Annotated in this window: 46 protein-coding genes (1 of these 46 running past the window's edge); 3 read left to right on the top strand and 43 right to left on the bottom strand. The window is 30.1% G+C overall.

Translation table 11 applies throughout. The annotated features are described in order from the left end of the window. From ACJDTP_RS10040 to ACJDTP_RS09950, 19 genes are all read right to left on the bottom strand, one after another. Positions 1–824, bottom strand: partial view of a protein-glutamate methylesterase/protein-glutamine glutaminase gene (locus ACJDTP_RS10040; RefSeq protein ID WP_271811894.1) — the 5' portion only. Its footprint begins 283 nt before the window's first position; only the first 824 of its 1,107 coding nucleotides appear in the window; the start codon lies at positions 822–824; its stop codon lies beyond the left edge, outside the window. A gap of 23 nt (positions 825–847) precedes the next feature. Beyond that, positions 848–1,336, bottom strand: coding sequence for a chemotaxis protein CheD (locus ACJDTP_RS10035; protein ID WP_077840528.1), 489 nt, complete (start codon positions 1,334–1,336; stop codon positions 848–850). A 9-nt stretch (positions 1,337–1,345) separates the two neighbouring features. Beyond that, positions 1,346–1,795 (bottom strand): chemotaxis protein CheW, encoded by a 450-nt coding sequence (locus ACJDTP_RS10030; RefSeq protein ID WP_270562905.1) that lies wholly within the window; start codon positions 1,793–1,795, stop codon positions 1,346–1,348. A gap of 14 nt (positions 1,796–1,809) precedes the next feature. Next, the gene (locus ACJDTP_RS10025) at positions 1,810–3,759 is read right to left on the bottom strand and encodes a flagellar assembly protein A (protein WP_406761078.1); all 1,950 of its coding nucleotides are present in this window, start codon (positions 3,757–3,759) and stop codon (positions 1,810–1,812) included. A gap of 118 nt (positions 3,760–3,877) precedes the next feature. Then, positions 3,878–4,612, bottom strand: a complete 735-nt coding sequence (locus tag ACJDTP_RS10020) for an aminotransferase class IV (protein WP_406761077.1) — start codon at positions 4,610–4,612, stop codon at positions 3,878–3,880. A gap of 276 nt (positions 4,613–4,888) precedes the next feature. Then, complete coding sequence (locus tag ACJDTP_RS10015; protein WP_406761076.1) at positions 4,889–5,527, bottom strand: HAD-IB family hydrolase; 639 nt, start codon at positions 5,525–5,527, stop codon at positions 4,889–4,891. Positions 5,528–6,423: 896 nt separating this feature from the next. Continuing rightward, a complete protein-coding gene (locus ACJDTP_RS10010) occupies positions 6,424–7,617 on the bottom strand; it encodes a pyridoxal phosphate-dependent aminotransferase (RefSeq protein WP_077840371.1) in 1,194 nt (397 codons plus the stop codon). Between the two features lie 181 nt (positions 7,618–7,798). Beyond that, positions 7,799–8,134 (bottom strand): DUF1292 domain-containing protein, encoded by a 336-nt coding sequence (locus ACJDTP_RS10005; RefSeq protein WP_065418939.1) that lies wholly within the window; start codon positions 8,132–8,134, stop codon positions 7,799–7,801. Positions 8,135–8,612: 478 nt separating this feature from the next. Then, positions 8,613–12,122, bottom strand: coding sequence for a pyruvate:ferredoxin (flavodoxin) oxidoreductase (nifJ, locus tag ACJDTP_RS10000; RefSeq protein WP_077840372.1), 3,510 nt, complete (start codon positions 12,120–12,122; stop codon positions 8,613–8,615). Between the two features lie 149 nt (positions 12,123–12,271). Next, positions 12,272–12,703 (bottom strand): flavodoxin domain-containing protein, encoded by a 432-nt coding sequence (locus ACJDTP_RS09995; RefSeq protein ID WP_017211285.1) that lies wholly within the window; start codon positions 12,701–12,703, stop codon positions 12,272–12,274. A 149-nt stretch (positions 12,704–12,852) separates the two neighbouring features. Next, on the bottom strand, positions 12,853–13,932 hold the full coding sequence (locus tag ACJDTP_RS09990) for an undecaprenyldiphospho-muramoylpentapeptide beta-N-acetylglucosaminyltransferase (protein WP_406761075.1): 1,080 nt from the start codon (positions 13,930–13,932) through the stop codon (positions 12,853–12,855). 95 nt (positions 13,933–14,027) lie between these two features. Beyond that, a complete protein-coding gene (gene recJ / locus ACJDTP_RS09985; RefSeq protein WP_406761074.1) occupies positions 14,028–15,794 on the bottom strand; it encodes a single-stranded-DNA-specific exonuclease RecJ in 1,767 nt (588 codons plus the stop codon). Positions 15,795–15,932: 138 nt separating this feature from the next. Beyond that, the gene (locus ACJDTP_RS09980; protein ID WP_406761073.1) at positions 15,933–16,484 is read right to left on the bottom strand and encodes a DJ-1 family glyoxalase III; all 552 of its coding nucleotides are present in this window, start codon (positions 16,482–16,484) and stop codon (positions 15,933–15,935) included. A gap of 532 nt (positions 16,485–17,016) precedes the next feature. Next, positions 17,017–19,929 (bottom strand): DNA topoisomerase IV subunit A, encoded by a 2,913-nt coding sequence (locus ACJDTP_RS09975; protein ID WP_406761072.1) that lies wholly within the window; start codon positions 19,927–19,929, stop codon positions 17,017–17,019. A 134-nt stretch (positions 19,930–20,063) separates the two neighbouring features. After that, a complete protein-coding gene (locus ACJDTP_RS09970) occupies positions 20,064–22,013 on the bottom strand; it encodes a DNA gyrase/topoisomerase IV subunit B (RefSeq protein ID WP_406761071.1) in 1,950 nt (649 codons plus the stop codon). Positions 22,014–22,457: 444 nt separating this feature from the next. Continuing rightward, positions 22,458–23,846: a glycosyltransferase family 2 protein gene (locus ACJDTP_RS09965; protein ID WP_017211279.1), complete on the bottom strand. Its 1,389-nt coding sequence runs from the start codon at positions 23,844–23,846 to the stop codon at positions 22,458–22,460. A 215-nt stretch (positions 23,847–24,061) separates the two neighbouring features. Then, positions 24,062–25,102 (bottom strand): rhomboid family intramembrane serine protease, encoded by a 1,041-nt coding sequence (locus ACJDTP_RS09960; protein ID WP_406761070.1) that lies wholly within the window; start codon positions 25,100–25,102, stop codon positions 24,062–24,064. Positions 25,103–25,457: 355 nt separating this feature from the next. Next, positions 25,458–27,242, bottom strand: coding sequence for an oligoendopeptidase F (pepF, locus tag ACJDTP_RS09955; RefSeq protein ID WP_406761069.1), 1,785 nt, complete (start codon positions 27,240–27,242; stop codon positions 25,458–25,460). A gap of 129 nt (positions 27,243–27,371) precedes the next feature. Further along, on the bottom strand, positions 27,372–27,773 hold the full coding sequence (locus ACJDTP_RS09950; protein ID WP_065418946.1) for a DUF6762 family protein: 402 nt from the start codon (positions 27,771–27,773) through the stop codon (positions 27,372–27,374). 404 nt (positions 27,774–28,177) lie between these two features. Between ACJDTP_RS09950 and ACJDTP_RS09945 the strand changes: the two genes are divergently transcribed. Beyond that, positions 28,178–28,591 (top strand): hypothetical protein, encoded by a 414-nt coding sequence (locus ACJDTP_RS09945; protein WP_406761068.1) that lies wholly within the window; start codon positions 28,178–28,180, stop codon positions 28,589–28,591. 913 nt (positions 28,592–29,504) lie between these two features. On the opposite strand, the gene dltC is transcribed toward ACJDTP_RS09945, so the two are convergent. The 5 genes from dltC to dltD are packed head-to-tail and all read right to left on the bottom strand — an operon-like array spanning position 29,505 to position 33,762. Then, positions 29,505–29,732 carry a D-alanine--poly(phosphoribitol) ligase subunit DltC gene (gene dltC / locus ACJDTP_RS09940; RefSeq protein WP_171787549.1) on the bottom strand — a complete coding sequence of 76 codons (228 nt, stop codon included), beginning with the start codon at positions 29,730–29,732 and terminating at the stop codon, positions 29,505–29,507. Positions 29,733–29,788: 56 nt separating this feature from the next. Continuing rightward, positions 29,789–30,943: a D-alanyl-lipoteichoic acid biosynthesis protein DltB gene (gene dltB, locus ACJDTP_RS09935; RefSeq protein ID WP_406761067.1), complete on the bottom strand. Its 1,155-nt coding sequence runs from the start codon at positions 30,941–30,943 to the stop codon at positions 29,789–29,791. Beyond that, positions 30,943–32,457: a D-alanine--poly(phosphoribitol) ligase subunit DltA gene (dltA, locus tag ACJDTP_RS09930; protein WP_406761066.1), complete on the bottom strand. Its 1,515-nt coding sequence runs from the start codon at positions 32,455–32,457 to the stop codon at positions 30,943–30,945. Before dltA ends, dltB begins: the two co-directional genes overlap by 1 nt. Positions 32,458–32,471: 14 nt before the next feature. Continuing rightward, positions 32,472–32,612 carry a hypothetical protein gene (locus ACJDTP_RS09925; protein WP_017212532.1) on the bottom strand — a complete coding sequence of 47 codons (141 nt, stop codon included), beginning with the start codon at positions 32,610–32,612 and terminating at the stop codon, positions 32,472–32,474. Further along, positions 32,578–33,762, bottom strand: coding sequence for a D-alanyl-lipoteichoic acid biosynthesis protein DltD (gene dltD / locus ACJDTP_RS09920; protein WP_406761065.1), 1,185 nt, complete (start codon positions 33,760–33,762; stop codon positions 32,578–32,580). The genes ACJDTP_RS09925 and dltD overlap by 35 nt, the downstream gene beginning before the upstream one ends. A gap of 281 nt (positions 33,763–34,043) precedes the next feature. Between dltD and ACJDTP_RS09915 the strand changes: the two genes are divergently transcribed. Both ACJDTP_RS09915 and ACJDTP_RS09910 read left to right on the top strand, forming a co-directional pair. Next, a complete protein-coding gene (locus tag ACJDTP_RS09915) occupies positions 34,044–34,715 on the top strand; it encodes a metal ABC transporter ATP-binding protein (RefSeq protein WP_406761064.1) in 672 nt (223 codons plus the stop codon). A gap of 33 nt (positions 34,716–34,748) precedes the next feature. Further along, complete coding sequence (locus ACJDTP_RS09910) at positions 34,749–35,549, top strand: metal ABC transporter permease (RefSeq protein ID WP_406761063.1); 801 nt, start codon at positions 34,749–34,751, stop codon at positions 35,547–35,549. Positions 35,550–35,565: 16 nt separating this feature from the next. Here ACJDTP_RS09910 and ACJDTP_RS09905 read toward each other — a convergent pair whose 3' ends face one another. From ACJDTP_RS09905 to ACJDTP_RS09815, 19 genes are all read right to left on the bottom strand, one after another. Then, complete coding sequence (locus tag ACJDTP_RS09905; RefSeq protein ID WP_406761062.1) at positions 35,566–36,690, bottom strand: 2-aminoethylphosphonate aminotransferase; 1,125 nt, start codon at positions 36,688–36,690, stop codon at positions 35,566–35,568. 54 nt (positions 36,691–36,744) lie between these two features. Further along, entirely contained in the window at positions 36,745–37,878 is a 1,134-nt protein-coding gene (aepY, locus tag ACJDTP_RS09900) for a phosphonopyruvate decarboxylase (RefSeq protein WP_406761061.1), read from the bottom strand. A gap of 131 nt (positions 37,879–38,009) precedes the next feature. After that, a complete protein-coding gene (gene aepX, locus ACJDTP_RS09895) occupies positions 38,010–39,308 on the bottom strand; it encodes a phosphoenolpyruvate mutase (protein ID WP_406761060.1) in 1,299 nt (432 codons plus the stop codon). 107 nt (positions 39,309–39,415) lie between these two features. Continuing rightward, entirely contained in the window at positions 39,416–40,207 is a 792-nt protein-coding gene (locus tag ACJDTP_RS09890) for a phosphocholine cytidylyltransferase family protein (protein WP_406761059.1), read from the bottom strand. Positions 40,208–40,395: 188 nt separating this feature from the next. Beyond that, the gene (locus ACJDTP_RS09885) at positions 40,396–41,394 is read right to left on the bottom strand and encodes a hypothetical protein (protein WP_078114503.1); all 999 of its coding nucleotides are present in this window, start codon (positions 41,392–41,394) and stop codon (positions 40,396–40,398) included. Between the two features lie 306 nt (positions 41,395–41,700). Then, positions 41,701–42,360, bottom strand: coding sequence for an ABC-2 transporter permease (locus ACJDTP_RS09880; protein WP_406761058.1), 660 nt, complete (start codon positions 42,358–42,360; stop codon positions 41,701–41,703). A gap of 156 nt (positions 42,361–42,516) precedes the next feature. Then, positions 42,517–43,374 carry an ABC transporter ATP-binding protein gene (locus ACJDTP_RS09875; protein WP_078114501.1) on the bottom strand — a complete coding sequence of 286 codons (858 nt, stop codon included), beginning with the start codon at positions 43,372–43,374 and terminating at the stop codon, positions 42,517–42,519. 177 nt (positions 43,375–43,551) lie between these two features. After that, a complete protein-coding gene (locus ACJDTP_RS09870; protein ID WP_017212540.1) occupies positions 43,552–43,932 on the bottom strand; it encodes a GntR family transcriptional regulator in 381 nt (126 codons plus the stop codon). Positions 43,933–44,250: 318 nt separating this feature from the next. Continuing rightward, positions 44,251–45,654 (bottom strand): cation:dicarboxylate symporter family transporter, encoded by a 1,404-nt coding sequence (locus tag ACJDTP_RS09865; protein ID WP_078114500.1) that lies wholly within the window; start codon positions 45,652–45,654, stop codon positions 44,251–44,253. A gap of 263 nt (positions 45,655–45,917) precedes the next feature. Beyond that, positions 45,918–46,853 carry a M14 family metallopeptidase gene (locus tag ACJDTP_RS09860; protein ID WP_078114499.1) on the bottom strand — a complete coding sequence of 312 codons (936 nt, stop codon included), beginning with the start codon at positions 46,851–46,853 and terminating at the stop codon, positions 45,918–45,920. Beyond that, positions 46,850–47,785, bottom strand: coding sequence for a M14 family metallopeptidase (locus ACJDTP_RS09855; RefSeq protein WP_077868018.1), 936 nt, complete (start codon positions 47,783–47,785; stop codon positions 46,850–46,852). Before ACJDTP_RS09855 ends, ACJDTP_RS09860 begins: the two co-directional genes overlap by 4 nt. 219 nt (positions 47,786–48,004) lie before the next feature. Next, positions 48,005–49,345: a 4-aminobutyrate--2-oxoglutarate transaminase gene (gene gabT / locus ACJDTP_RS09850; RefSeq protein WP_077309247.1), complete on the bottom strand. Its 1,341-nt coding sequence runs from the start codon at positions 49,343–49,345 to the stop codon at positions 48,005–48,007. A gap of 420 nt (positions 49,346–49,765) precedes the next feature. Then, positions 49,766–50,983, bottom strand: coding sequence for a PucR family transcriptional regulator (locus tag ACJDTP_RS09845; RefSeq protein WP_077842385.1), 1,218 nt, complete (start codon positions 50,981–50,983; stop codon positions 49,766–49,768). Positions 50,984–51,299: 316 nt separating this feature from the next. Beyond that, positions 51,300–52,007: an amino acid ABC transporter permease gene (locus ACJDTP_RS09840; RefSeq protein ID WP_406761057.1), complete on the bottom strand. Its 708-nt coding sequence runs from the start codon at positions 52,005–52,007 to the stop codon at positions 51,300–51,302. Positions 52,008–52,065: 58 nt separating this feature from the next. After that, positions 52,066–52,950, bottom strand: a complete 885-nt coding sequence (locus tag ACJDTP_RS09835) for a substrate-binding periplasmic protein (protein ID WP_017212546.1) — start codon at positions 52,948–52,950, stop codon at positions 52,066–52,068. Positions 52,951–53,030: 80 nt separating this feature from the next. Further along, entirely contained in the window at positions 53,031–53,756 is a 726-nt protein-coding gene (locus tag ACJDTP_RS09830; RefSeq protein WP_406761056.1) for an amino acid ABC transporter ATP-binding protein, read from the bottom strand. 280 nt (positions 53,757–54,036) lie between these two features. Beyond that, the gene (locus tag ACJDTP_RS09825; protein WP_406761055.1) at positions 54,037–54,858 is read right to left on the bottom strand and encodes a carbon-nitrogen hydrolase family protein; all 822 of its coding nucleotides are present in this window, start codon (positions 54,856–54,858) and stop codon (positions 54,037–54,039) included. Beyond that, positions 54,812–56,257: an APC family permease gene (locus ACJDTP_RS09820; protein ID WP_406761054.1), complete on the bottom strand. Its 1,446-nt coding sequence runs from the start codon at positions 56,255–56,257 to the stop codon at positions 54,812–54,814. The genes ACJDTP_RS09825 and ACJDTP_RS09820 overlap by 47 nt, the downstream gene beginning before the upstream one ends. Before the next feature lie 107 nt (positions 56,258–56,364). Then, the gene (locus ACJDTP_RS09815) at positions 56,365–57,495 is read right to left on the bottom strand and encodes an iron-containing alcohol dehydrogenase (RefSeq protein WP_077856651.1); all 1,131 of its coding nucleotides are present in this window, start codon (positions 57,493–57,495) and stop codon (positions 56,365–56,367) included. Positions 57,496–57,671: the final 176 nt, after the last annotated feature.

The raw sequence follows: 57,671 nt of genomic DNA, 5'->3' as shown, positions 1-57,671 counted from the left end.
GGCTCTTCATTTAAGTGAATTAAATTATTTGAACCCACAGTCATATGTTGACCACCCTTGGCAATATATATGGTATCATTACTAATTCTCATACCTTCTGCCGCTTCAACCACTTTCATCTTGCAAGCTTTATCTAATCTTTCAGAAAATACTTTTGTAAATCCTTCTGGCATGTGCTGAACTACAAAAACCGGTACCCCTAAATTTTCAGGTAATTTGGTTAATACTTCCTGAAGAGCCTTAGGACCTCCAGTAGATGCTCCAATTACAACTGCATCTATTTTTTTATTTTTAGGTATACTGCTTACCCTATGTATAGTTTTTTCTTTTATTATATTGGGATTATTTAAACCAATCTCATTATTAGTTATTTGGTTATTTTTATTAGTTTCTAAACTTGTTAACTTCTTTCTAGAATTAACATTGCTGGTTATACTCTTTATTTGTTCTATTAAGTTATTTTTAACTTTTGCTATATCTAGCGAAATACTTCCTGATGGCTTAGTTATAAAGCTAATTGCTCCATTATCTAAACATTCTAAAGTTAGTTCCGATCCTTCTGTCGTTGAACTACTAAGCATTATTACAGGATAATTTTTCCCAAGCCTTTTTAATTCTTTAAGAGTTGCAAGTCCATCTAAATCCCTCATATGTACATCTAATGTGATAAGGTCCGGATTGTACTTCTCTACCTTCTCAACCAATTCTCTTCCATCTCTAAATTTAGCTATAACTTCAAAATTACTTTCTGATTCTATCATATCTGATATGGCCTTTCTCATAAAAGCCGAATCATCAACAACAATAATCTTTATCTTACCCACCTAATCACACCTCTCTTTTTATTTTACAATTCTACAATTCCATGCCCTACAACTTTAAGTATTACTTTTCCATCACTAGCGTAAAGGATCATAGTTCTACCTTTATTTCCACCTATCTCCTCAGCAATTATAGGAATAGATTCCTCTTTTAAGCTTTTCTTCACTGCATCACTATTCCTTTTTCCAATATCGCTTATTATGCTCTTATCAGAAAAATTAAACATTGAAGCTCCTCCAGCTATTTTAGCTACGAGATTTCTCTTTTTACACCCTTGCTTTTCCATTTTATCAATTAGTAGTGGAATAGCTAGATCTGCAAATTTCATGGGGTTTGTACTACTTTTAAATTGTGTACTATCAGGAAGCATTATATGTGCTAATCCTGCCACCTTAACTGCCCTATCATATAAGGCGATTCCTATACATGATCCGAGTCCTATTGTCATTATTGTTCCTGGGTCGAGTACTAAATTTAGATCAGCTATTCCAACTTTTACTTCTGCACTTACCATCTTTACCCCCTAAAAGATTTTTTCTTCATCCTCTGAAGACAGTATCTTTTCTAAGTCTAATAAAATAACTATATTATCCTTTAATTTTATTAAACCTGCTATATATCTTTTGTCTATTGTTGCTGTTATAGGAGGTGCTTCTTCCATTAAATCACTACTAACATCTCGCACTTCGTAAACATTTTCTACAATAATTCCGAATTTATTTTCATCTCTTTTTACAACTATTATTTTTCTATTTTCATTTTCTTCATTTTCTCCAAAATTAAACTTTTTGGATAAGCTAATTATTGGAAGTATACTTTGTTCATAATTTATTACTCCCTTTACAAAACTAGGCGAATCAGGAAGAATTGTTGGCTCTTCATATCCTAAAATCCTCTCAACTTCTTTTATATCTGTTGCGTAATGCTCTCCATTTAATCCAAATATTAAAATTTTCACATCATTACTTGACATTACTTTGAACCCTCCTATAGTATAAATTTATCAATTGTTATTTCTCCAGTTTTATCTATATATGCCTCTACATTTTTAGAAGAAACTTCTAACATAATTTGTTTTTCTCCAAAGCAGAAAATAGTATTGTTATAAGCTATATCAGCTGTAATTCTTCCTTTTTTAGAGACTTTTAAAACAGTACTAACTCCGGCTGCACTTCCCACTGTCTTTAACTTTATTTCAGATCCAGCTGAAAGTGTGCCCCCTCTACAAACAGCTTTTTCACTGGTAAACTCTATATTTTCCAATGCTATTATGTTGCAGGTATACTGTCCTTTACCTGTTATAAAAACACTCCCTGATGCTTCTATGATTGACCCTTGAGCATATGCCAAATGGACATTTGTAGGAATCACCATCAAATCTTCTATTTCGCAAATTTCTTCATCTAACAATTCCTTAAAAATGTCAAATTCACTAATATTATTTATTTTAAGTGGGCCCAAGCCCAATAGTTTATTTATTATAAATGTTGTAACATCACTATGCTGAATCCCTTCAGACATATTATAATTCAAAATATTTCTACATATTTTAGGTAATGATTTGAACTTATTCTCTATTAATATTTTAATTATTTCTCCATCTTTTTTTGAACCTAGTAAGTTATGTTCCTTTACTTGTAGTGTTGAATCAACTAAATCATCAATAATATGAGCCAGACTCTTCAAGCTTTCTAAATACTGCTTTTTCTCAACATTCTCACATCCAGCTGTCACTGTTGAATTCAATATATTTCCGCCTATAAAAATTTCTCCTGAAGACCTAAGTATTGCAGATTCTACATTTTTGCCAACATGAAGCTCATTCCCTGCTTTAACTTCCATTCCTTCTAAAACATTACCAACAACTTCAACATTACCAACAAAATCTATATTTCCGCTTTTTAAATCTACTTGATCTACCTTATATAATTTATTTACTACAAAGGTATTTGCTTTATAAGCAGGCTTACCTTCAGACGTTGCTATAATACTATTATTTTCAAGTTTACAGCCTTCCCCAAGTCTTACCCCTGTCTTTTTAAAAGTCTTTCTTTTAATAGGAGCACCAAAGATATCTTGTCCATCATTTCCTGATTTTCCAGGTACTATTCTACCTATGACGTCTCCAACTTTAACATTTGCAATTTGAAATCTATTTCTATAATCAACTTTTTCTTCTGAGTCTTTGTAATGAATTAATTCTTCTGAATCCTGAAACAAAACTTGAATCTCATCTGGAATGTCATCTACAGCGGGCACTCCTTTTGCAACTAACTTTTTTTCTATATTATGTTCATTACATACAGTTTCTAATTCTTTTTCAATAATTCCATATTTAATTCCATTATTTTTTAGCAACTCTTTTAATTCTTTTACTGTATACTTTGGTGGATATTTATCATCAACATTCTTCTTTTTGATTGTTAAATTTTTTTGATATTCTTGGTCAACTAATTCATATATATGAGCTGGGATTGATTTTATATCAACATATGCCTCCATTTTATCATCTGTAATTGATATATCTATGTTTCTTGTCGGCTCGTTCTCTTCAAATTTATATTCAATTTTATCTCGTGATGTTACAGGAGTTATTCCATCACATTTTTGCCCATTAATAATTAAAATTACACCCGGACAAGTTTTTATAGTAATAATTTCATCTTTATTATTGGATTCTGTTATTATTATTTTCCCATTCTCAATCTTAGCTCCAAATTCCTCTTTAGTTTCTGGTAATTCTTCAATTATTTCCTTTTCTTCAATGCTGCTCTTACTTTCGTCAACTTCTATTATTTCTATCTCTACTTTCTTTCTAAAAAACTTCTTTTCTTCCTTAATTATTCTATATTTTAAAGCTTCTTTCGAAAGATTTAATTCAGAAGATGCTTTTTCAAGACATTCATTTAAGGATGATCCAGAAAACTTCAAGTCCATAAATATCTCCCCCTAAAAATACTCCTTTATCTAAGTATACCACAGCCTATTTTAATTTTATATCCATTATTTATATTAATCTATATTATTTTACATGAAAATACAAATTAACTTAATTTCAATGATTTTTTATATACATTTCTATCTCATTATCATATTCTTTCATCAATTTTCTAATCAAGTTATTATCTACATTAAAATTTATGCTATTTACTGTTTTTATTGGTAATATTTTAGGAGATGTACCCGAAATAAACATTCCATCCAATTTATCTATATCAGAATATTTATATTCTACTTCCTCGACTTCAATCCCAACTTTGTTTGCAATATCTATTATTTCTCCTCTAGTTACTCCCGGCAATACAGCCTTTACAGGCGATGTAAGAAGTTTATTTCCTTTAACCATGAAAATATTTGATCTGCTGCCTTCTGTTATATGCCCATTTGAATCGACTAAAATAGCTTCATATGCATTATTATCCTTTATCTCTTTATTAACCTTTTCTCTAAAGCTATCATTTATTATTTTCGCATTAGGATTTTCTCTTTCTCCAAAATAAAGTATAGTGTTAACACCATTCTTATACATTTCATCAGATGGATATGAATGTTCAATAAAAAATACCCTTAGCTTTTTTTCATTTACTCCAAATGTTATTTTTATATTTCCTTCAGATTTATTTTCACTTTCTATTAGCTTATCAATTTCCTTACTTATTTCTCCATAACTTACTGAAAATTCTTCATTTATTAAATTAAAAGAATTTTTCATTCTTTTTAAATGACTTTCTAGAAAAATTGGCTTTCTATCTATTACCCTTAAAACTTCATAAATTATTTTATCTTCCATGCCTTGCCATCCCTTTCTACTATATATATTGCAATTCACAATGCACATTTCACAATTCACAATCATTGCTAAAATTCCTGCAATATTTTTAGAATCATGATAAAGAATCATTTTTGCAATGTATATATTATATATACTCTGTGATATTAGATTAATATTATTAATTCTATAAGCCTGAACCTTAATTATATACTAATATAAATTCTTTAACTCAGCTTATACTATGTAATCAAATCAATTTCATTTCTTGATAATACCGACATCTTAATTTATATTTTATTTCCATCTTAATATCTCTATATCATGGTTCTTTTTATAGTTTATTAAATATGGCTTACCTACCAGATCCAATAATGGTTTATCTGATAAAGAATCAGAAAACATGTACGATTCCTTAAAGTCCACCTCAATTTTTTCATCTTTAAGTATTTCTTTTAATCTTCTAACCTTTTCTTCTCCCTTGCAGTTATTCCCTACCATTTTTCTTACGAAAGTTCCATTTTCAAATCCAAATTTAGTTCCTATTACTTTATCAACTTCTTTTATATTATAAAATTCATTAACGTAAAATTCAGGAGATGCTGAAATCAGGTATATATCATATCCCTCATTTTTAAGTTTTTTCATCATTTCCAATGCATCATCATATAAAATATTTTTTAGCCTCTCATCATAAAACTCTTTAACAAGTTCAGCTAACTCCTCTTCTCTAATTCCATCTATAAACCTTAAAAATGTCTCTTTTACTTTTCTCTCATCGTATATTCCAATTGCATACATAATTCCACAGTATATAGCTCTTGGTAAAAATCTTAGATTTTTTTTATCTTTCTTAATTACATACTTAAATAATTCCATTAAAGTTTCTTTTTTAGTAATGGTATAATCTATGTCAAATATAGCAAGTTTCTTCAAAACACAAATACCTACCTTTTTAATATTTAATTCTTAACACTCAAGCATGTCATTTAACTTTACTTTAAATCATTAAGTGTTTAGAGCTAAATATTATTGATAATTAATGATCAGCAGCAAAAATCCCTTAGCTTTTTCTTTAAATTTAATTTTCATTATCAATTTTTTGCCACTCATTTATTTTAAGTAATAACACTCTTAATTATTACAAGAAAATAATAAATATATATGTTACAATTCGCAATTCCCAATCACAATTAAAATTCTCACAATATTTTTAGAATTATCTTTGTAGCATATATACAAAAATCAGAAATCAATTCTAACCATAATATTCTTTCTTCACATTTAATATTTATAGATAAACAAATCACCAACTTGATCTATACTCTATAAATAATATTTTTTATAAATTAAAGATAATATCTTGATTAGTGACAAGATATAAGTGATAAGTTAAGGATGGAATCCTCCTGGAAATCTCTAAAAATTTCATTTTATGAAAAGCCTATGGCTTTTCTTCATTAACTTATCACTTGAAAATTATCACTAATGTCAACTTGTTATTTAATCAATCCAAACCATAAACTGCATGCTATAAATCTAATCATTAGATGAACATATTTGCAAAGTTACTAAAGCTTTAAGTTCATATCTTCATCAGAAATCATAAATATATTTGTGTAGAAAACATTTGAAAACGAGCTGTTAAAGGTTCTTAGCTGTAGGTTGTTCCATTTTAGCTTGTCAAACTGAAAGTTGGAGCATGCTAAAGTGGATACAACCTGCTGCTTAGAACCTTCAGCGATATTTTCATAGCTTTTCGGAATCAAAATATTTATGATTTCGGTAAGTTATCACATAAATGTAGTTCTAAAGTTGGATATCTATATACATTATTTAATTTTGCTTAAAAATGTTGAAATTCTATCTATTCCAGTTTCTATTATATCCATAGATGTCGCATATGATAATCTTATATAATCATCTAATCCAAAACCAGCACCTGGTATTACTGCAACCTTCTCTTCTTCTAACAATACTTTTGCAAAATCTACAGAGTTGTTAATAGTTTGATCCTTAAATGTAGTATTCAAGTACGAAGATATATTAACCATTATATAAAATGCACCATTAGGTTTTATAATTGATATTTCATTTAACTTTTCTAATTTATATATCATGAAATTTCTTCTATTCTCAAATTCTTTAATCATATTGTTTAAATCTTCTACTGGACCATTTAATGCCTCTATTGCAGCATATTGAGCTATTGTATTTACATTGGATGTCATGTGACTTTGAATGCTTGTCATAAGCTTAGTTATACTTTCACTTGCAGCTGCATATCCTAGTCTCCACCCAGTCATTGCATATGTCTTAGAAACACCGTTTATTACTACGGTTCTTTCATAGGCATCCTCATTTAATGCTGCTATACTTATGTGCTTTTCTCCATCATATATTAGCTTTTCATAAATTTCATCTGATATAATTAATAAATCATGTTCTTTTGCAAAATTAGCAATTTCCAACAATTCGTCTTCGTGATAAATTGTTCCTGTGGGATTATTAGGGCTGTTCAATAAAAGCGCCTTAGTTTTACTAGTTAAAGCTTTTTCTAAATCAGCAACTGTATATTTATAATTGTTTTCTTTTAATGTTTCAACAAATACTGGAACCCCATCAGCTAATTTCACTAATTCAGGATAACTAACCCAATATGGCACAGGAATTAACACTTCATCTCCTGGATTCAAAGTTGCCATAAATACATTTGCAAGACATTGTTTTGCACCTGTAGAAATTATTATTTGACTTGGCTTATATTCTAAGTTATTATCATTTTTAAACTTGTTACATATAGTAGTTTTTAATTCTAATAACCCTCCTGCTGGAGTATACTTAGTTTTCCCATCATTCATAGCTTTTATTGCTGCTTGAATTATGTTTTCTGGTGTATTAAAGTCTGGTTCCCCTGCTCCAAAACTTACTACATCAACCCCTTGACTTTTTAGTTCATTGGCTTTAGCTGTTATTGCTAATGTAATTGATGGTGTGATATTCCCCGCTTTTTTAGATAATTGCATTGCTTTTTCCCTCCAATTTTGACCTTAAAATGAATTATAAAAAATCTTCTAATTCATTTATATATACTTTTGTCACATAATAAAAATATATCATTAATATATTGAATTGTAAACAATATGGAATATTTAAGGGACATTAAATAAAAGACCTTAGTAATAAATTACTAAAGTCTTTAACTTCTTATTCTTCGCCTACTAACTCATTTTGATAATAAGCTGATACTCTATCAAATTCTTCTTCATCCGGAACAACAAGTTCATCTTCATCTAGTCTAAAAAGATAAACTGAATCTTCTTCTGGATTTTGAGCTAAATAATATGCTTTTCCTTCATATTCAAATTCGTCGATTATAGGGCATGTAACTACATTTCCATTTTCATCTTCTAAATCTATAACGAAGTTTTCTTCATCATTGCATCCGCATCCACATTCATGATCTTCATCATGGTGATGTCCACCGCATCCACAACTTCCTTCTTGACTGTTGCATCCACATTTTTCTAAATCTTTTTCCATGTTTCAACCTCCTTTTGGTTCTTAATTAATTTTACCCTTAAATCATCAAAATTAAAACCCTTAAATAAAAAAATTGTAAAGTAATTTCAATAAATATTTTAATTATATATACTCAAAAATATTCAATTCTTAAAAATTCAATCAAAATTACAATTATTACAAATTAAATATTATATATGTTGCAATTCACGATGCACATTTCACAATTACGGCTGAAATTCTTGCAATATTTTTAGAATTGTGATAAAGAATTATTTTTGCAACATATATATAATATTTTTTCTTTTTATTTACTTTTGAAAAGAACCTTCTATATCAGCTTGTTTATATTTTATTTGCTCCAAATTTATAATCACCAATATTATTCATCAATGCAATTTCACAGTAAACAAAAAAGAAGTCACTTCTTATAGAATAATTTCTACAAAGAAGTGACTCCTCTTTTTGCGCAAATTTAGTTATTTCAATATTTTAATTACTATTGTTGATTAGCTAATTTCTTGTATCCTTCTAATCTGTCCATAGCATCTTTCTTAGTCTTTTCAAATAAAGCTTCTGCTTGTTCTGGGAATGCTTTAGCTAATGAAGAGTATCTAACTTCTCCCATTAAGAATTCCTTGAAGTCTGCAGTTGGTTCTTTTGAATCTAATGAGAATGGATTCTTTCCAGCATCTTTTAATTCTGGGTTGAATCTGTACATTTGCCAGTATCCACTAGCTGTAGCTCTCTTAGCTTCTTCTTGGCTGTTACCCATACCAATTCTTAATCCGTGGTTGATACATGGTGCATAACCGATTATTAATGATGGTCCTTTGTAAGCTTCAGCTTCTGCGATTGCTTTAAGAACTTGGTTCTTATCAGCTCCCATATTAACTTGAGCTACATATACATAACCATAAGTCATAGCCATCATTCCAAGGTCTTTCTTCTTAGTCTTCTTACCAGATGCAGCAAATTTAGCTATTGCAGCAGTTGGAGTAGATTTAGAAGATTGTCCTCCTGTATTTGAGTAAACTTCTGTATCAAATACAAATATATTTACGTCTTCTCCTGAAGCTAATACGTGGTCAACTCCACCGTATCCGATATCGTATGCCCAACCGTCTCCTCCGAAGATCCATTGTGATCTCTTAACGAAGTAGTCTTTTTCAGCTAACATTTCTTTAGCTATTTCAGTACCAGATTTTTCTAAAGCAGCAACTAATTTAGCAGCTCTATCTCTAGTTCCAGCACCTTCATCTATATTATCTAACCAATCTTGTATTTCAGCTTTTGCTGGATCATTTGCAGCTATAGCAGCTTCAGCTTTTTCAGCTAATCTTTCTCTTATAGCTTTAACTCCTAAGAACATACCAAATCCATATTCAGCATTATCTTCGAATAATGAATTAGCCCAAGCTGGACCATGTCCTTCTTTGTTAGTTGTATATGGAGTTGAAGGAGCTGATCCACCCCAAATTGATGAACATCCTGTTGCGTTAGCAATCATCATTCTGTCACCAAATAATTGAGTTATAAGCTTAGCATATGGAGTTTCTCCACAACCTGCACAAGCTCCTGAGAACTCAAGTAATGGTTGTTCAAATTGGCTTCCTTTAACTGTGTTTACGCTCATTGGGTTCTTCTTAACTGAAATATCATGTACTAAGTAATCCCAAGCTGGAATATTTACATGTTGGCTTTCTTGTGGTTGCATAACTAATGCTTTTCCTGGAGCAGGACATACTTGAGCACAGTTTCCACATCCACTACAATCTAATGGAGAAATACCCATAGCATAGAATAATGGTTCTTCAGTCTTTAATGCTTTAGCTGCAACTGCTTTAACTGATTCTGGAGCAGCATTCTTTTCAGCTTCTGTTAATAAGAATGGTCTTATTACAGCATGTGGACATACATATGAACATTGGTTACATTGAATACATTTTTCTTTATCCCATTCAGGAACATTTACTGCAATTCCTCTCTTTTCGAATGCTGCAGTACCTGCTTCAAATGTACCATCTTCCATTCCTGCAAATGCAGATACAGGAAGTTGATCTCCTTCTTGTCTGTTCATTGGGATAACTATATCTTTAACAAATTTAGTTGCATGCTTGATTTCTTCAGCTGCTTCATCTTGTGCAGTCTTCCAAGCTTCTGGAATATTGATTGCAACAATAGATTCAACACCTTTATCGATAGCAGCGTTGTTCATGTTAACAACTTTTTCACCCTTCTTACCATAAGAAGTTACAACTGAATCTTTTAAGTGCTTAATAGCATCTTCAACTGGAATAATGTTAGCTAACTTGAAGAAAGCTGATTGCATTATCATGTTGATTCTTCCGCCAAGACCGATTTCTTGAGCAATTCCTACAGCATTAATAGTATAGAACTTAATGTTGTTGTTTGCTAAGAATCTCTTGTATGATGCAGGTAATTTTTCTTCTAATTCTTCTGGAGTCCAGATAGTGTTTAATAAGAATGTTGAACCTGGTTTTAATCCTTCAAGTACATTGTATTTGTGGATGTATGATTGGTTAGAACATGAAACAAAGTCTGCTTTGTTTATTAAGTATGGTGACTTAATAGCTTTCTTACCAAATCTTAAGTGAGATACTGTAATTCCACCTGATTTCTTTGAATCATAGAAGAAGTATGCTTGAGCATACATATCAGTATTATCTCCGATAATCTTGATTGCGCTCTTGTTAGCTCCAACAGTACCGTCTGATCCTAATCCCCAGAACTTACAAGCTGTAGTTCCTTCTGGAGTAGCATCTATATCTACATGAACTTCTAATGAAGTGTTTGTAACGTCATCTTTGATTCCGATTGTGAATCCGTTCTTTGGTTCAGCTTGTGCTAAGTTTTCATAAACTGCAGCAATGTGACCTGGATTTGGATCCTTTGAACCTAAACCAAATCTTCCACCAACAACAAGTGGTGCATCAGCTTGGCCATAGAATGCATTTCTTACATCTAAGTATAATGGTTCCCCAGTTGATCCTGGTTCTTTAGTTCTATCTAATACAGCAATTTTCTTAACTGTCTTTGGAATAGCTGCTAATAATCTTTCATTTGAGAATGGTCTGAATAATCTTACTTTAACAACACCAACTTTTTCTCCGTTAGCATTTAAGTAATCTATAGTTTCTTCACAAACGTCAGTAGCAGAACCCATAGCTATGATTACTCTATCAGCATCTGGTGCTCCATAGTAATCGAAACAGTGATATTCTCTACCAGTTAATTTAGTAATTTCAGCCATGTAACCTTCAACAGTTTCTGGTAATTCATTGTAGAATTTGTTTACTGCTTCTCTTTCTTGGAAGTATACGTCTGCGTTTTGTGCAGTACCTCTAGTTACAGGATGATTTGGATTTAAAGCTCTAGCTCTGAAAGCAGAAACTGAATCCCAATCTACTAATTTAGCTAATTCATCATATTCAAGAACTTCAATTTTTTGAACTTCGTGAGATGTTCTGAATCCATCGAAGAAATTACAGAATGGAATTCTTGTCTTAATTGCAGTTAAATGAGCAACTGCTGCTAAGTCCATAACTTCTTGTACTGATCCTTCTGCAAGCATTGCAAAACCAGTTTGTCTTGCTGCCATAACGTCTTGGTGATCTCCAAATATGTTTAAAGCAGAAGTAGCTAATGCTCTAGCTGATACATGGAATACTCCTGGTAACATTTCACCAGCAATTTTATACATGTTTGGTATCATTAATAATAAACCTTGTGAAGCAGTGAAAGTTGTTGTTAATGCTCCAGCTTGTAAAGATCCGTGAACTGCACCAGCAGCACCAGCTTCTGATTGCATTTCCATAACTTTAACAGGTTGTCCAAAAATATTTTTTCTTCCTTGTGCTACCCATTCATCTACGTGTTCTGCCATTGGTGATGATGGTGTGATTGGATATATTGCAGAAACTTCTGTAAAAGCATATGCTATATGAGCTGCTGCAGTATTACCATCCATAGTTTTCATTTTTCTCATCGCGTTGACCCCTCTTTCTAATTTTAAACATAAATTAGTAATTTAAATTTATTAATAAGTTAGTCTTAAAGACCACCTAATAAACATATTAATATTTATCTTAAGAGATTTTTAACAATAGAGCACGAAACAATATGACAAACCTTATATTAATTAACTAGTTTTTTTCCTAATTGTTTAATAATGTTTGCCTGCGTTTTAGTTGGTGAATCTTTAATTGTTAAATCTCCAATTACATTAAAACCATAAGATGACATTTCATCTTTCCATAATTTCATAAAAGTATCTTCAATCCACCCGTAAGTTGCAAATAAAATACAATTTTTATTTATGTTTACATCTCTATAGTTTTGTAATTGATCTAAAAATGGTTTCATTTCTTCCTGTTCGATTTTAGTGGCATCTACTGCTGGACTTCCAAAAGCAATAGAATCAGCTTCTAAAACATCTTCCAATGTGGCATCTGCAACGTGCTTCACACTTACTTCCGCTCCTTGCTCCCTAGCACCATCTGCCATAGTGTTCGCAAGTGCTTCTATATTTCCTCCACAACTCCAATAAATGATTGAAACTTTTTTCATTGTAATGCACCTCATCTTCTTGTTAAATAATTAACTTATGTTTTCACTAAAATGAACTTACTCTTTTATTATATCTCACATATTTTTTTTTGCAAGATTTGATTGTATAATTTGTGCTTTATTTAAATAATAATTACAAATTTAATAAATTATTTTTTTATCTTAACACTTCTTAATAATACGTTTATTATTGCTTCAACACCGCTTTTGGCTTGACTCTTTTCCATATTATTAATTAATTCATCTTTTCTTTTTTTTAGCTCAAGAACTTTTTCATATAATACATTATTTTTAATTTCTTCTTCTTGCAGCATTAATGAATACCCTTCTTTTTCAAACGACTTAGCATTTAATATTTGATCCCCTCTACTTGCCTTTTTTGAAAGTGGTATTAATAGTGTTGGTTTTTTTAATGCTAAAAATTCAAATATAGAATTAGCACCTGCTCTTGAAATTATATAATCACAAGCCTTCATAAGGTCAGGCAATTCTTCGGTTACATATTCAAATTGCTTATACCCTTTTTTATTTAAAAAATTATTATCTACATTACCTTTTCCGCAAATATGAATTATATTAAAATCTTTTAAAAGCTTATCTAGATTTTTTCTTATTTCTTCATTTATGAGCTTAGAACCTAGACTCCCCCCCATAATAAAGAGAATCTCCTTATTGTCAGAAAATTCACATATTTTTTTTCCTCTAGTCTTATCTCCGTTAAGTATTTCTTCTCTGATTGGGCTTCCTGTAAGTACTCCTTTATCATCCTTTACAAACTTTAGACTTTCTCTAAATGTGACACATAGTTTATCACAAAATGGTGCCGAAAGTTTATTTGCAAGCCCTGGAGTCATATCTGATTCATGTGCAACCACTGGTATTTTTTTAATAGATGCTGCTATTACAACTGGAACAGCTACAAACCCCCCCTTTGAAAAAATCACATCTGGTTTTTCTTTTGATAATATTTTTAGTGCTTGAGCAATTCCCTTTAAAATTTTGAATGGATCAGTAAAATTTTTCACATCAAAATATCTTCGTAATTTCCCGCACGAAATTCCGAAAAAAGGTATATTGTTTTTAGTTATTATTTCTTTTTCAATGCCGTCAAAACTTCCGATATATTTTATCTCAAAGTCCTTTTGCTTTAATTTAGGAACTAAAGCCAGATTAGGAGTAACGTGACCAGCAGTTCCTCCCCCTGTCATTATTATTTTATACTTAGCCAAAAACTATCATCCTTTCTTATAATCACTCAAAATTTATGATATGTAATTTTAAGTTTATAACATTTTTTTATGCTTAGCTAAAAAACTTTATATCTTTATCTATAGTTTTGTACTACAATTTGTATAGTAGTATTACCATTATATTCATTAATACTTGGATAAAATACTAAATCAAGGTTTACATGATTGTATTCTCCATTATAAAGTTTTTGCAATTCTTCGTTTCCATATTTATTGCTAACTTCTTCCTCAAATTTTTCAATATCCCCAAAATAAATAGCATCCAGAGCTTTATTCATCCTGGTCTTGAGTTTTAATTTTAGCACATTCCTATTCTTCCCAAGTATTGTTGCCCTTAATAAATTAATATTTTTCTCAGCAAACAATGGTTTAGAGTTTGATTTACCAAAAGGCTCTAATCTTTCTAAATCATTTATCACATCATAGTTTATAGTATCAAGCGGCAAAACCGAGTCTATGGTAACTTTTCTCAATAAATCCTCGTCTTTTAAAACTGTATTCTCATTTAATCTTCGCCTAAATTCATCTATATTTTCTTCCTTTAACGAAAAACCTGCTGCCATAGGGTGTCCACCAAATTTTTCAAGCAGGTCCTTACACTTAATAAGCTCTTCAAACATATTGTATTCTTCTATTGATCTTCCTGAACCCTTCACACCATGTTCCGCTTTTGTTATCACCAAAGTTGGAACATTATATTTTTCTTTTATTCTTCCTGCTATTATACCTGCTAAACTTTCATGTATATCAGGTATATAAATAACAAATACCTTATCATTTATCATTCCACTTTTTTCTATAATTTCAACAGCGGCCTCAACACCCTTCATAGTCATATCTTTTCTCTCTTCATTCAGCTTAACTAACTCTTTTGCGAGCCTTACTGCTTCCTCTTCGTCATCTGAGAGCAATAATTCCAATCCTCTTTTAGCCGAATCTAGCCTCCCTGAAGCATTTATACATGGCCCTATAATAAATCCAAGATGATATACCGATAAAGTTTTTTCTGTTAATTCGCATTCTCTTATTAATTCTTGTAAGCCTAAGTTAGTTGTGCTGTTAATAAGCTCTAATCCCTTTTTAACAAATATCCTATTCTCATCTACCAAATCTACAACATCGCAAACTGTGGCTATTGCTAAAAATTCTATGAATTTATAGCATTCTTTTTTATCTATATTAAAAGCATCATAAAGAACCTCTACTAGCTTAAATGCTACGCCCGCTCCACACAATTGTTTAAATTTATAATTACATTCACTTTGCTTTGGATTTACTACTGCATCAGCGCTTAAGCTTATGAATTCTCTGACGTTATTTTCTTTCTCAACAAATGGTATATCATGATGATCTGTAACTATTACAGTAATTCCTAATTCTTTTGCGTATTTTATTTGGTCTATAGCGGATATACCATTATCGCAAGTTAGTATGGTATCAACCCCATCTTCTTTTGCCTGCCTTATAATATTCATATTAATTCCATATCCATCTTTTATTCTATCTGGAATTTCATAATCTACATTTGCATTGCACCTTTTTAAAGCTGAGTATAAAATATAAATACTTATTACACCATCAACATCGTAATCTCCAACAATTCGTATCTTATTCTGAGATTTTATTTTCTCATGCAGTATATCAACTGATTTTTCTAAATCTTTCATCTCTCTAGCCTCATGAAATTTATCAAAATCAGGATTAATATAACTCCTTATCATTTCATCGCTTACAATATTTCTGTTTACTATAAGCCTGCTAACTAATTCTGAAAGCGCATATTTTTTAGATATGTATTTATAGTCAGCTTTTATATTTTTTATAAACCATCTTTCTGCCATTTCTTCTCCCCTCACAGCATGCCGCAACAATACCCCTAAGACCTTTGATCCTAGAGGTTATATACTTTAGATTTCCATATTTTTCATTTCTCTTATACTGAAATAAAGTGAAAACTTTCCCAGTAAATTTGATAACTTTTACCCTATAAACATCTTATATAGCATACCAGATGAAATACTTTCTACTTTATTCTCATACCCAAGAATATCTAATAACTTATATGCAAATGCCATCGCTGTTGCTGGGCCTCTGCTAGTTACTATATTCTTATCAACTACTACAGCATCTTCTAAATATTCACAATTTGGTAATTCATCTTCATATCCTGGATAAGAAGTTATATTTCTTCCCTCTGTGATTCCCGCTCTTGCAAGAACTATTGGTCCTGCACAAATTGCTCCAATTAATTTTCCTTCTTTGTTTTGCTTTTTAACAAATTTTATTACTCTCTCATCATCTCTTAAGTTAGTAGCTCCTGGAATTCCTCCTGGTATTACCACTAAATCATATTCCATATTTTCATCAAAAAGCTTATCTGCCTGAACTACCACACCATGACTTGACTTAACTTGCTTTTCTGCAATTGATACTAAATCACAAGTTACATCTGCCCTTCTTATTATATCAGATACAGTTAAAGCCTCTATTTCCTCAAAACCTTCTGCTAATAAAACGCATACTTTCTTCATATCAATTCCTCCTTAAATCTAAACAATGAGGATATCCTAAACTATTTTTTAGAACACCCTCATTCTGCTTCTCTTCAATTTATACCTACATTATACCCCATTTATTGTTTAACTACCACAAATTAATTGTTAGAATTGGAACTTTCCACTCTATAATCTTCTTTACTTTCTTGTAACCAACTACCATAAATGATTCACACATAATAATATATTATGTGTGAGTCACTCACTTTGCTAAAAAGTAAGAATCAAAATTTTTTATTTTATATACAACATAACTAGTTGTGTTTAATAAGTTCCACATTGTTCTTCGCACTCTTTTTAGCAGTGCGCACTTTTTTTTATTGGCAATATGTTCTTTTTTGTACTTTTCACTTTTTATAATTATAAGTTCTTGGTTATGCTTAATAAGTTCCGCATTGTGCTTCGCACTCTTCTTAGCAGTGCGCACTTTTTTATATGTGCTATGTTCTTAATTGTGCTTCGCACCTTTTTTATAGTTATAAGTTCTTGGTTGTGCTTCGCACCTCTTTTATATGTGTACATCTTTTATTTCATCATCAAGTGAGACCATCATTATACTTGTTCCTCTTCCAGCTCTGTTTTGAAGTTTAATATCACTTATATCCATTACTGATTTTTCCTTACCCTTAGAAACAAGTGTAATTTTTGTATTATCGGAAGATAAAATCACGCTATTGTCATCACTTTTCCTGTAATTGCTATGATACTTTCCAAAAATAACTTGATCTTCATCCCTTAAACTTATTCCTGTTACTCCCGAAGCTATTTTACCCATTATATTTACATTTTCAACCGGGAATCTTATTGCCATTCCTTTTTTAGTTATCATGATTAAATGTCCAAGCTTTATTTGATTCATTTCTACAGATACAACTTCATCATCTTCAAACTTAAACTTATAGCATGCTTGCTTTAGGAAGTCACCTTCAAATTCTTTTAACAATGTTTTCTTAACCATTCCTTTTTTCGTAAACGTGTATACTCCTAAATCTTCATCATAAGAATCAATGGAAATCAAACTTATTATCTTTTCTCCCTTTTCCATTTTACCTATAAATGCTTCTACATTTATTTCTTTATTTAAAACATTTCTCATTAAAAATACTGGTATTTTATATACATATCCCCTGTTACTAAAGATAAGCAATTCCTTTAAAGAATTTGTTTTAACTTTTAACGAATCCTCTTTTATCCTATCATAGGATTTAAACTTATTCTTATCCGTAACTCCAACACTTAATTCAAAATATTCAATTTCATTAGTGTCTTCTACTTGACTAATTTCATCCTCTTCTGAGAAATTAAATAGCTGAGTAGGTAAAATATTTCTAGCAGTTTCCTCTAGATTTTTTATTTCAAGAGTAAATTCCAACCCTAGTTTACTCTTAACTTTTAAGAACTTCTCTTCTTCTTCCAATTCTCTCATTGATACATCAATTAGCTCATCGCCATCTCTAAGTTTTAACGCTTGAAGTTTACCATATGCAGTTTGGAATTTATCTAAAGAACTTAACTTAATTCCTCCATGTTTTGTTATAAATCTAAATGCTTTACTAGGATTGAAATTATCTATGGATATAGCTGCAATTATCTTCTCATTATCAAGATTTAATGATTTAATAATATCATCTAATCTATCCCCTTTTTCTTTCCATTTCATTTCAGGAATATTAATACCCTTCGTTTGGTACATAAAACCTTTATCCGTAAATACAAGAAGTGTATCTTTAGTATTAGAATTTATTAAATATTTTAAAGAATCTCCTTCTCTATACTCAATATCTTCTGGATTAGAACTAGATCTATTGTAGTTTTTTAATGGTATTCTTTTTACGAATCCATCTTTAGATATTGTTATCATAACTTCTTCTACAATAATTAATTCTTCAACATCAATTTTACTTTCATTATCATCATGTATAATTTCAGTTCTTCTATCATTTCCGTACTTATCACTTATTTCTTTTAATTCACTTTTAACAACTTTCAAAAGCTCTTTTTCACTAGATAAAATCTTCTCAAGTTTTTTTATAAGTTTCTCAAGTTGCGCATATTCTTTTTCAAATATTTCTATTTCAAGACCTGTTAACCTATATAACATAAGTTCTAATATAGCTTGTGCTTGAGCTTCAGAAAACCCAAATTTGCTTATCAAGTTTTCCGATGCATCCTTTTTAGACTTTGAACTTCTAATGGTTGCTATAACTTCATCTAAAACACTTATAGCTTTAATAAAACCTTCAACAATATGATGTCTCTTTTTTGCGACATCAAGTTCTTTTTGTGTTCTTCTAGTTATTATTTCTTTCTGGTGCTCTACATAATATCTTATTATAGCCTTTAAACTCATAGTTTCTGGCTTTCCATTTGCAAGGGCTACCATGTTAAAACTTATGTTACATTGTAAATCAGTTTTTTTGAACAGATACTTTAGCACTTTATCTGCAACATCTTCATCTGCATTTTTCTTTAATTCAATTACAGCTCTTATTCCACTTCTATCAGACTCATCTCTAATATCTGTTATAGATTCTAATGCTTTTGCATGTCTCTTATCTCCAGTCATTTCAGATATTGTTTGGAGAATCCTAGACTTATTTCTTCTGTATGGGAATTCAGTTATAATTAGTCCCATTCTTCCATTCTCTAATTTTTCAATTGAAGTCTTTGCTCTATAAGCTACTTTTCCTTCACCAGTTTCATATGCTGATAAAATGGATTTTTCCCCTATTAAGATTCCTCCAGTAGGTAAATCTGGTCCTTTTATATATTTCATAAGTTCAGAAGTAGTTATTTCATTATTATCAATATATGCTAGTACTCCTTCTGTTACCTCTCCCAAATTATGTGGAGGTATATTAGTTGCAAGCCCTACAGCTATACCAAACGCTCCATTTACTAATAAATTAGGATATCTACTTGGTAATACTTTAGGTTCCATTTCACTATCAGAATAGTTTGGAACCATTTCTACCGTGTCCTTTTCAATATCTCTTAGCATTTCCATTGCAATAGGAGATAATCTAGCCTCTGTATACCTCATAGCTGCAGCCCCATCACCATCGATAGATCCCCAGTTCCCGTGACCTTCAATTAACGGTGCCCTAGTTGAGAAATCTTGAGCTAGTATTACCATAGATTCGTATACCGACGAATCACCATGAGGGTGATACTTACCTAAGATATCTCCAACTATTCTTGCAGATTTATAATAAGGTCTATCTGGAAAGGCCTTAAGCATATATGAACCATATAAAATTCTTCTATGCACAGGCTTAAGACCATCTCTAACATCAGGAAGCGCTCTATCTTTAGCAACTTCTATAGCATATGGTAAATAATTCTCTGGCATTGCTTCTTCTAAAGGAATACCAATTATATTATTATCTTTAGGTATAATATTTTCATTCTTTTTTGCCATACTCTTCTCCTTTTTTGATGCATAATGCACAGTTCACAATCCACAATTAATAGTTAAATTTCTAAATTTTAATTTCAAGTTCCGCAGGAACATGTTCATTAATTGTGCATTGTACCTTATAAACTGTGAATTGATTAAAATTCTCCGTATTTATACATATAGTTCTTTCTAGGTTCAACAATATCTCCCATAAGTAACGAAACCATCTTTTCTGCTTTTGCCGCATCTTCTATAGTTACTTGAAGCAGAGTTCTACTTTCTGGATTTAGTGTTGTATCCCATAATTGATCGGGATTCATTTCTCCTAGTCCTTTATATCTTTGAATCAGTGCACCTTTTCCAACCTGTTTCTTTGTATTTTCAAGTTCGTCATCACTATACGCATATTTAATTATAGTTTTTCCTTTAGTTTCCCTATACACTTTGTACAATGGGGGCTGCGCTAAATATAAATGTCCATTAGCAATAAGCGGTCTCATATATCTATAAATATAAGTCATCCATAATGTCCTAATATGATATCCATCCACATCAGCATCACTCATTATTATTATTTTGTCATATTTTAAATCTTCTTCTCTATAGTTATCCAAAGTACCTGTTCCAACAGCAGTGTTAAATATTTTTAATTCTTCAGAAGCCAATACATTTTCAAGTTTTTGTTTTTCAGTATTCATTATCTTACCTTTTGAAGGCATGATAGTTTGAAACCTTCTATCTCTGGCTTGCTTTGCAGATCCTCCTGCCGAATCTCCTTCCACAACTATAAATTCATTCACAGTTTTATCTTTCAATGTACACACAGCAACTTTTCCTGCAAGCGGTGCTGTACCTTTTCCTATTTTCTTTTTTTCTGCTTCATTTATTTTCTTAATCTTGTCTCTTCTTTTAGCTGCTTCTAATGCGTTATTAATTATACTTGTTGCTAAAGTTTTATTATCTTCTATCCATTCAGAAAATTTAGTATACACTAAATCATTCATCATAGTATATGCTTCATTATTTCCAAGTTTAGTCTTAGTTTGACCTTCAAAGATAGGATTTGTGATTTTAATTCTTACAATAGCAGTCATACCTTCTCTTAAATCATCGCCTTCAAATTCCTTATCCTTTTCCTTAACCAATCCTAACTTTTTAGACCATTCTTTAAAAGATCTTGTCATTCCAGTCTTAAATCCAGTTTCATGAGTCCCAGCTTCTGTTGTTGGAATGTTATTTACATAACTTGCAATATATTCAGTAGTTGAATCTGTAAATTGAATACATACTTCACCATATAATTGAAGTTCCCCAACAGTTCTTTCACCGTCAAAAATTATAGGCTCTTCATGAATTGGTGTTTTACTTTCATTTAGATAATTTATAAAATCTAAAAGACCATTTTCTGAGTAATATTCTTTAGTGATTTCTTGTCCTTTTCTTTTATCTATTAATTCTAATCTTATCCCTTTATTTTGGAATGCCAGTTCCTGTAATCGGCTATCTATTATATCAAATTTAAAATCAGTAGTTGAGAAGATTTCTTTATCCGGCTTAAATGTGATCTTTGTTCCAACCTTATCTGTTTTTCCAATCACCTTCAAGCTGCCAACAGCTGTTCCTGGCATTTCTCTTTTTAATTCTTTATCAAAAGCATATTCAAATCTTTGTCTGTATATATTCCCGTTTTGGTAAACTTCAACCTCTAACCATTCTGATAAAGCATTTACTACTGCTGCTCCAACTCCATGAAGCCCTCCAGAAGTTTTATAATTTTTATTATCAAACTTTCCTCCTGTATGAAGTTCAGTAAATACCATTTCAACTCCAGATTTCTTTTTGATTGGATGAATTCCTGTAGGAATACCTCTTCCGTTATCCAATACGGTTACACTTTTATCTTCATTTAACGTTATCGTTACTTTGTTACCATATCCGTTAGCTATTTCATCTATGGAGTTATCTATTATTTCCCATATACAGTGATGCAACCCCTTACTACCTGTAGATCCTATATACATACCTGGTCTTATTCTTACAGGTTCTAGCTTTTCAAGTGATGTTAAATCTGTTACATCATAAGCATTAGTATTTTTTAATTCCATAAAACTCCTCCATCTGAACACCAGTTCTTATTTTTTCGTAATTATTTCGCTCTATAAAATATACTGCCTTTCTGCTTTAATGTCAAAAAAAACTTAAGCAGACATCTCTAATCTATGATTTTATGATGGTCGCTTACTCTGTGAGCACTCAGCAAACGAACATGAGTCGAGTCTCCTTATAAAAAATGCTCTGACATTTCTTATTTTTTTAATCTTCTAAGATCTCTGTTCCTTGCATTGCATGAGACAAACAATATTTCATTATTATATCTCATTAATATTTATATTAAAATATATATTTCTAACAATACTTACTACTTATATATATTTATTTGACATTTTCATAAAACATATACCTTATCATAATAAAAATAGGATGTCAAAAAGGTCTTTTTAACCATTTTACGACATCCTGATTTCTAATTTATACTTTTGTTTAGAGTATTACACATCACATATTTCTATCTTTCTAACATGCTTAGTATGACTCCACTCTTTATTATTCTTATTTAATATACCTTGAATTGTAATTGGTATCCATGTTAATGTATATAACGCATATAACCAGAATCTAAAGAATAAAATTAATTCTTTCTTTCCTAGTAATATTCCTGTTAATATCAAGAATGCTAAGTTATAAGCTAAGCCACTCACCCAAGCAATAATCCAATTATCCATATTAGCTGTTAAATAAGGAACTACGAAAACATTACTAGAATATAATACCATCATAACTAAGAATGGTTTTGTAATTTTTTTATCAATTGTTAATATTAGCGGAGTAATCAAAAATTGAATAACCGCAAATGTCTTAAATCCAACATCACTAAACAAATAATTTATAATAAATATATTTACGCCTGTAGTATTTGCCTGTATTAAAGTTAAAACTGCTGAAATACCAAGTAACAACGTTACAAAAGGCTGCAATACGTATAGTGCGCAGTCAAACATATAAAACTTTCTTTCCATTATTGACTTCTTAACAAGCTTAAAGAAATATCTTGAAGCAACATCTGTAAAACCTTGCATCCATCTCTTTCTTTGAGTCCATGATTGTTTAAGCTTTAATGGTTTTTCATCATATATAATCGCATCATGAGCCCAACCAACTTTTTCTCCATTTAGTACAAGCTTACATGAGAATTCTAAATCCTCTGTTAAACAAGTGGCACCCCAGCCTAATTTCTTCAATGTCTTAGTTTCAATGGCAAATCCTGTTCCACCAATTTGATTAGAAAATCCTATATTAGCTCTAGCTAACTGGAACATTCTATTTTGAGTCCAAAAAGCTATTGAATAAGCCGCAGCAATCCATGAATCATCTGGATTCTTACTGTCTATATATCCTTGAACAACTTTGTAACCTTCCTGCATCTTTGAATTAATCTCTTTTAAGAAATCTTTATGTACAAGATTATCTGCATCGAAGATAGCAATAGCATCATATTGTTTTTCCATTGCAAATAACTTTGCAAACATCCACTCTAACGCATAACCTTTTCCTCTTTTATCTTTTGCAAATCTTTCACAAACATTTACCCCGTACCCTTTAGATATCTTAGCTGTATCATCTGTACAATTATCTGCAATAACGAAAACGTCATACATTTCCTTAGGATAATCTAGTTTTAGCATACTCTCTATGAGACTACCAATAACCACTTCTTCATTATGTGCTGCTATTAACAATGCAAATTTATTTTTAGGTTCATAGTTCTTATTCTCTTTCTTTCTGAAAAGCCCTATAAGTCCTAAAGCTAAATAGTAACATGTTATTGCAAAAACAAAAATTTGAAAAAATGCTGTTATGGTAAAAATGTATTTTCCCATTACATTCACTCCTAATATTTAATGAGATTTATTCCCATTTATTATTTTATATCTATCATCATACTATACCTATTTAATAATATTTCAATAAAAATAAAAAATCAACCCTATTTTCTTAAGATAAAATTAATATTGCCTTAATAAAATCCTTTACATTTCATTTTTTCTAGCCCAATTCATGATATTTCCCAAGCAATAAAAATATATAAATTTATCTAATTTTTCAACTGTTTATTTAATATTTTGTAAGAGACATATCCAATCAATGCTCCTCCAATAAGTCCACCTATGTGTGCATAATTATCAATATTTTTCACACTTAATCCTATAAATAAATTTATAAGTATTATCTGTAGTAAGCTAGATATATATTTTTTCTGCAATCTATGTCTTTCCATAATTGCAAAAGCTAACAAAGCTCCCAAAAGACCAAATATGCCACCTGATGCTCCTACTGATATAGTATATGGACTTGCTAGATAACTTAATATTGATGCTGTTATACAAGAAGTGATGTAAATAACTAGATACTTTTTAGCCCCATAAATCTGCTGAATTTGCGGACCTACTATATATAAAGAATACATATTAAATGCTATATGTATAATGCTAGAATGTAAAAAAGCACAAGTTAATAACCGCCATACTTCTCCATTATTTATAAGTGCATTATATTTAGCTCCAAAGGTCACTAGTACTGAATTATTTATTGCATTTATCATTTCCTCTGATAACAACTGAGATGAACCTAATGAATGTTTAATATTATAAATATCAATTTGCATTATTATAAATATTATTACATTTATCAATATTAAAATCATAGTTGGAATTTTATATCTAAAAAATTCTCTCTTATTATCAATATTTTTCACTTTACTTTTATTTATATACAGTTCAAGTATTTCTTTTAAGGGGAGACATGATTCATCACACTTAATAACTGTATAATTTTCTTTATCCACGATAAGTTTATTTACCATAACTGTATTATTTATATTTGTATATTCCCCTTTAGATAAAACTATCATATTTAGAGAAAAGTCTTTCCCTAAGGTTTTTATATATTCAAAAGCTTCTAAAAAGTCTATATTTTCATTTTCATCCTCGCTTATCAAAACGCAGTATATTCCATTTGATAATTCTTTAATTGCAAGAAATATTTCTCTTTTATGAAAATCACTATAATATTGTTTCATATAGAAATTCTCTGCATTCACTAAAATTTTATAAAATTCTTCTTTAAAGTTATTCATAATACCTTACCTATTCTTATATAAAAATTCATAACTTATTATTTTATAATGTAAATTCACAATTATAGACAATTTTATTTTATGTCTCAATTGTGAATTTCACATTATATATTAGGCATAATCAAAAAATAACAAGTCTATCTGCTAAGAAAAGTTCCTTGTTGCAGCATAGCTGCTCTTTTCATAAGTTTCTATTTTCCATTATGCTTCATCAACAGATTGCACTAATAGGATCGCTATGAGTCCAATCTGCTTCTTCTCCTAATGAAAAATAATCATGGCATTTTGGACTCGTTATTTTCTTTCATATGCCTTATTGAAATACATCTTGGATTTCTGAATTACCTTGCAAACCCTAGTTATCTATCATATCTAAAAGCTCATTAAATCTCTTTATTGTAGCTTCTATTGGTGCATCTGTTGTCATATCTACACCTGCATTTCTTAAAATATTTATTGGATAATCACTTCCACCAGATTTTAAGAAACCTTTATATTTTTCTACTGCATTTTCTTTACCATCTAAGATAGCCTTAGAAAAAGCTGATGCTGCTGCGTAACCTGTAGCGTATTGATAAACATAAAAGTCTGAATAAAAATGAGGAATTCTTGACCATTCGACATCTACTTCTTTATCTATAACAATTTCATTTCCAAAGTACTTAACATTTAGATCATGCCAAGCCTTATTGTAATCTTCTGCTGTTAATGGTATTCCTTTTTCTAGAGTCTCATGTGTATATAACTCAAATTCTGCAAACATCAGTTGTCTAAATACAGTTGTTCTTATTTGTTCCAATTCTTGATTTATTAAATATAATTTTTTCTTTTCATCCTTTTCATTTTCAATTAGATAGTGAATAAGTAAGGATTCATTTGTTGTGGATGCAACTTCTGCGCAGAATAATGTGTAATTTGCATAGTAATATGGCTGCTCTTTTCTTGAATAATATGAATGAATTGAATGCCCCATTTCATGTGCTAAAGTTGAAACATCTCCTAGCTCATTATTATAATTTAATAAAACATAAGGCATAGTATCATATCCACCCCAAGAATATGCTCCTCCTCTTTTTCCTTTGTTTTCATATATATCTATCCAACCATCATTAACTCCACTTTTAAAGATATCTAAATACTCTGTTCCTAAAGGATTTAATGCTTTCAATACTATATTTACTCCATCATTAAACTCAATTCTTTCTTTTGGAATTTCAATGACTGGAACATATAAATCATACATATGAATTTCATCTAATCCTAATAGTTTCTTCTTAATTTTTACATACCTATGAAGTGAATCTAAATTATTATTTATTACTTTAATTGCATTTTTGTAAACTTCTAAAGGAATATTATTAGGTTTCAATGATGCTTCCAATGCATTATTATATTTTCTAACTCTGCTGCTAAAATTGAAAGTTTTTATTGATGCACTTAGAGACGTTGCTAGAGTATTTTTCAACTTATCATATTCCCCAAATAATCTTTCAAATGCTGCTTTTCTTACCTCTCTATTTTTACCTCTTATGAATGAAGAATAGTTTCCTTCTGTTAATTCAACTTCATTACCATCTTCATCTTCTATTTTTCCAAATGTCATATCTGCATTAGTTAATATATTGTGTATTGCTGAGGGGGCATCCAAACAATCTGATGCCGCTGCTAACAATTCTTCCATCTCTTTAGATAATATGTGTGGCTTTTCTTTTAATATATCTTCGATTAAGAATTCAAATTGTTTTAATTCATCTAATCTGTTTATTTCGCTTTTAATAAAGCTATCATCTAAACTTAAAATTTCCGGTACAAAGAATGCTGTGTAACTTGCAAGCTCTGCCATATATATATCGACTTTACTCATTAAACTTTGATAAGTGGTATTTGAAGTATCTTCATCACACTTTAAATGAGCGTAAATAAATAAGTTTTCTGCCTTCCTAGATACTTTTTCATTGAATTTCAAATAATCTAGTATTGCTTCTCCATTCACAAGTTTTCCTGAAAAATCTTTTAATTTAACTGCTTCATTTTTTACATCTTCAAAGTCCTTTTCCCAATCCTCTATGCTTTTATAAATCTTATCAACCTTCCATTTAAACTTATCTTCAATTTCTTCTCTTTTCTTTAAATCACTCATATAAATACACCTTTCTTTACAAAAATTTTAGTAAAATTCTAAACCTTATTTATCTCAAGAATATTACCATATATATTCTTAAGAATATGCTTATGAAATGTACACAAATGACTATAAAATATCTTTTATCTACTCAGTATATTCAGATTCTTTTCCCTTAATAGCTTCAAATACTGCATTCATCTCATTATCTATTATAGATACCACTTCTTGTATCTTCCCTTTCATTACATCATAGTCATCTACATAATTAAATTTTATTATATATGTAGGATTGTATTCTTCTAAATCCTCTTCAATTTCATATCCTTTTTCAGTAAATGCTTCGTTATTAAATAAATCATATATTGCTGAGTATTCCCATTCTTCAACATTTTTATTTGTATCGAAATACATATATACAATATCGTCCAACACATAAAGTTTTTTTACAAACAATGCTCCTTCATTTACTTCAAAACTTCCTAGTTCTTTCTTTATAAATCCTGTTTCTTTATCTTTTTCTATTAATACTAAACTTGAAAAATCCATAGTTCCACCATCCTGTTATTTTTTTGATTATGCCTTAATAAATAAAAACATATATAAGTTTTAGAAAATCTCCTATATTGTTATTTTTAGTCATAGTTCAATAAAGTATAGACTTAATTTAAAACATATATAGTTAATTTCTCATATAAAATTATATCAAAAAAGACATTTTATAACCATAAAAATAAAACCTGGTAAACTTTTTTCCAAATATAAGACTATATTCAGAATTCACTCAGATAATAATATTTTTTCCTTAACTTTGTCATACGCTTTTGTTTTTATTATATGGAATTATATGGTAATATTTTCTTATGTTCACTCATATACTGTGAATTTAATCTTATTTATTAATTTCTTCAAACTATACTTTAGGTGCATCAAAAATAAAGGAGGTATACAGTATGCTAAATAGCGCACAGATTCAAGAAGAGTACTTTGTTTATAAAAAAAGAAGACGACGAAGACTCCAGAAAAATATTACTCTAAAAAATAAAAGAAGACTCATGTTATCTTTAACTATTTCTTTCGGAATAATAATTATAGCTTCATTCTTTATGACTCGTGATATTTATATATCAAACAATTCCAAGGACCTTGGGTTTTCTGTAGAACATAACTTTACTTCTGGCTTCTCATCAGAAAACAAACTCCTTAGAGTTCAAAAAATGTCACTGCTATATAATGATGGTGAAACTGCTGTTGTTGAAGCATCTGGACTTTCTAAGGCTGCTCCCCATAAGACCATTTCAATTAAAGGAAGCTTTAAAAAGGATAATAAGAAAAGCTGGTGCTTAGAAAAAATATTTGACGAATAAATAAGTTCATACTTATGCAATAAACTCGCCGAAAGAAGGGTTAATCTTTTGTTTCGGTATGCTAGAGAATAGGACTGTGGATTTCTAACATTAGAAGTTGCACCCATTTCTGCATGCTCCTGTGGCAAGCACAGGACAAGCAAAAAATGGAACAAATTCCAATGAAGAAATCCTCCAGCCTTATTCTCAATGCAACACTGCACAAAAGATTAACCCTTTTTCTAGTATCTAGAATTTCATATCATAAGTCTGATTCTTTTTTTGTATATAGATATCCAAATTTAAAACTACATTTATGTGATAACTTACCGAAATCATAAATATTTTGATTCCGAAAAGCTATGAAAATATCGCTGAAGGTTCTAAGCAGCAGGTTGTAGCCACCTTAGCACGCTCCAACTTTCAGTTTGACAAGCTAAAATGGAACAACCTACAGCTAAGAACCTTTAACAGCTCATTTTCAAATGTTTTCTTCACAAATATATTTATGATTTCTAGTGAAGATATGAACTTAAAGTTTTAGCAAATTTGTAAATACATTCATCTAATAAGTTGAATTCTTAAATTGGATATTTATATAGATAACACAATCATAAACTATACTTAAACTATGAAATATTTTCCAATCAGAAATGAGCAATATACTTTTGTGGAATGTTTCATTGGTAATTTTGATGGATGTGATTCTTTGGCTATAAGTTGCTCCAAATGTGCTAGTTCAAAGCTTGTTCTTTGAGGTTAGCACTTTGGATGCAACTTTATAGCCTTAGAATCACCCATCAGAATTACCTAGAAACAGGAACAAAAATATGTTATTCATTTCGGCGAGGTATATGCTTAAGTTCAGGTCTTAGTTGGGTTATCTATAATAGAACTATCCAGCGAGAATTCTCATTACAGAAAACTATAGATTTTATCTAGTTTCTAAGAACGCAGTCAACTTATTAACAGTTGACATATCTTCTCTTTCTAAATCTGTAGGTTGTAATTTAATTCCTAGCTTTTCTTCTATTTGAATTAAAACTTCAATTATTGCTAGTGAATCTAATAACCCAGCTTCAAAAAGATCTAAATCAAAATCTTCTGCTATTTCATCATTTCCTGTAACTTCAGTAAATATTTCTAAAACTTTGTCTTTCATAATAATATACTCCTTCTTATAGTACTAATTTTTTTAATTTCTTAGCTTGATTATTTCTATTTAAATAAATATCCTGAAAATATCAGCATACCAAAACATACTATGTGAAATGTTATTAAAACCTGAGCATAATTAAACCATTTCTCTTTTTTATGTTTCTTATAAAAACTTGATTTCCTCTGATAAATATCAGTTAAAACTAATGCAATTCCTTGATATAATCCATAAATTATATAGTATGCAGTTAGCCCATGCCATAATCCCATTATAAACATAGTGATAATTTGAGCCACGTGTGAAGCGATAAACCTATTTTTAAACCTCTTTTTTCTCATAGAATTTAACACAAATCTTGAGAAAATGTAATCTCCAAACCATCGTGATAAAGATATATGCCATCGTGTCCAAAATTCTTTCATATCCTTGCTCAAGAAAGGTTTATTAAAGTTATCTGGCGTTTTAATTCCAAAGATATAACTTGATCCAACCGCAAATAAGCTGTATCCTGCAAAATCAAAGAATAAATACATCGTGTAAGCATACATATAATTTACACTACTTAATATTGTAATACCTGAGGGTATTTTTAACAACCAATATGTATCAATTAAATATGCTAGTATAAATTTATAAGCAATTGCAATAAATATCTTTTTCAGACCTGGAATTAAATATTCTTCTAAATATATATTCTTTTCTACTTTTCTATTTAAATCATCCTCAAATCTTTTCCATCTGTCTATAGGTCCAGAACTTAGGGTCGGAAAAAATGTTATAAAATGAATAAATGTCATAAAATTTATTTGAGTTATTCTACCATCATAAATTTCTATTACTACCTGTATTGCCTTAAAGTTTAGATATGATAAACCAATAAACCCAATGTATGAAGCATAATGTGTAACCCCTGCTACTTTAGTTAATATAAGCGGAATTATTGATGCAAATAAGAATAACCAATATAAATATTTGTTATCTGTTTTTTTTCTAACAAACAAATATAAGTATATAACAAAAATTTCGCCAACTAAAAACATTGAAAATAAAGCTAATCCTAAACTTTTTCCCATGATCAAATATATCATTACAGCCGAAACAATTATTCCATAATATTTTGATTTAATCCCATTTAGCCCTAAAACTATGGCAGGAATAAATGTTAGTAGCAAGATATATAAGTAAAAGTAATCTCCGTATTGTGTCAACTTCATTATACTTCCTCCAATAGTTTTTTCCTATCAATCTTTCCATTTACATTAGTCGGAAATTGCTTAACAATTTTTATATTTCTAGGTACCATGTATGAAGGAATCAAATTTGCCAACTCTTTCTTTATCATTATTCCATTTTTTAATCCACTTAAGCCATTATCTTCTTTTAACTCAATAAACGCAGTTAAATATGCAATTTTTCCATCTTTCTCTATTGGAACAACAGCTGCATTTTTTATATTACTAACTTTAACTAAGTTATTTTCTATATCTTCTATTTCTATTCTAAAACCATTAAGCTTTATTTGGAAATCCTTTCTTCCACAATAATATAAATTTCCATTTACATAATAGCCCAAATCTCCTGTTCTATACGCTCTACATTTAGATCCGTTATAATCATCATAGAAAAATGCTTTTGCAGTAACTTGTTCATTATTAAAGTATCCTTTGCTTACACTAGGACCTACAATTACTATTTCTCCTTTTTCTCCATCACCTAACACGTTGCCTTCATCATCAACAATCTTTACAACTGATGTTTTCATTGGATATCCAATAGGTAAGCTTCCTTCTTCTAACAATAAGTCTTTGCTCATATCATTAGCTGAAACTGCTACAGTTGCCTCTGTTGGACCATATCCATTTACCACCCTTGTTCCTGGGAATCTATTTATAAGTTCCTCGCATAATGGTTTTGGTAATACCTCCCCTACAAAGATCATTGCTTTTAAATTCTGAAGCATTGTAGAATTAAAATCTTTTTCTGCAACGCACATTCCTGCAAATGAAGGAGTTGATACCCATATATTAATATCAGATTTTCTCATATCATCAAACATATTCTTTAAGTTTGAAAGTGTTTCTTTTGAAAAACCATGTAATGTTTTCCCATAACATAATCCTGGATAAATTGATGTTACAGATAAATCAAAAGAGTATGCAGCCTGATTCATGAATACTTCTTCTTTTTCATCTAAATTTAAATATTCTGCAATCCACTCAACAAAATTATCTAAATTGTTACTGCTTATTTGGACACCTTTTGGCTTCCCAGTGCTTCCAGAAGTGAATAATATGTATGCATTTTCATCTTCTTTTACCCAATTTTCTTTTTCTACTTTAACATCTTTATATTCTTTTACTATTTCTTCAATATCTTTATCTTTTAAGATTCTTATACTTTCAAAATTGCTTTCTTTGCTAAAATCAATAAGAACCTTTGGATGAACCTCACTTATAATTGCCTCCACTCTCTCTTTTGGATAGCTAATATCTATTGGTATATAAGCTCTTCCTGACTTTAAAGCAGCCATCATAACTGCCATCATTAAATTTTCCTTATTCCCATATATAATAATAGGCGTTCTATCGTCTTTAAATTCCCTTAATAAAAAAGCTGCTATGCATTCTGATATTGTATCTAATTCTCCATATGTCATAACATTTCCATCACATTTTAATGCAATTCTATTACTGTTTGAGTATTTTTTTATACCTTCTAAAATCTTCATTATTTATATCTCCCTTAAAATTGATTATATACAAATGGTATTTCAGCAAATGGTTCAAATGTTAATACTAGAATTGCTAAAATAACTACAATTGAACTTACTAATGCAAATCCTAAAGCTCTATTTTTCTTTATTTCGTTTATAAAGTTGCTCATCAATTTCAAGCCATCCTTTCCATCCTAGATGCATTACATCACACATAAAATAAGGCGTATATTCTTGATCTTTTAAGTTCAAAACTTCAAATCCTCTTTCTTTAGCCATTTCTTCCACTTTATCGAAAAACTCATCTCTACTTTGCTTAGTCATTCCAGTGTAATCATACCATCTTCCATTAGTTGGTGCTAAAATTATATATGGCTTTATACCTAGATCAACACAAGTGTCCAAATATAATTCATAGTCATCAAATTCTTTTGAATTCATTAAATCAACATTTTTATTTATATCTTTTTGAGATTGTAAATTATTTTTTAAATTCTTGTCATAATATGTGTCATATACGTAGAACTCATTATTAGTTACTTGTTTCTTTGCTTCTTCCTCGGCCTTCTTATACTCTTCATTCCAATCAACTGTTCTCAGCTGTTTTTCTGATTTTTCAGGTAGTTTCTTTAACCTTCTATATAATAGACCTTTGTCTTTAAGTTCAACAATATTTTCCCTTGCAACAAAATATGGCTTAAATATAACACTTGATATTTTAGATATTAAATTATCGTTTGTATAAAGTTTTGCATAAAGCTTTTCTGGTATATATTGTGAGCTTCCTGATAGCAGCTTGTCTACTCTAGCTGCATATGTTTTCTTATGTTCTTCACTTATTTCTTTATTTGATAAAAATTTATAAAATTGCACTGGTGCAAAATTAGCTTGAAAGTCTGTCCCGTCAACACCATGATCACTCATAAACCACTGAAGTGAAATTATAAATGCAACATTTGGTTTACTCTGGGTATTCTGGCTTCCTAAATTAGATATCTGAGTCAAGTCCTGGCAATATGCTCTACCATTAGTTACGATTGTATCCATTCCTTCTACAGGAAAAAAGGTTGTAGCTAATTGTGAGACTGGTGCCCCTAACTCTGATGACCCCTCTAATATTTGATAGTTATTATTTGTAACAAATTCATTATATACGAGTCCTCTATCTTTATAGCTGCTCCCATACTCTATATTTATTTCAGTTAAATCCTTGCTTTTTAACATAGCTCCTATTTCTTTATCCAAAAAAATATTAAGTAACATAACGGTTACTACAGCTGTAATAATAGGGAATAACATATATATAAGCTTTTTTTTCATTTGTCCCTCCTATTTCTTGTTTTTCTACTACGATTTCCATTTAATTCTATACTAATTTAAGACATATTTCAATGCAAAAGTCCCTTCTATCATAGTATATAAAATCATATGATTAGGATATATGTTCATAATCAAAAGCGGCTTTCTATGACAATTTTTTATAGTAGTGTAGTATAAAATAGTTATTGTATTGGATATTAATCATAATATAAAAATATATTCTATTGCAAATTATTTGCATTTAAGTGTATAATATAATAATGCTTTAAGGAGTTGATAATTTGATTACTATAAAAAATCTATCGTTTTCTTATACAAAAGGAACAGATTTATTAAAAAATATTAATCTTAATATACCTACAGGAACTTATCTATCTATACTTGGTGAAAACGGAAGTTGTAAAAGTACATTAGTAAAACTTATATTAGGTCTTTTAAAACCTGATAGTGGTTGCATAAGTTTAGATTCTAATAAAGTTTCATATGTTTCACAAAGACTAGATAATTTCAATGCAGAATTTCCAATAACAGTTAAGGAAGTTCTATCGTGTCATGCTAAAACAGTAGGTATTAAGAATTCAAAGTGCATTCAAAGTTCTCTAAAAAATGTAAACATGAGTGAATTTAGCAACAAGTTAATAGGAACCCTTTCAGGTGGACAACAGCAAAGAATATTTATTGCTAGAGCGTTAATAGGTGATCCCGATCTAATAATATTAGATGAGCCATCAACTGGAATAGATGAAAAGAGCCAAAATGAAATATATCCTCTACTCCAAAGTTTAAATAAGGATTTAGGAAAAACTATTATCTCTGTTGAACACAACACTAAGGTTGCATTAAAGTATTCAACACACATTTTAAAATTAGAGAATTGTGCTATGAAATTATATACAAAGGATGATTTTAAAAGATATCTAGAATCTGAAGATTCATTTTACAACATAATTTAAGTGGTTAAACTATATTTAGGAAGGTAATAATTTATGTTTCAATTAGGTTTTATGCAGAATGCATTTATTGCTGGCTTTATTGTTTCTATACTGTGTCCCTTTATAGGACTTTTTATTGTTCTTAGACGTTATTCAATGATTGGTGATACATTGTCCCATTCATCTTTTGCTGGAGTCGCAATAGGTCTTCTTTTAGGAGTTGACCCACTCTTAACTGCATTTTCATTTACTAGCATTTGTGCTCTTGTAATAGAATTTCTAAGAACGTATTATAAAAAATACGCAGAACTTGTCATGTCAATTGTTCTGACATTGAGTTTAGGAATAGCTATTATTTTAATAAGTAGTGGTAAAGCTTCAGCTAAAGTAGATTCGTTTTTATTTGGAAGTATTTTAACTGTAACAGACTCTGACATATTATTAATCGCTATCGTTGGAGGAATATGCCTTATATGTCTTCTATTTCTATATAACAAATTAATATATGTAACTTTTGATGAAAACGGAGCAAAAACAGCTGGAATAAATGTTAAGCTGGTTAATTATATTTTTACTTTGCTTGTTGGTGCAACAATTTCTCTTTCTATAAGAGTTATGGGTATCCTTGTTGTTTCATCAATCATAGTAGTCCCAGTTGCAACAGCTATGCAATTAAAAAAAGGGTTCACTAAGACCCTAATTTTTGCTATTATTTTTGGTTTTGTGGATGTTATGATAGGACTTATATCTTCTTATTATATAAATAGTGCACCTGGTGGTACTATTGCCTTAATATCGGTTATAGTTCTTCTATTAACATTAATATTTAAAAGATTTTTTAATTATAAAGATTAGGCTAATACAGGTATTATTATATAATACCTGTAAAATACTCTTCTAATATTTTTACAAATCTCCTCATATCATCTGGATATATATCACCTATATTAGCTATTCTAAATGTGTTTTCTGAAGATATCTTTCCTGGATATATAGTAAATCCCCTGCTATATAAGTAATCATGTAATCTATCGAATTTATAATTTTCTATCTGTGGCTCAATTACTGAAGTCAAAAGCATTGATGATATATTTTTATCTATTAGTCTATTTAAATTGAGTTTATCTAGTCCATCCCATAAAATTTTACAACACTCTTTATATCTTTTATATCTCTTCTCTATTGTCTCACCCTTAGCTTCTATTATTGCCTGCTTTAATGCATAAAGTATTTGAACTGGCGGCGTAAATCTCATTTGATAATTATCTTTAAAATATGAATATTGTTTGTATATATTAAGGTAGAGGTTTCTAGGTTTTATATTTTGAGTATTATTCAAAACCTTCTTATCTGCTACTACAAAGCTTATTCCTGCCATACCTTGTATGCATTTATTTGAACTCGATGCTAAATATTTTATATTCATCTTATACATATCTATAGGAATACCTGCAAATGAACTCATAGCATCTACTATCATCTCAACACTATATTTCTTACAAATCTCACCTAATAATTCTATGTCATTTAATATCCCTGTTGTAGTCTCATGATGGACTACCGCTAAATGACTTATAACTCCACAATTATTTATTTTACTTTCTTCATTATTCTTTTTAATTACTTCTTCCAACTCTTTTAAGTTTATTGTTTCTATTGGAGAGCTTTTGAATTCTATATAATTCAAATTATATATTTCTGCAATTTCACACATTCTCTTGCCATAAGCTCCATTATTAATTATCAATATTGTTTTATTATCAACTACCGAACTTAAAATTGCCTCAACTGCTGCAGTTCCCGATCCTCCAAATAATATAGTTGTATATCTTTCACTTGAACCTACAAATTCAGTAAGTTCTCTTGATATAAACTCCATAATGCTCCCAAATTCTTTTTCTCTCGGGCAAATATCTGGTACAATCTGAGCGAATTTTACTGTATCCGATGTGGTAGCTGGTCCTGGATTTAATAATATATTTCTTCTGATTTCCAAATTAATTTCCTCCCTGTATAGTTTTATCAAAAAAACAACAACTCACCATGTATATTAATTCTCTAAAAATTTCATAAACATTTCCTTATTTTCAATTGGTGTTGTTGTAGGTCTTCCCAAATTTTTTCTTGAACCTTTTTTTACTTTTATCTCTAAAAATATAGGACCTTTCTCATTGCTTATTTTTTCCGATAACCTAACTAATTCATCTCTTGAACTACACGAATAGAATTTTTTATATCCACAAGCTTTAGCAATTGCTAAAGTATCTATTTTAAATCCTACAGTTTCTTGACCTCCTACTGAATCATGAGCTCCATTATTTATCAAAATATGCTTAAGATTATCTGTATTTTGATTTCCTATTATAGCTAAACCACCAAGATGCATTATTAAAGCACCATCCCCGTCAATACAATAGACATCTCTGTCTTTTCTGCTTAATGCAATTCCCAATGCTATTTGAGATGCATGTCCCATAGATCCTACTGTTAAAAAATCCTTACTATGATCTCCATTATATCTTTCTCTCAATTCAAAAAGCTCACGAGAAGCCATTCCAGTTGTCGATACTACAACTGATTTTTCTTTCGCTTTAGATATTAATATTTCTATAGCATCTTCCCTAGTCATTTCTAAATCCAAAGTTTTATCATACTTTATTTGATATTCATCAAAAGTATCTCTCTTCACTACCAATGCATAGGGCTCGTTATTTTCCTTCATATAATTATTTGCGTTCCTTACCTTTTTCCTCATTTCATCATTGCTTGTGTTATTATCTAAAATATCATATTTAATGCTTAGAAGATCTAATATTTCGATTGTAACAAGTCCTTGTTTCTTATGTTGAGGTTCATCTTTCTTATTTGGCTCACCTCTCCATCCAACTATTAAAAGCACTGGTATACTATAGACCAATTTGTCTGTAAGTGATGCAAGTGGATTTAATGCATTTCCAAGACCTGAGTTTTGCATGTATACTAGGCCAATTTTCTTTGTTGCTAAGTGGTATCCCGCCGCTATTCCTATTGCATTCCCCTCATTAGCTGAAATTATATTCTTTTCGCTACTTACATTTTCCTTAATGTATGCACAAAAAGACTTTAGTAAAGAATCTGGAACACCCGTAAAGAAATCTATATTGTTATTTAATAGCTCATTATAAAACTCTTTTACTTCAATCATTCTTTTTAACTCCTTTAATATTACGCTTATGAAAACTATATTTTCAGCATACTCCAAATATAATATTTTAATAGTCAAAAAATTGAACAAGCACTCAAATATATATAATTTCAGTTGTTTACTTAATTTTTTTACATTCCTCCTGGAATCAAAGTAAGTATTTCTTTTATAGGCATGCAATTGATTGAAGCCTCTTTAGATCGTCCATTCTCTAAAATACTTTTCGCTGTATTTACCATAGCTGGATATGCACTTCTTATCAGATGATTTGCATAAATAATAACGTTAACTCCTAATTCCATTAACTCTTCCTCTTTCATAAAATTATATGAAGTTGGCACTACCACTAAAGGTACTCTATTTTCAAACTCATTATATCTTCTACAGAATTCAATGATTTCTCTTCCATCTCTCTCTTTACTATGAATCATGATACCATCTGTTCCTGCTTCAATATAAGCTTTAGCCCTTTTTATAGCATCATCCATTCCAGCGCCTGCAATTAAACTTTCAATTCTTGAAATTATCATAAAATCACTAGTTACTCTCGCCTCTCTCCCAGCCCTTATTTTGTCACAAAAATGTTCTATTGTATCTTGAGTTTGCTCCACTTCTGTTCCAAATAATGAATTTTTTTTAAGGCCAGTTTTATCTTCAATAATAATAGCTGAAACTCCTAACCTCTCTAAAGTCTTAACTGTATAAACGAAATGTTCAATTTGTCCTCCTGTATCTCCATCAACTATTATTGGTTTTGTTGTTACCTCTAAAATATCATTAATTGTATTTAATCTTGATGTTAAATCTACCAATTCTATATCAGGTTTTCCCTTAGCTGTTGAATCACATAATGAACTAATCCACATTCCATCAAACTCTTTTATTTTCCCATCCTTTTGAACTTTAGTCTTTTCAACAATAAGTCCTGTTAAACCATTATGAGCCTCAAGTATTCTTAGAGGTTTATTGGAATAAATTAATTCCTTTAGGCCTTTCATTCTCATTTGAGGCGTTATACCTATTTGGGATAATTCTTCATCTAATTTTGAAATGGAAACCCCTTTAGTATATGGAACTTCTATAAGTTCTCCTTCCCATTGTTTTAACACCTCTATAACTTTTTCTCTTAATTCTTTTTGCGAGCCTTCCTTCCAATCATCCCCGTGAAGAACATAGTTAGGTTTAATTTTAAGAAGGTTTGGAACTTGATCTAAGCTTTCTTGAGGAACTACAGATATAACTCCTTTAATATTACTAATCACTTCTTTTCTCTCATCATATTTCATTATTGGATTTCTCCAGTAACCTCTTATAACCTCATCTGTATGCAATCCCACTATTATATCTCCAAATTTTCTTGCTTCATTTAGTACATTTAAATGTCCTTGATGAATTATATCAGCACTCATAGCCACATAAACTGTCTTCATATTCTTTCACACTCTCCTATTTTCTACATTTTTATATGCATATTTCTAGACGTTAAAACTCAACCATAAAAAATCTATTAACCTAGCGCATATCCAAACATTTTCCTCTATACTGCTCTCTCTTCTGAAATTTTTTCTAGCTTTGGTATAATTGATTTCTTTATTCTTTCAAGATGATTTTTATCATCTATTTCTCCCCATACTAAATTTTCAATCTTTAAATATCCTACTTTTCTTTTTTTAGCAGCATCAAATATTGCGTCCTCATAATCGTATTTCTTTGTCATCTCGAACTTATCTTCAAAAATATTATCACAATCATATATTTTTCTATTAAATTCTTTATATTGCTTCAACATTTCCTTATACAACTCTAATGATATTTTAGAAATTCCAACCAATTCCCCATATACATGTCCTATATCTTCTCTTTTTTTAGATATTTTATATAAGTTATTATCTCTAACTTCTACAAAGCATTCATCTCCAGAATCCGTTTTTCCACTTAGTAAAATACAATCATTTTCTTCAAAATTTATAGTCTTTATTAGTGCATAAACCTCATATATTAAATCACTTTCAAGTAGCAAAAAGTCTTCTTTTAATTCCTCTTCAAGAATTGATAGTGAAGTCATGCTGCCGGTAGCTTTATATTTTCTATTTTTTCTTGTTTCTATATAATTTTTATCTTTTGCTAGCTCATCATAAAATTCATGCAGATGTCCTGTCACTATATAAATCTTATCTATGCCTAGACTTCTTAATTTCTCAATAGATCTTTCTATCAAGCTTTTTCCATTTACCTTTATAAATCCTTTTGGTAACATACCCTTTGTTATATCCTGCAATCTTGATCCCATTCCAGCTGCTAAAATTACTGCTGTTTTTACTTTACTCATTTTCCCCCTCCACACGGTTCATATTTTGAACAAAATTATCTTAACATCTTTCATTGTTCAAAACAATATGTTCATACAAAAATTTACTTTAATTCTAAAAATATATTCAAAAAAAATGAACCACTCCTTATCTGTTTGATAGGAAGTGGTTCATTTTAATAAAGCTTTTATTTTATTATTTTAAAGTATTATTTTGATACTACATTTGTAGATGATGCTATAGTTGTGTTTGTTGCTGGAACCATTAATTTATTAAACTCTTCTTGAGAAACTTTTAATGTGCTAGTTGGGAAAGTTATCCCTTTGACATCACTCTTAGTATCTGTTGTTTTCATAGTTAATGAAATAGTTCCAAAATCTTTAATTTGTAAATTCATGTTGAAATCTGAGCTATAACTATTATCTGCAAATACTTCTTTTGAGTTAATAGTTGTTCCAGCTAATGATGCCTTAATTTCAGATAATGATTTATCAAATTCTGGGCTATTAGCAGCAGTTTTCATCTGTGTAATACTTTCAGCTGGCAATCCTAACTTAAATGTACTATTAAGATTATCTAAATTATTAGCTGTTGCTTTTAATGCTTTTGCAGCTAAATCTACAGTTTTATCTGCATCAAGATTTATTGTATATTCTCTTCCATTTTGAACGAAAGGTAAATCAAGATCAGCGCTTCCTCCAAATATCATCTTTCCGAATTCAACCATTCCATCTGGTTGAGTCATTAATGATTTTAATTTTGTTGCATCAACACCTGATGCTTCTGTATCAATACCTATATACTCTTGAGTTATATTATTTAAACCTGTTGGAGCGCTTTGTCCAGTTAAAGAAGATATCCCTTGGTAAAAGCTCTTATTTATATAACTTGTAGTTCCATCGCAATATGCTTTAAGTTCTGGAATATTAAGCTTTCCTGCTGGATCAGTAAATGTCATATCAACATATGATTTGTCTTTTGCTGTATATCCAGTAGCCGCAAATTTTATTTCTTGTTTTGTTTCAGTTCCATCTTTTCCTTTTACATTGATATTTAAGTCTCCATCAATGCTTGATGTTGTTGCTTCCCATTTAGACGTATTTGAAAGTTCCTGTGCATAATTAAGTGTTGCTTGGCTACATCCAGCCATTGTTCCAACAGTTAAAGCTGCTGTCATAATGAATGCCAAAGTTTTTTTCATTTTCATTTTTCTTTCCCCCTGTAAATACTCATTATTTATCCGATAGCTAGCATCCGTAACACTCCACTTCTTTAAGCTGGAGATAACGGCTGCACGCTCCTGGATAAGTTCAACTAAGATTCAGATGGGGATCAAACCCCACCTGAATCAAGTTTCACTTGATGATAAAAATACAATGTATGTTAATAATTTACTTTTCATCATATTTCTATTATACATATTTTTGATTAATAAATGATAGAAAAAAATATTAAATTTACCTTAATTTATACTTAATATTTCTAAATATTTTTTAACAAATATCTTTACACACTATATTTCTTTTGCTTTACATATCTTATATGAAATTAGATATGAAATATATCCTATAAGTGCTGTGACTAACATGCTGATAATTATTAATATTAACTTATTATTTATAATAAAATCTAAAGAATTCTCTAATATAAAACCATCCTTATTTACCAAAAGTGATGGTAACGCAAATATGAAGAATGCAGGTAAAAGATATACCAATAGTGATACTGCTTTACCCTTTTCCATTCCAAATTTATAATATATAGGATATTGAATAAAACAAGTTATTAAACTCATTAAACCGCAAAATATCATAATTAAAATTTCGAATTTTTGAGCTCTATTAATTTGGTATAGATATGTTGCAATAGATGTATTAATGAGAAATATAAACAAAGCCACACCTATTAAATACAAAAACCTTCCAAGAACCATATCAGAAATTTTACCAGGAAACATATAATACATTTGAGTACTTTTTTCATTACCTTGAGTACTAAATGGTACTGTTGCTAAAATTATTAAAAAGAAAAATAAGTATGATAATGCCATACTGTATGTTTCTCCTGAAAACATAACCAAAGCACAAAATATTGCTGGTCCTAACACATAAAGCCTAATACTTTCTTTTATTAATCTTAAATCAAATTTTAAATAACTTATTGATCTACTCATATTTTAAAACCTCTTTCTCTTTATAAATTCTACATATAATTAATACTAAAACATAATATATATGTCACAATTCACAATTCCAGTTAAAATTCTTGCAATATTTTTAGAATTATGATAGAGAATTATTCTTGCAACGTATATGCATAGAATATTTTATTACTGATCCCTTTTTCCATTGATATAAAATATCACAATGTTATCCATTGATGGTTTTTCTACTAGCAAATCTTTACTTATATACTCTCTATTCTTTGAATCAATTAATCCTTCAAATCCAAAATTAGAAGACTTATATCCAATTAACTTCTCTTTTAATTCTTCTGTTAAATCATCAAGACCACCTTTAACCAATAGATGATTTTCTAGTACATTCTCTGTTATATCATAAAACACCTTTTCTCCATTATTAATAAAGAATAGATAATCTGTTATCTTTTCAAGATCGCTTGTTATATGGGTTGAAAATAGAACACTTTTTTCTCCATCCGCTATATATTCCTGTAATATCTCTAAAACTTCATTTCTAACTACTGGATCAAGGCCACTTGTTGGTTCATCTAATAGAAGAAGTTTTGTATTTCTTGATAAAATACTTGCAAAAGATAATTTAACTTTCATTCCCTTTGAAAATTCTTTTATTTTTTTCTTATAAGGAAGGTTCCATTTTTCAGCATATTCATTAAATTTGCTTTCATCAAATGAAGTATAAAAATCTTTTAGCGTACTAATTACATCTTTTAATGTAAAATTTATTGGAAAATAGCATTCATCTCCGATAAATCCTATCATGTCTTTATAAACTTCTTCTCCATCCTCATAACTCTTGCCAAATACTTTTATTACTCCACTATCCTTTTTTAATTGATTCATTATAAGCTTTATAGTCGTTGTTTTCCCAGCACCATTTTGTCCTACATATCCTAATATATAACCTTTTGGCAATTCTAAATTTATATTCTTAAGTTCAAAGCCATCAAATGTTTTATTTAAATTCTTTATTTCAAGTGCATTCATATTTCCCTACTCCTTAAAATCATATTCTTAATAATAACGTGCATTGTAATAATTAAACTTCCACATATTCTATCCGATAGCTAGCATCCGTAACACTCCCTTATAACGGCTGCACGCTCCTGGATAAGTTCAACTAAATTCAGCTTGAGTATAAAACTCAACCTGAAATTTTTCACTTTATGTAATTTGCTCATCTGCCAATGTTTTTAGCATAACCACTAATTCATCATTTGATATATTAGCTAGTTTCCCATTTTCAATAGCAACCATGAGGGCTTCTTCTATTTTCTTTAAATATTGTTCCCTTACCATTTCGCTATCCTTAGGAAGTACATAACTTCCCTTTCCTCTAAGCGTTGCTATAAACCCTTCACTTTCAAGGTCAGAATAAGCTCTGGTTGTGGTAATAACACTTATCCCTAAGTCCTTCGCCAGCTGTCTTATTGATGGCAAAAACTCATTTTCTAAAATTTCGCCTGATAGAATTTGTTCTTTTATTTGAGCTTTAATTTGCTCATAAATAGGCAAATCAGATTTATTAGAAAGTAATATTTTCAAATTACTACTTCGCCTCCTTTGTGTTCATACTGTATATATACAATATATACAGTATGAACAGTTTTGTCAATAATTTATTGTTTATTTTATTTCTATTACTGTAACACTCATACTTCTTTAAGTTGAAGATAGCAGCTATACTACATTATATAAGTTTAGCCAATATTAAGATGAAGTCCAAAATACAACGTAATCAAGTTTCACTTAATAATAAAGTCTTTAAAGTTAGTTTATATTATTAATACACTTTCAATTCAAAAAGACCATTAGGTGATTTATATTCTCACCTAATGGTCTTTAATATCTTAATTCTATTTTTTAATTTCCTTCTGCTATGACTTTATCCTGAACATTATTAAATACATCTTTATCCAATTCATTAAAGCTCTTAGCAACTGTTACTGCTGTAACCATTGATCCATCAACATTAAGCGCTGTTCTCGCCATATCTAATATCGGATCTATTGCAAGTATTCCTCCTGCAATAGGGAAGAAACTTCCCATTCCCATTCCTGATATTACTACTGATACTGACATTATTGCTGTTCCTGGTAATCCAGCTATTCCAAATGAACTTATAATTATAGTAATTACCAGCATAGCGTAGAAGCTAAAATCCATTGGAGTTCCAGACATATTTGCAATTGTAACAGCCATTAATGCTGGATATATAGCAGCACAGCCATTCATTCCCATATTAGCTCCAAGACTTCCTGCAAAACTTGCAATTCCTTTTTCAACTCCGACTTTTTTATTCAAAGTCTCAATTGTAACTGGTAAAGTTCCAAGACTTGATCTAGATGTAAAAGCCAAAACTAACGGCTCAATTACATTTCTTAAATATTGAATAGGATTTAAGCCATTAAGTGAAATTATTACAAGATGAATTACAAATACAATAATAACACTTACATATAAAGCAACTATGAAATTAACCACATTTATTATTGCTGATATTCCATTTGATGCAACTGTATTTGAAAGTAGTGGTAATACAGCATATGGCATAAATCTGATAACTGTTCTAGCTACAGTAGTCATTATGTTATAGAATGCCTCTATAACATCTATTGCTGGTTTTATAATATCTTTGTTAGTCTTACTTAGTTTTCTTATAGCTATTCCAAGAAATGCTGCAAATATAACAACAGCCACTATGTTTGCATCTGCCATTGCTTTTATTGGATTTGCTGGTAAAAGTCCTCTCATAGTATCTACAAAAGATGTTATTTCTTTTAGTTCAGCTTTACTTTGGATTGCTTCAACTCCAACGCCAAGTCTAAATAAATTTCCGATTATTATAGCAACTATTGAAGCAATAGCTGTAGTTCCTAATAAAACAAATATTGATCTAGAAGTAAGTTTTCCTAAACTTTGTTTTTCATCCATGTTTATTATAACTTTTAACATTGAAAGAAAAACTAATGGTACTACTAACATTTTTAATAGGTCCATGAATCCATTTCCTACTAGCCCATACCATTTTGTAACCTCACCTATCCAGGTAACATCCCCTGTATTGCTTGGAAATCCTGCTATAAATTGTATTATAACTCCAAGTAATAATCCTCCCACAGTTGAAATAATCATACGTTTTGAAAAGTTTAATCCAGCCTTTTCTAACTTGTAAAGTCCATAGAATAGACCTATTAAAATCGCTATAAATATTATTGGTTTATAGCTTGTTATCATTATAAATTTTGAAAAAAATGTACTATCCATTGTTCCCTCCTACAATTCCTATAATTCCTATATAATTAGTATACTTATAGTATCAATTATATGATCATATGTCAATAAAAGTTAATACTATTTTTAAATATATTCTTCCTGAAAACATATACTTCTTAATACTTTATAATAATTATGGAATACTTATTATTACTTTAATCAAAATATCATTTAAAATTTATGACAAAAAAATAACCACCATGAATATAACTTTCAATTATCAAAAGCTAATATTCATAATAGTTATGTAAATTTTACTCATGAAGTCTTCTTATTATTTTATATGCAACCACATTTTCCATGACCATTGGTGATTTATGAGCAAAAAAGATTATTCCATCAGTAGGAGATGTAATTTTTTCAATGATTTCACCTTCATATGGATGGATTATTTCTGCAAGAATATCCCCTCTTTCCACTCCATCTCCTGGATTTTTTAACCTTCTATATATTCCACCTGTAGTAGTCTTTACCGAAAGCAAATCATCTTCCTGCAAAACACTAGCTATGTATCCACTGTGACTAGTATACTTTATAACTCCCATTCTAGTTAAAAATCTTAATACAGCCACTACTGCATGTTTGGCAGAAACTTCATCAATTTGATCTGTTGCATTTGTATATAAAGAGAAAGCACTTGCATTCCACATCTGCCAATTGTAGTTTAATGTCATGGTATCATAAGGTTTCGGCTTACGAATTAATACATACTGAAGTCCAAATAAATTTGCAAGACTTGGACTCTGATATCCTGTTTCCATCATCCTTATATGCGGAATAAAATCTCCAGGCATATAAAAACTAGCAAATTGTATTCCATACGTATAATCCTTAACTTGTTCAAAAACACCGCTTGCGATTCTCTGAGTTGTTTCCCCATTTACTTCTCCAGGGAACATTCTATTTATATCAGTGTTGTCCATTGTCCAAAATCTTTTTCCTATATTCATTGAATGAGGATTTACACAAGGAATCACAAGAATTTCGCTATGTCTTGAAATTGCTCCCCTTTGCTCTAACTTAGTTAAAGTTTTAATCAATTGAGAACACGTATATAATTGCTGTATCTCATTTCCCCTTATTGCGCCTACTATGCATGCCGACTTTCCACCTTTTCCAAATTTATATCCTGTTATTCTCATATCATCTCTATGAGGTGACTTTAATGTATATATTATTTCTTTTATCATTTTACACCTCCAAGTACCCTCGCAATAAGTGATCCTTCATAAACAACTGGGTATTCTCTCAATGTAAATACTACTCCATCACAAGATGAAATAACCTCTTCTTCTATTTCTCCAGTTAAAGAATTAAAAATCTCTCCAATTTTTTCTTCTCTTTTTATTTCATCCAAATGTTTTACACAAGGCATAAATATTCCTGATGAATTAGCATTTATAAAATTCACTTCTTTTTCAGTTGATATTATGGGGTCTCTTACAGGATTTACTGTACCATTCCATATGTCCAATTTTTTCATTAAATTAAATATACCTTCCACTAATTGATCCCCATATTCTTGTGTAATTCTCATTCCAACCCCCATCTCTACAAGCAATGTTGGTATATTTTTATTATTTAAGCTATATGTAAGTGTTGATTCCAGAACAGTAGACTCTGGATGAACCCATATAAAATCCATATTCAACAGCTTTGCATAAGGTACTAATTTCTCCTTTATATGCTCACTCACTCTAACTTGAGGCACTTCTCTCAAAAATATATTGCTTGCATGCAGGTCTATGCATATATCAGCCCCTTCTATATCTTCAATAATTTTAGCTGCAACATGTTCTGCCATTGCTCCGCTTTCAGATCCTGGAAATATTCTATTCATATCTAAATCAAATGTTGGCATTCCCCTATGTACTGAATCTATTCCAAGCGGATTTAAAGATGGATATATATCAACAATTCCATTTAAGTATTTAATATTTTCTTTAATTTTTCTTATTAATTTATAACATACATATTGACCTTCAAGTTCATCTCCATGAAGACCCGTTATAATACATATTCTTTTAGCCTTTTCATTAATATTTACTGACGTAAGTCTATTTTTTTTGATTACTAACTTTTCATCAACCGCTAATCCTAAAGATACTACCGTTTCTACCATGTTCCCCTCCATATGCTCACACTCAAAAACCTATTCTGTAAAAACAATCTAAATTAATATTATTATTGTAAAAAAATTTTCTTTTATACAAAAAATAAGCAAAGAATCCCACTGTGTGAGCTTCTTTGCTTTAATCTAATATTACTACTTGGATATTTTATTGTCAAACTTTTTTACATTCCATATATAAAAGTACTTTCTAAAATATTTGAATATTATTTATATACACTCTTTTATTGATTCTTCCAATACATCCATTCCATATTTAACTTGTTCATCTGTCATAACTAGCGGTGGTAGGAAACGAATTACATTTCCAAGTATACCTGCATTTAAGAATATAACACCATTTTCATAACATTTTTTAATTATAGATTTAACTAAATCTGCTGCTGGCTCTTTTGTGCTTCTATCCTTTACAAATTCTAATCCTACCATTGCACCTAAACCTCTTACATCGCCTATAACTGTATACTTTTCCTTCATCTCATTTAGTCTTTCCATAATATATCCGCCAAGTTTTAATGATTTTTCACATAGATTTTCTTTTTCAATCTTCTCAATAACTTTAAGCGCTGCTACGCATCCAAGAGGACTTCCAGAATATGTTCCGCCAATTCCACCAACACATGCTGAATCCATTATTTCTTTTTTAGCCACAACTGCGCTTAGCGGTACTCCGGCAGCTATTGATTTTGACATAGTGATAATATCTGGTTCTATACCATAATGTTCATGTGCAAACATTTTTCCTGTTCTTGCAAATCCTGCTTGTATCTCATCAACTATAAATACTATATTGTTCTCATTACAAACTTTTTGCAATTCTCTCATGTATTTTGCAGATGGAACTACAAATCCACCTTCACCTTGTAATGGCTCAATTATTAAACATGCAATCATGTCTGGAGAAAGTGTTGTTTTAAGCATAGTTTTTAGCCTATTAATACATTCATCTGCATATTCTTCTTCTGAAACTCCGAGTGGTGCTCTATATGAATAAGGGAAATCAAATTTATATGTTTCTGGTGCAAATGGTCCAAAACCATTTTTGTATGGTTTATATTTACTTGTTATTGACATAGTCATATTTGTACGACCATGGAAAGACCCAGTAGCTGAAAGTACTCCTGTTTTCTTAGTATAAGTTCTTGCTATTTTTATAGCATTTTCTACTGCTTCTGCTCCACTATTAGCAAACATTACTTTCTTTTCGTAATCTCCAACTGTTATTTCAGTTAATTTTTTTGCCAAAGCACCGTAAGATTCATATGTTACTACATTATAGCTTGGGTGAATAAATAATTCTGTTTGTTTCTTTATCTCTTCAACAATCTCAGGATCACAATGTCCAACATTTTGAACACCAATTCCTGCTGCAAAATCTAAAAATACATTTCCATCTACATCTTTAATTAATGCTCCCTTTGCTTCAGCTATAGCAATACCAGTTGATACTGAAACTCCATCGGCAACATATTTTTTTCTTTCCTCTAATATCTCTATTGATTTAGGACCTGGTATTGATGTTACTAATTTTACATTTGATTCTTCTATCATTATAAAACCCTCCATTAACGTTTATTTTCTTAATATATTTCTAATTCCATAAAAAAGGAGCCATCATGTTTATTTACACGAAAGACTCCATTGCCTATAAAATTTATTTAAATTTCTTAACTTGTTTATATAATAATACTTTCTACTTTTCTTTTCTATGTCCAAGCATTATAATGTTTTTGTCTATCTTGACTAAACTCCCAACATCAAATACATATAAACATATTAAAACTTAGATTAATACATGATCAAAATTAATGTATTAGTGCACATTGACCATATTATTTATTTTTCAAATATTTTATCAATATATAACTTAGGTTTATTTTGAGACTTACTGAAATCATAAATATTTTAATTCCGAAAAACTATGCAATATTGCTGAAGCTAAGTATCAAATTGCATACATTATTTATCTGCCTATTTAAGAATTTTACCAATGTCTAATGCAATCTTTACTTTAATACAATCATTAAAATTTCGTAAATCGCAATTCAATAATTCCTCTATCTTTTTTATTTTATACTTAAGGGTATTTCTATGAAGAAATAGCTTTTCCGCTGTAACTGTGATATTACAATTTTCATTTAGATACATTTCTAATATTTCAATTAAATTATTATCTTTATTATCGGCACCACTAATTGGACCTAAAACTTCTGAAAAATAGTTTTGTAATATGCTCCTATTCTCAACACTAAAAAGCAGGCTGTAAATTCCTATATCTTTGTATCTTGTAATTGTGTCATCTAAACCTTGGCATTTAGCACTATCTATCGCTAGCTCCGCTTCATTTAATGATTGTTTCATCATTTTTAAATCCTTATATGAGTTACCTATGCCTACACTTACAGACATTCCATCCATGCGATTCTTTGTAGCTGACTGTATCTCTTTTAAAGCCTTGTCTAATCTATTCATGCAATTTTCTTCTGACCTAATAAAAAAGATTACAGCATCATCCTTATCTATTATTGGCACCTTTAGCGCATGTTTATCAAGTATATCTTGAACTATTTTTCTAAAGTTTATTTTAATCTTAGATATACTTTTCTCATCACCTAAATTCTTTAACTTTAAATATCTCTCGAAACCATCAATATCTATAACGCATATGCAACATCCCCCTGATAGGTTATATCCAAAATATGCGGCCTTTTGTATTGCATCTCCTTCTAATTCACCATCTCCAAATAGAATATTACTTAAAAAATGTGATAGAGAATTCTCTTCAATACGAGATAAAATAATAGCATTGCTAATTTCCCTTGAGACTTCAACCAATTTAACCTCCCAAGGTAATGTGAACAATGGAATTTCAAGTTCATTAGCGAGTTTAATCGCCTCTTCAGATACATTCCTTATGTATGGACCTATATTTACTATTAAGCCCGAACCATTTTTCTCACTAATTCCTTTAATAAAATCTAATAATAGCCCTTCATTTTCTCTAATTCCAACGCCGGTTATAAATATGATTTCTCCACCTTGCAGCCATTTAATTCCCTCCAATGGATTCTCAAAACATTCTGCCACATATATCCACTCTATGCTTTTTTCTAAGCCACCTTCTCCACCAACAAGATTAATTTTTCTTAAGGAATCTAATTTAAGTATATCTTTTACCGAAATTGACATAAACTTCACCCTTGCCCCTCTAATTATTTAAAATGTCATCTTTATTTATTATATTTTTATGATAATATCTCCACATAAAAAAAGATATAATATTATGATAATTTTTTCATATTAAAAAGAAGGTTGAACAAATTCCTATTACTCTCAATATTTATTGATATAATTAGAATTTGCTCAACCTTCTACTAACAATTTTTCATATGCTCTTTTAATATGGGTAAATACCTTGATTCTTAGTTACAGTTTTTACATAAATGTTTATAATAGAAAATAATTTACCAGGTGATACCTAAATAATTGTTCACCATATACCTCACTAGTTAAATTTCAACATCTTTTTTTCTATCAGTTTTACTAGTTGTGCAAGTGGTAAACTTAATATTAAATAAAATCCTGCTAAAATTGTATATGATTCGATAGTTAAAAATGACTGAGATGCATAGCTTTGGGTACGTAATAATAATTCACTAACCGAGACATATGCAAGAAGTGATGTATCTTTTAACATCATTACAAGGTAATTTCCAAAGACAGGTATTACATTGCGAAGTGCCTGCGGTATTATTATTCTAAACATAGTTTGATTACTTGTAAGTCCTAATGCTAATGCTGCTTCTGTTTGCCCTCCATCTATTGATAATATTGATGAACGAATAACTTCCGATATGTAGCAGCCATAGTTAATTCCAAGACCTATTGTTCCCGCAACTAGTGAACTTATTTTAAATTGATATCCTGGATTCCAGATTTGTACAATAATAGATACTAAAAGTGGTACTACATAATACATATATACTAATTGAACTAATAAAGGAGTTCCCCTTATAAATTCTAAAAATACTAATAAAAATCCTCTTAAAATTTTTATTTTACTAATACGACCAATTGCAATAAATAATCCTAAGACTATTGCTAAGAAAAATCCAAACACTGTCGCTTGTACTACAACCCACAGACCTGCCTTTAATGAAGGCACCAAGAACTTGAAAGCTGTACTAAAATCTAGATTAGATAAAATATCCATATTCATTTCCTCCCCTTCTAAAAAAGAATCCGTCTGGATTCTTTTTTAGTTTATATTGTTACTTGTCAGAAGCTTTACCATCTTCTACTGATACAAAATAATCTTCATTCATTCCATACTTCTTAAGAAGTTTTAATATTGTTCCATCTTTCTTCATTTCATCAATCTGTTCGTTAACTGCATCTGCTAAAGCTTTATCATTTTTTCTAACTGCTGCTGCTATCATTCCAGATGTTTCAGCTTTATATGGAGATAATATCTTTAAATTAAGACTGCTATCTTGTGATAATGTATACCCTGCAACCATTCCATCAGTTATACATGCATCTACCTTACCAGTATTTACTGCTAACATTAATTCAGATTGACTTCCAAATACTTTAACATCTTTCACTGATCCATCTTGTTGCCACTTTTGAGCTGTTTCAAGAAATGCTGTACCTTTTTGCCCACCCAATGTTGCATTCTTCAAATCGTCTTTACTTGCAATTTTTGAATCCTTAGGAATTACTATGGCTTCACCTTCCTTATACCATATGTTTGTAAATAATGCTAATTTCTTACGCTCGTCTTTAACATACATTCCATCTGTTACCATATCTACTGTATTATTATTTAACTCAACCAACAGGTTTTCAAATGGTATTTGCTTCATTTCAACTTTATTAATTCCCAATCTTTTTGCAACTTCTGTTATGATTTCTGCATCAATTCCAGTAAATTCATTTGTTTTAGCATCCATAAATGCAAATGGTGCATCATTTGATGAAGCAACTGTTAATACCCCTTTTTCTTTTGCAGCTGCTAATGTATCCTTTGATTTATCATTACCTGCTGATGTTGATGTAGTACTAGAACTTCCCGAACCACATCCCGTCATAAATCCAATACAACTCATTATAACCATTGTTACAACTAATAATTTTTTCCCTAGTTTCTTCATAATTAATTTCCCCTTTTCGTAATTATTTTTAAGGTTGAATCTTTTGATTATTTATATTACTTCAAATTTAATATGTAAATTTAATTTAAAACTCTAGATAAAAACTCCTTTGTTCTTGGATTTTTTGGATTTGCAAAAATCTCTTTTGGTGTACCCTCTTCAACTATATAACCCTTGTCCATAAAAATTACTCTGTCAGATACATCTCTAGCAAATCCCATTTCATGAGTAACAACTACCATAGTCATACCATCCTTAGCTAATTGTTTCATAACATCTAACACATCACCAACCAATTCTGGATCTAACGCTGATGTAGGTTCATCAAATAAGAGCATCCTTGGTTCCATTGCTAGCGCTCTTGCTATTGCAACTCTTTGCTGTTGCCCACCAGATAGAGTCCTAGGATATACATCTGCTTTGTCTTTTAAACCAACCTTTTTAAGAAGTTCTAGAGCTATTTCCTCAGCCTCTTTTCTATTTTTCTTTTTTGTAAGCACAGGTGCCAAAATAACATTTTCTATCACTGTGTGTAGTGGAAATAAATTATATTTTTGAAATACCATTCCTACTTCTTCCCTAAGAGAACGGCTATCAACATTCTTACCCAGTATATTTTTACCATCATAGAACATTTCCCCATCTGTTGGAACTTCAAATAAATTTAAACACCTTAAAAATGTGCTTTTACCAGATCCTGATGGTCCTATTATGCAAACTACTTCCCCTTCTTTTATGTCTACACTTATATTTTTTAAAACCTCTAACTCTCCATATTTCTTTGATAGTTCATTAACCTTATACATATTCTCAACTCCACTTCATCTAAAGTAATAAGAAAAAGGCGCACCGTTTTTTTCTTACAGTGCGCCTTCGCATTTAATATTAAATTATTACATTGTTTTGCGTTAGGATAATATTATCATGGTAGTTACCCTATTTCTATAACCATAAATAACAATTTTTTTGTGCAGTATGCACACTATTTGATTCAACACTAAGTTTATTCAATAATACTTGAATCTATCAATCCAACTACAATTTGTATACAATATCTAACTTCCTTGTTAGATATATTTTAAGTTGTTAGTACTCTTTTATTATCTCTTTGTATAGTTCAGGTCTTCTATCTTTAAATAAAGTGTAGTATTCTGATCTAAGCTTTCTAGGCAATTCTAAATCTATTTCTCCAGATATTACTCCCTCTATCTCATCATTTAACTCTTTTAATGGTCTTCCAACAGGATCCACTATTTTACTATGGCCAAAAAAGCCCAATTCTTTATCTTGTCCAATTCTATTAGCTGCTACCAAATATATGCAATTATCAAACGCTCGTGCTCTTGTTACTAGATCCCAATCATCAGAATATGGCTTTTCCCAATTAGTATTAACCACAAGAAGCTCAGCCCCTTTCAAGCAATAAGTCCTTGCAACTTCTGGAAATGCAGTATCCCAGCAAATCATTACTCCAATTTTTCCAAAAGAGGTATTAAAAATTGGGAACTCACAGCCTGCTTTAAAATATCTTTTTTCTGTATCAAATAGATGTACTTTTCTATATACTCCGGCCACTCTCCCGCTACTATCTATACACACAGATGAATTGTAAAGAACATCTGTTAGATTACCATCTTTTTCTGGAAAGCCATAAACTATATTAGTACTAAATTTTTTTGCAAGTTCACTTATGACTTTTATACTATTACTACTTTCTACTACTTCAGCTAGGTCTTTAAATTTATTGCCGCATTCATATCCAGATGTTATTAACTCAGGAAATACTATTAAGTCAGTTTCACTATCTTTCTCCATAATCTCATTTATGAATGTAACCATCTTTTCTAAATTATACTTTACATTATTTAGTTTTGGCTCCATTTGAACGCAAGTAACTTTTATTTTCATCTTTCCATCCCCTTACTTCTAATACGTAACCCTCTCTCTTTTCATCACTTTTAATCTTACTTTTTCCAAATATATTACTAATAGCAAAGCCTATTATAATCCATGCCAATACTATATATGGGAATAGGTTATTAGGAAACTCTGGTATAGGATAAACATTAGAATATAATACATATAACAAGGCTGCTATTGATGCTATTGGTATTATTAAATGAGTTTTTCCCCATACTTTGTTTCTTGTAAAGTAAACCATGGCTCCTATACTTGTAAATATATACGAAACAAGTATAGCTAATGATCCTATTGTTGCCAAATAATCAAATACTTCTATACCATCATGTTTAAATAATGCAACTTGAACTATATCTGATATTACTATTATTAATATTAATCCAAAATATGGTGTATTGTGTTTAGGATGTATTTTCATCATCGCTTTTGGCATTATTCCATCTCTACCTAATGCAAATAACATTCTTGAACCAGCACAATAAGATCCAAGCGCACAAGAAAAGTTTGAACATGCAGCAACCAACATCAATATTGTACCAAATCCTGCTGTCATATATTTTGTTGATAAATCTGAAAGTGGAAGTGTTGAAGAAGATAACGCCTCAAGTCCTTTTGCATCAAGACCAAAACCTATAACTTGTGCATAACTACAAACTAAGTAAAATAAACCTGATAAAAATACAGCACTTATTATTGCTATTGGAATGAATTTTTTAGGATTCTTTGTTTCTTCACCTAAACTTGAAGCGCTTTCAAAACCTATAAAAGAAAGAAATGCAAATACTGAAGTTGAAGCTAAAGCTGATGTGCTAACCCCGTTACTCTTAAAAGGAATCAAGCTCAAACCATTTGTAGTACCAACTTTAATTAAAATTACAACTGAAAGTAATAGTATAAGTAATATTGATATTCCTTCTATTACTAGAATAATTCTATTACATATCTTTGCATCAATGATTCCTAATGCAATCATTGCAATAGATGCTATTATTGAGATTGGCATCCAATTCACATGAAATCCAAATACAGATAAAAATCCAGAGAAGAAATTACCAAACCCTGCTGCAGTGCCTCCTGCTAATGCAATATAGGCAAGTAATAGTGCCCATCCAGATGTAAATCCCATTTTATTTCCTAGGGCTGTTTTAGTAAAAGCATAAAGTGAGCCTGATGCAGATATATAATGATTAAATTTTATAATCGAATATGATACAAGACCTACTACTATAGTTGAAATTAGAAATACAAGTGGTGCAGAAAACGAGCATGTCTGCGCCATTAGAGATATATTTAATGACATCGCTGCTGTTGGTGCTATAATAGCCACTGATAAAGCCACTGTTTCAATAATACTTAAATTATCCTTCTTTAAACCTGATTTTTCCATAATTATTCCTCCTAATAAATATTTTTTTAATCTTGATAACACAAAAGGCGCACTGATTTTTATTTCAGTGCGCCTTTGCATCTAATAAATTATTTTAAATTTCTATATTATAATGACTTGTAATATATATCCTTAATTTCTTCTAATGAAAATTCCTTAGGATGATTTGCTATACTTGGTTTTGAAACCTTCATACAGTTTTCAGCCATCCATTCTACATCTTTTTCTGTAATCCCAAGCTCTCCTAAAGTAACTTTCAAATCAATTTTTTTCAGAAAGTTTCTTATAGCATCTGCACAATCTTTTGCATCAGTTCCTCCTAATAGTTTAGATATGTTACTGTACTTTTCTAAATTACTTTCCCACGATTTTTCAGCAATAATTGGTGTAAGGGCTGCCAATCCTTTGCCATGAACAATATCATGTAATCCGCTAGCTGGATGTTCGAGTCCATGAGGTGCAGTTACTCCTGCTATTCCTATCACCATTCCACCTAATGTACTTGCTAAAGTTACACTATCCCATGCATCTAAATCACTTGGATCATTGTACACCTTAATTAAGTTCTCTGATAATAATTTTATTCCATAAAATGCTTTCATATCTGTTAACGGCTGTCCTATTTTTGATAAATAGGCTTCCATATTATGTGCTAACGCATCAAATCCAACAGATGCAAGTATGCCCTTTGGCATTGTCACCATAAGTTCTGGATCAATAATTGATGCTTTTGCAATAATTATATTTGTTCTAAGGGATTTCTTATCCTTAGTTTCAGGATTTGTAAGAACTGAAAAACAGTTTCCTTCACTTCCAGTCCCACATGTTGTCGGAACTAGAACTATAGGCAATGCTTCACTCCCTTGTTTAATACCAAATATATATTCTGATATATCTCCAGGATTTTTAGCTGAAAAGGCTATACTTTTGGCTGCATCCATAATACTTCCACCACCAAGCCCTAAAACAACATCACATCCAGTTTCTTTGATAACATCTACACCTTCATATACAGTTGTAGTAAGTGGATTTTGCTCTACTTTATCAAAAATTTCATATTGAACTTTTGCTTCATTTAACAAATCTATGGTTTTATCAAGTAAACCACTTTTTTTTGTACTGTTTCTACCAGTTACAATAAGCGCTTTCTTTCCATACTTAGCAACCTCAGTTCCTATTTCATTACTTCTCCCTCTCCCAAATAGAAGATTTATTGGTAAATTATAATTAAAATTCATTTTAACTCCCCCTAAGTAGTTTAATTGTTGATTCTAAACTACCGATAATTTCTGTTTATCTTAGCATTTTCTTATAATCTTAATTTTCAATAAAAGAATATAAAAAAGTGGCTGCGCCACGCTCCTTCGGAGAAATATATTAAAATATAAATCAAAACTATAGAGATTTACTTTTC

This window comes from Candidatus Clostridium helianthi, from assembly GCF_045310795.1.
Classification (GTDB): domain Bacteria; phylum Bacillota; class Clostridia; order Clostridiales; family Clostridiaceae; genus Clostridium; species Clostridium helianthi.
This window is presented reverse-complemented; position numbering and strand designations above follow the sequence as displayed.

Coding starts and splice junctions, on each gene's coding strand:
- nifJ (WP_077840372.1), bottom strand. CDS start 12,122: ATGAGAAAAATGAAAACTATGGATGGTAATACTGCAGCAGCTCATATA.
- ACJDTP_RS09965 (WP_017211279.1), bottom strand. CDS start 23,846: ATGGGAAAATACATTTTTACCATAACAGCATTTTTTCAAATTTTTGTT.
- aepY (WP_406761061.1), bottom strand. CDS start 37,878: ATGATTGAAGTAAAAGAGTTTTATAATGAGCTATTAAATAACAATATA.
- ACJDTP_RS09945 (WP_406761068.1), top strand. CDS start 28,178: ATGCTAAATAGCGCACAGATTCAAGAAGAGTACTTTGTTTATAAAAAA.
- ACJDTP_RS09855 (WP_077868018.1), bottom strand. CDS start 47,785: ATGGTAGAAACGGTAGTATCTTTAGGATTAGCGGTTGATGAAAAGTTA.
- aepX (WP_406761060.1), bottom strand. CDS start 39,308: ATGAAGACAGTTTATGTGGCTATGAGTGCTGATATAATTCATCAAGGA.
- ACJDTP_RS09860 (WP_078114499.1), bottom strand. CDS start 46,853: ATGATAAAAGAAATAATATATACATTAAAGTCACCTCATAGAGATGAT.
- dltC (WP_171787549.1), bottom strand. CDS start 29,732: ATGAAAGACAAAGTTTTAGAAATATTTACTGAAGTTACAGGAAATGAT.
- ACJDTP_RS09835 (WP_017212546.1), bottom strand. CDS start 52,950: ATGAAGAAACTAGGGAAAAAATTATTAGTTGTAACAATGGTTATAATG.
- ACJDTP_RS09875 (WP_078114501.1), bottom strand. CDS start 43,374: ATGAATGCACTTGAAATAAAGAATTTAAATAAAACATTTGATGGCTTT.
- ACJDTP_RS09970 (WP_406761071.1), bottom strand. CDS start 22,013: ATGGAATTAAAAAATACTAATGCTTATGATGTAACAGATTTAACATCA.
- ACJDTP_RS09885 (WP_078114503.1), bottom strand. CDS start 41,394: ATGAAAATGAAAAAAACTTTGGCATTCATTATGACAGCAGCTTTAACT.
- ACJDTP_RS09825 (WP_406761055.1), bottom strand. CDS start 54,858: ATGAAAATAAAAGTTACTTGCGTTCAAATGGAGCCAAAACTAAATAAT.
- ACJDTP_RS09830 (WP_406761056.1), bottom strand. CDS start 53,756: ATGTATAAGGTTAATGAACTATCAAAGAAATATGGAGAGTTAGAGGTT.
- dltA (WP_406761066.1), bottom strand. CDS start 32,457: ATGAAGATTTTAGAAGGTATAAAAAAATACTCAAACAGTAATAGAATT.
- dltD (WP_406761065.1), bottom strand. CDS start 33,762: ATGAAAAAAAAGCTTATATATATGTTATTCCCTATTATTACAGCTGTA.
- ACJDTP_RS10020 (WP_406761077.1), bottom strand. CDS start 4,612: ATGGAAGATAAAATAATTTATGAAGTTTTAAGGGTAATAGATAGAAAG.
- ACJDTP_RS09845 (WP_077842385.1), bottom strand. CDS start 50,983: ATGTCAATTTCGGTAAAAGATATACTTAAATTAGATTCCTTAAGAAAA.
- ACJDTP_RS09840 (WP_406761057.1), bottom strand. CDS start 52,007: ATGGATATTTTATCTAATCTAGATTTTAGTACAGCTTTCAAGTTCTTG.
- ACJDTP_RS10010 (WP_077840371.1), bottom strand. CDS start 7,617: ATGCAATTATCTAAAAAAGCGGGGAATATCACACCATCAATTACATTA.
- ACJDTP_RS10030 (WP_270562905.1), bottom strand. CDS start 1,795: ATGTCAAGTAATGATGTGAAAATTTTAATATTTGGATTAAATGGAGAG.
- ACJDTP_RS09960 (WP_406761070.1), bottom strand. CDS start 25,102: ATGAATAACTTTAAAGAAGAATTTTATAAAATTTTAGTGAATGCAGAG.
- ACJDTP_RS09820 (WP_406761054.1), bottom strand. CDS start 56,257: ATGGAAAAATCAGGTTTAAAGAAGGATAATTTAAGTATTATTGAAACA.
- ACJDTP_RS09890 (WP_406761059.1), bottom strand. CDS start 40,207: ATGAGTAAAGTAAAAACAGCAGTAATTTTAGCAGCTGGAATGGGATCA.
- ACJDTP_RS09865 (WP_078114500.1), bottom strand. CDS start 45,654: ATGGATAGTACATTTTTTTCAAAATTTATAATGATAACAAGCTATAAA.
- dltB (WP_406761067.1), bottom strand. CDS start 30,943: ATGAAGTTGACACAATACGGAGATTACTTTTACTTATATATCTTGCTA.
- ACJDTP_RS09995 (WP_017211285.1), bottom strand. CDS start 12,703: ATGAAAAAAGTTTCAATCATTTATTGGAGTTGTGGAGGAAATATAGAA.
- ACJDTP_RS10035 (WP_077840528.1), bottom strand. CDS start 1,336: ATGGTAAGTGCAGAAGTAAAAGTTGGAATAGCTGATCTAAATTTAGTA.
- ACJDTP_RS09925 (WP_017212532.1), bottom strand. CDS start 32,612: ATGAGCAACTTTATAAACGAAATAAAGAAAAATAGAGCTTTAGGATTT.
- ACJDTP_RS09950 (WP_065418946.1), bottom strand. CDS start 27,773: ATGGATTTTTCAAGTTTAGTATTAATAGAAAAAGATAAAGAAACAGGA.
- ACJDTP_RS09980 (WP_406761073.1), bottom strand. CDS start 16,484: ATGAAGAAAGTATGCGTTTTATTAGCAGAAGGTTTTGAGGAAATAGAG.
- ACJDTP_RS09815 (WP_077856651.1), bottom strand. CDS start 57,495: ATGAATTTTAATTATAATTTACCAATAAATCTTCTATTTGGGAGAGGG.
- ACJDTP_RS10025 (WP_406761078.1), bottom strand. CDS start 3,759: ATGGACTTGAAGTTTTCTGGATCATCCTTAAATGAATGTCTTGAAAAA.
- ACJDTP_RS10005 (WP_065418939.1), bottom strand. CDS start 8,134: ATGGAAAAAGATTTAGAAAAATGTGGATGCAACAGTCAAGAAGGAAGT.
- pepF (WP_406761069.1), bottom strand. CDS start 27,242: ATGAGTGATTTAAAGAAAAGAGAAGAAATTGAAGATAAGTTTAAATGG.
- ACJDTP_RS09880 (WP_406761058.1), bottom strand. CDS start 42,360: ATGAGTAGATCAATAAGTTATTTAAAATTTGATTTAAGATTAATAAAA.
- gabT (WP_077309247.1), bottom strand. CDS start 49,345: ATGATAGAAGAATCAAATGTAAAATTAGTAACATCAATACCAGGTCCT.
- recJ (WP_406761074.1), bottom strand. CDS start 15,794: ATGGCAGAAAGATGGTTTATAAAAAATATAAAAGCTGACTATAAATAC.
- ACJDTP_RS09975 (WP_406761072.1), bottom strand. CDS start 19,929: ATGGCAAAAAAGAATGAAAATATTATACCTAAAGATAATAATATAATT.
- ACJDTP_RS09910 (WP_406761063.1), top strand. CDS start 34,749: ATGTTTCAATTAGGTTTTATGCAGAATGCATTTATTGCTGGCTTTATT.